43 protein-coding genes (1 of these 43 only partly in view) are annotated in these 44,157 nt (G+C 69.3%); 22 read left to right on the forward strand and 21 right to left on the reverse strand.

What is annotated here, in order from left to right; all coding sequences use genetic code 11:
* Both ACI3KX_RS05980 and ACI3KX_RS05985 read right to left on the reverse strand, forming a co-directional pair.
* Window positions 1-788, reverse strand: partial view of a MerR family transcriptional regulator gene (locus tag ACI3KX_RS05980; RefSeq protein ID WP_363356767.1) — the 5' portion only. Its footprint begins 4 nt before the window's first position; 788 of the gene's 792 nt are visible here — the first part of the coding sequence; the start codon lies at window positions 786-788; the stop codon falls past the left edge of the window.
* Between the two features lie 15 nt (window positions 789-803).
* Window positions 804-1,595 (reverse strand): alpha/beta hydrolase, encoded by a 792-nt coding sequence (locus ACI3KX_RS05985; RefSeq protein ID WP_363356768.1) that lies wholly within the window; start codon window positions 1,593-1,595, stop codon window positions 804-806.
* Window positions 1,596-1,682: 87 nt separating this feature from the next.
* Between ACI3KX_RS05985 and ACI3KX_RS05990 the strand changes: the two genes are divergently transcribed.
* Complete coding sequence (locus ACI3KX_RS05990) at window positions 1,683-2,588, forward strand: alpha/beta fold hydrolase (protein ID WP_404908630.1); 906 nt, start codon at window positions 1,683-1,685, stop codon at window positions 2,586-2,588.
* Window positions 2,589-2,723: 135 nt separating this feature from the next.
* On the opposite strand, the gene ACI3KX_RS05995 is transcribed toward ACI3KX_RS05990, so the two are convergent.
* The 6 genes from ACI3KX_RS05995 to ACI3KX_RS06020 form a co-directional block, all read right to left on the reverse strand.
* Entirely contained in the window at window positions 2,724-2,891 is a 168-nt protein-coding gene (locus ACI3KX_RS05995) for a hypothetical protein (RefSeq protein ID WP_363356770.1), read from the reverse strand.
* A 113-nt stretch (window positions 2,892-3,004) separates the two neighbouring features.
* Complete coding sequence (locus ACI3KX_RS06000; RefSeq protein WP_301115117.1) at window positions 3,005-3,832, reverse strand: hypothetical protein; 828 nt, start codon at window positions 3,830-3,832, stop codon at window positions 3,005-3,007.
* Between the two features lie 248 nt (window positions 3,833-4,080).
* Window positions 4,081-4,917, reverse strand: coding sequence for an alpha/beta fold hydrolase (locus ACI3KX_RS06005; protein WP_404908635.1), 837 nt, complete (start codon window positions 4,915-4,917; stop codon window positions 4,081-4,083).
* 116 nt (window positions 4,918-5,033) lie between these two features.
* Complete coding sequence (locus tag ACI3KX_RS06010; protein WP_363356772.1) at window positions 5,034-5,819, reverse strand: MerR family transcriptional regulator; 786 nt, start codon at window positions 5,817-5,819, stop codon at window positions 5,034-5,036.
* A gap of 73 nt (window positions 5,820-5,892) precedes the next feature.
* Window positions 5,893-7,035 carry a serine hydrolase domain-containing protein gene (locus ACI3KX_RS06015; protein WP_404908638.1) on the reverse strand — a complete coding sequence of 381 codons (1,143 nt, stop codon included), beginning with the start codon at window positions 7,033-7,035 and terminating at the stop codon, window positions 5,893-5,895.
* Window positions 7,036-7,243: 208 nt separating this feature from the next.
* Entirely contained in the window at window positions 7,244-8,224 is a 981-nt protein-coding gene (locus tag ACI3KX_RS06020) for an aldo/keto reductase (protein ID WP_404908641.1), read from the reverse strand.
* A gap of 145 nt (window positions 8,225-8,369) precedes the next feature.
* Here ACI3KX_RS06020 and ACI3KX_RS06025 point away from each other — a divergent pair, with 145 nt between their 5' ends.
* Window positions 8,370-9,242, forward strand: coding sequence for a helix-turn-helix transcriptional regulator (locus tag ACI3KX_RS06025; protein WP_404908644.1), 873 nt, complete (start codon window positions 8,370-8,372; stop codon window positions 9,240-9,242).
* A gap of 353 nt (window positions 9,243-9,595) precedes the next feature.
* On the opposite strand, the gene ACI3KX_RS06030 is transcribed toward ACI3KX_RS06025, so the two are convergent.
* A complete protein-coding gene (locus tag ACI3KX_RS06030) occupies window positions 9,596-9,865 on the reverse strand; it encodes a hypothetical protein (protein ID WP_349426195.1) in 270 nt (89 codons plus the stop codon).
* A 48-nt stretch (window positions 9,866-9,913) separates the two neighbouring features.
* Here ACI3KX_RS06030 and ACI3KX_RS06035 point away from each other — a divergent pair, with 48 nt between their 5' ends.
* Window positions 9,914-10,522 (forward strand): hypothetical protein, encoded by a 609-nt coding sequence (locus ACI3KX_RS06035; RefSeq protein WP_404908646.1) that lies wholly within the window; start codon window positions 9,914-9,916, stop codon window positions 10,520-10,522.
* Between the two features lie 44 nt (window positions 10,523-10,566).
* Here ACI3KX_RS06035 and ACI3KX_RS06040 read toward each other — a convergent pair whose 3' ends face one another.
* The gene (locus ACI3KX_RS06040) at window positions 10,567-11,109 is read right to left on the reverse strand and encodes a helix-turn-helix domain-containing protein (protein ID WP_349426197.1); all 543 of its coding nucleotides are present in this window, start codon (window positions 11,107-11,109) and stop codon (window positions 10,567-10,569) included.
* A 137-nt stretch (window positions 11,110-11,246) separates the two neighbouring features.
* On the opposite strand from ACI3KX_RS06040, the gene ACI3KX_RS06045 reads away from it, so the two are divergent.
* The 3 genes from ACI3KX_RS06045 (at window position 11,247) to ACI3KX_RS06055 (ending at window position 13,491) form a co-directional block, all read left to right on the forward strand.
* Window positions 11,247-12,020, forward strand: a complete 774-nt coding sequence (locus tag ACI3KX_RS06045; RefSeq protein WP_404908649.1) for an ABC transporter ATP-binding protein — start codon at window positions 11,247-11,249, stop codon at window positions 12,018-12,020.
* Window positions 12,017-12,814, forward strand: a complete 798-nt coding sequence (locus ACI3KX_RS06050; protein ID WP_404908652.1) for an ABC transporter permease — start codon at window positions 12,017-12,019, stop codon at window positions 12,812-12,814. The genes ACI3KX_RS06045 and ACI3KX_RS06050 overlap by 4 nt, the downstream gene beginning before the upstream one ends.
* 86 nt (window positions 12,815-12,900) lie before the next feature.
* Window positions 12,901-13,491, forward strand: a complete 591-nt coding sequence (locus ACI3KX_RS06055; protein WP_404908656.1) for a dihydrofolate reductase family protein — start codon at window positions 12,901-12,903, stop codon at window positions 13,489-13,491.
* A gap of 34 nt (window positions 13,492-13,525) precedes the next feature.
* Here the strand turns inward: ACI3KX_RS06055 and ACI3KX_RS06060 are convergent, their stop codons facing one another.
* Window positions 13,526-14,434 (reverse strand): hypothetical protein, encoded by a 909-nt coding sequence (locus tag ACI3KX_RS06060; protein ID WP_404908658.1) that lies wholly within the window; start codon window positions 14,432-14,434, stop codon window positions 13,526-13,528.
* A gap of 165 nt (window positions 14,435-14,599) precedes the next feature.
* Here ACI3KX_RS06060 and ACI3KX_RS06065 point away from each other — a divergent pair, with 165 nt between their 5' ends.
* Window positions 14,600-15,061, forward strand: coding sequence for a hypothetical protein (locus ACI3KX_RS06065; RefSeq protein ID WP_404908661.1), 462 nt, complete (start codon window positions 14,600-14,602; stop codon window positions 15,059-15,061).
* A gap of 19 nt (window positions 15,062-15,080) precedes the next feature.
* Here the strand turns inward: ACI3KX_RS06065 and ACI3KX_RS06070 are convergent, their stop codons facing one another.
* Window positions 15,081-15,524: a cyclase gene (locus ACI3KX_RS06070; protein WP_404908663.1), complete on the reverse strand. Its 444-nt coding sequence runs from the start codon at window positions 15,522-15,524 to the stop codon at window positions 15,081-15,083.
* A gap of 154 nt (window positions 15,525-15,678) precedes the next feature.
* Between ACI3KX_RS06070 and ACI3KX_RS06075 the strand changes: the two genes are divergently transcribed.
* Complete coding sequence (locus tag ACI3KX_RS06075; protein ID WP_404908666.1) at window positions 15,679-16,281, forward strand: hypothetical protein; 603 nt, start codon at window positions 15,679-15,681, stop codon at window positions 16,279-16,281.
* A gap of 41 nt (window positions 16,282-16,322) precedes the next feature.
* Here ACI3KX_RS06075 and ACI3KX_RS06080 read toward each other — a convergent pair whose 3' ends face one another.
* Entirely contained in the window at window positions 16,323-17,012 is a 690-nt protein-coding gene (locus tag ACI3KX_RS06080; RefSeq protein ID WP_404908669.1) for a DedA family protein, read from the reverse strand.
* Between the two features lie 109 nt (window positions 17,013-17,121).
* Here ACI3KX_RS06080 and ACI3KX_RS06085 point away from each other — a divergent pair, with 109 nt between their 5' ends.
* Complete coding sequence (locus ACI3KX_RS06085; RefSeq protein ID WP_404908672.1) at window positions 17,122-18,522, forward strand: sensor histidine kinase; 1,401 nt, start codon at window positions 17,122-17,124, stop codon at window positions 18,520-18,522.
* Window positions 18,519-19,175, forward strand: a complete 657-nt coding sequence (locus tag ACI3KX_RS06090; protein WP_404908675.1) for a response regulator — start codon at window positions 18,519-18,521, stop codon at window positions 19,173-19,175. The genes ACI3KX_RS06085 and ACI3KX_RS06090 overlap by 4 nt, the downstream gene beginning before the upstream one ends.
* Window positions 19,176-19,301: 126 nt before the next feature.
* Here ACI3KX_RS06090 and ACI3KX_RS06095 read toward each other — a convergent pair whose 3' ends face one another.
* From ACI3KX_RS06095 to ACI3KX_RS06110, 4 genes are all read right to left on the reverse strand, one after another.
* Window positions 19,302-21,668 carry a sulfatase-like hydrolase/transferase gene (locus ACI3KX_RS06095; RefSeq protein WP_404908678.1) on the reverse strand — a complete coding sequence of 789 codons (2,367 nt, stop codon included), beginning with the start codon at window positions 21,666-21,668 and terminating at the stop codon, window positions 19,302-19,304.
* Between the two features lie 184 nt (window positions 21,669-21,852).
* Window positions 21,853-23,355 carry a flotillin family protein gene (locus ACI3KX_RS06100; RefSeq protein ID WP_404908681.1) on the reverse strand — a complete coding sequence of 501 codons (1,503 nt, stop codon included), beginning with the start codon at window positions 23,353-23,355 and terminating at the stop codon, window positions 21,853-21,855.
* A 136-nt stretch (window positions 23,356-23,491) separates the two neighbouring features.
* Entirely contained in the window at window positions 23,492-24,706 is a 1,215-nt protein-coding gene (locus tag ACI3KX_RS06105) for an MFS transporter (protein WP_404908716.1), read from the reverse strand.
* Between the two features lie 165 nt (window positions 24,707-24,871).
* Entirely contained in the window at window positions 24,872-25,867 is a 996-nt protein-coding gene (locus ACI3KX_RS06110) for an Lrp/AsnC family transcriptional regulator (RefSeq protein WP_363356790.1), read from the reverse strand.
* Window positions 25,868-26,009: 142 nt separating this feature from the next.
* Here ACI3KX_RS06110 and ACI3KX_RS06115 point away from each other — a divergent pair, with 142 nt between their 5' ends.
* The 3 genes from ACI3KX_RS06115 to ACI3KX_RS06125 are packed head-to-tail and all read left to right on the forward strand — an operon-like array spanning window position 26,010 to window position 30,069.
* The gene (locus tag ACI3KX_RS06115; protein WP_363356791.1) at window positions 26,010-27,239 is read left to right on the forward strand and encodes an amidohydrolase; all 1,230 of its coding nucleotides are present in this window, start codon (window positions 26,010-26,012) and stop codon (window positions 27,237-27,239) included.
* 50 nt (window positions 27,240-27,289) lie between these two features.
* Window positions 27,290-28,690, forward strand: coding sequence for a DUF3100 domain-containing protein (locus ACI3KX_RS06120; protein WP_363356792.1), 1,401 nt, complete (start codon window positions 27,290-27,292; stop codon window positions 28,688-28,690).
* Window positions 28,690-30,069: an L-serine ammonia-lyase gene (locus ACI3KX_RS06125; protein WP_404908685.1), complete on the forward strand. Its 1,380-nt coding sequence runs from the start codon at window positions 28,690-28,692 to the stop codon at window positions 30,067-30,069. Before ACI3KX_RS06120 ends, ACI3KX_RS06125 begins: the two co-directional genes overlap by 1 nt.
* Before the next feature lie 82 nt (window positions 30,070-30,151).
* On the opposite strand, the gene ACI3KX_RS06130 is transcribed toward ACI3KX_RS06125, so the two are convergent.
* The 3 genes from ACI3KX_RS06130 to ACI3KX_RS06140 form a co-directional block, all read right to left on the reverse strand.
* Window positions 30,152-30,616, reverse strand: coding sequence for a hypothetical protein (locus tag ACI3KX_RS06130; RefSeq protein ID WP_363356794.1), 465 nt, complete (start codon window positions 30,614-30,616; stop codon window positions 30,152-30,154).
* 77 nt (window positions 30,617-30,693) lie between these two features.
* Complete coding sequence (gene helR / locus ACI3KX_RS06135) at window positions 30,694-32,832, reverse strand: RNA polymerase recycling motor ATPase HelR (RefSeq protein WP_404908688.1); 2,139 nt, start codon at window positions 32,830-32,832, stop codon at window positions 30,694-30,696.
* Window positions 32,833-32,980: 148 nt separating this feature from the next.
* A complete protein-coding gene (locus tag ACI3KX_RS06140) occupies window positions 32,981-33,613 on the reverse strand; it encodes a TetR/AcrR family transcriptional regulator (RefSeq protein WP_404908691.1) in 633 nt (210 codons plus the stop codon).
* 123 nt (window positions 33,614-33,736) lie between these two features.
* Between ACI3KX_RS06140 and ACI3KX_RS06145 the strand changes: the two genes are divergently transcribed.
* The 4 genes from ACI3KX_RS06145 to panB all read left to right on the forward strand — a co-directional run bounded on the left by ACI3KX_RS06145 (window position 33,737) and on the right by panB (window position 37,765).
* Window positions 33,737-35,194 carry a purine-cytosine permease family protein gene (locus ACI3KX_RS06145; protein WP_404908694.1) on the forward strand — a complete coding sequence of 486 codons (1,458 nt, stop codon included), beginning with the start codon at window positions 33,737-33,739 and terminating at the stop codon, window positions 35,192-35,194.
* A gap of 68 nt (window positions 35,195-35,262) precedes the next feature.
* Window positions 35,263-36,057 (forward strand): DUF2520 domain-containing protein, encoded by a 795-nt coding sequence (locus ACI3KX_RS06150; RefSeq protein WP_363356798.1) that lies wholly within the window; start codon window positions 35,263-35,265, stop codon window positions 36,055-36,057.
* Window positions 36,054-36,905 (forward strand): pantoate--beta-alanine ligase, encoded by an 852-nt coding sequence (gene panC / locus ACI3KX_RS06155; protein ID WP_404908718.1) that lies wholly within the window; start codon window positions 36,054-36,056, stop codon window positions 36,903-36,905. The genes ACI3KX_RS06150 and panC overlap by 4 nt, the downstream gene beginning before the upstream one ends.
* Entirely contained in the window at window positions 36,905-37,765 is an 861-nt protein-coding gene (panB, locus tag ACI3KX_RS06160; protein WP_363356799.1) for a 3-methyl-2-oxobutanoate hydroxymethyltransferase, read from the forward strand. The genes panC and panB overlap by 1 nt, the downstream gene beginning before the upstream one ends.
* Window positions 37,766-37,797: 32 nt before the next feature.
* On the opposite strand, the gene ACI3KX_RS06165 is transcribed toward panB, so the two are convergent.
* Complete coding sequence (locus ACI3KX_RS06165; RefSeq protein ID WP_363356800.1) at window positions 37,798-38,805, reverse strand: LacI family DNA-binding transcriptional regulator; 1,008 nt, start codon at window positions 38,803-38,805, stop codon at window positions 37,798-37,800.
* 134 nt (window positions 38,806-38,939) lie between these two features.
* Between ACI3KX_RS06165 and ACI3KX_RS06170 the strand changes: the two genes are divergently transcribed.
* The 5 genes from ACI3KX_RS06170 to ACI3KX_RS06190 form a co-directional block, all read left to right on the forward strand.
* Window positions 38,940-40,253, forward strand: a complete 1,314-nt coding sequence (locus ACI3KX_RS06170; protein ID WP_404908698.1) for an ABC transporter substrate-binding protein — start codon at window positions 38,940-38,942, stop codon at window positions 40,251-40,253.
* Between the two features lie 22 nt (window positions 40,254-40,275).
* On the forward strand, window positions 40,276-41,385 hold the full coding sequence (locus tag ACI3KX_RS06175) for a Gfo/Idh/MocA family protein (RefSeq protein WP_404908701.1): 1,110 nt from the start codon (window positions 40,276-40,278) through the stop codon (window positions 41,383-41,385).
* The gene (locus ACI3KX_RS06180; protein WP_404908704.1) at window positions 41,382-42,296 is read left to right on the forward strand and encodes a PmoA family protein; all 915 of its coding nucleotides are present in this window, start codon (window positions 41,382-41,384) and stop codon (window positions 42,294-42,296) included. Before ACI3KX_RS06175 ends, ACI3KX_RS06180 begins: the two co-directional genes overlap by 4 nt.
* 21 nt (window positions 42,297-42,317) lie before the next feature.
* Window positions 42,318-43,058 (forward strand): cupin domain-containing protein, encoded by a 741-nt coding sequence (locus ACI3KX_RS06185; RefSeq protein WP_404908707.1) that lies wholly within the window; start codon window positions 42,318-42,320, stop codon window positions 43,056-43,058.
* A 254-nt stretch (window positions 43,059-43,312) separates the two neighbouring features.
* Window positions 43,313-44,157, forward strand: an 845-nt coding sequence (locus ACI3KX_RS06190; protein WP_404908710.1) for a hypothetical protein, incomplete at its 3' end; no start/stop codon positions are given.

Raw genomic sequence — 44,157 nt, forward strand, 5'->3', positions numbered from 1 at the left:
CGATCGCGGGGGATGCGCCCTTCGGGGATCCGTTCGAGTCGATTCCAGCCACGCCACCCGCGTTGCTCGAGGATCGCCAGCAGCTGTCGAGCGACCGGTGCCGACTCGGTCATGGCCGCGTCCAGTAGGGCCAGAAGAGGGTCCGTCTGATCAGCGCCGCCGATCTCCACCTCACCGCTCTGGATTGCGCGGATGCGGAGGTGCTCGACGAGGTCGGCGAGTTCGACGACTCGGGGATCGTCCGGCGGCCATTGCGGCGCGGAGCCGAGGAGGCGATAGAGGCGTGTCATGTCCGGGTCGTCGTCAAGTTGGCGGTTCTTCTCGGCGATCACGGCGTCGATGCCGAGCGGATCCTGCGCGGCGAGCATGATCCAGGCGTCGCGCTCGAGCTCGATGTAGGCCTCGCCGACGCCGAGCCCGCGCAGCCGGTCCAGGTAGTCCAAGACGATCTGGGGAAGGGCCAGGTGATCGCCGGCGGCGAGCTTGGCGATCCGCTTGCGGTTGCTCTGCAGGCGACGGATGTCGGCGCTCAACGCCTTGTCGATCTCTCCGACGGCCTGGGCGAATTCGTCGGGGGCGGCGACGAGCAGTTCCTGCACGCGCGCGAGGGGGACGCCGGCATCGGCAAGCACGCGGATCCGGATCAGCCGCACCACGGCGGCGGTGTCGTAGCTGCGGTAGCCGGAGTGGTCGCGCTCGGGCTCGGCGAGCAGGCCGATCTGGTGATAGTGCCGAACTGTCCGCACTGTCACCCCGGCGTAGGAGGCCAGTTGGCTGATCGTGAGCATGGGCTCCAGACTGCCTCAACCGGCGACGCCGCGGACCGCCTCGGCGATCGCACGGAAGTCCTTGCGGAGGATCGCGGCGTGATTGCTCGCGACCTTGGCGTGAATCTTGATGTGCGAGTTGCGTTCGGCCACCGCGGGCACGCTGGCCCGGATCTTCTCCTGCCCATCCCCCTTACTACCGAACGACGTTCCGGACGCGAGGACATACCGGGTCGGGACGGTGATCCTGTCCATCACCGGACCGAGCTCCCGTTCACGCGCGAGCCTGCCGACCTCGATGTTGCATTCGGCCATCTCCAGAGCGGTCATCCGCGGCGTGAGCCCCGTCACGCGCAGCGGCACCATCAGCCATCGCAGGCGACGGAAGGCCGTTCGGATGCCTCGCTCCATGTCGTCCGTGAGCCAGTCGTGCGGCTGCGCCCCATCGACCAGTACCGCGCCGATCGTCCGGTCAGGATTGCGGCTCGCCCAATGTGCGGCGACGAACGCGCCGTACGACCAGCCGACCACCAGCGCTCGGCCGACACCTCGCGCGTCGAGCACGGCATCGACATCGCGGACGGCGGCCTCGAACGAGTAATCCACCGAACGTCCCGACGTGCGCCCCCGAGCCCGCTCGTCGTAGGTGATGTGCCGCCAGCGCGGCCCGAGCTCGGCGATGACCCGCCGCCAGTAGCCCTGCGTCGCGAACTGCCCATTGAGGTAGATCACCGGCGTCCCCGAGCCACCCAAGTCGGCGACAGCGAGAGCCGTGTCGTCGACGGGCACCATGCCCTTCCAGGTCGGGGTCGAGCTCGTGTCGATCATGGTGTCTCCGGCCCGTGCTGCAACATGTGGTCCAGCGTGCCGCGTTGACGCTGCGTCAGGGTCAAGGCTCCTGACGGAGACTCTCTCGTGGCCTCCTGCGCCCGGAGCGTCGAATTCGCCCGGACTAGAGGCTTGGGTCGGCTGCGTCGCCTGAACGATCATGGGGACATGACGACGACTGTTGGGCTGAGCGATGCGGCTTTGCTGGCTTACGACGCCGTCGGCGCCGGCATCCCGCTCCTCGCTCTGCACGGCGCGTACTCCGCAAGGGGGGAGGTGCGCGACTTTCTCGATCCGATGATCGATGCGCGGCCGGTGCGTCGGCTGTACATCGACTTGCCCGGCCACGGCGACTCGCGCCCCTCATCGGGAATTCGGCAACCCGATGACGTGCTGGACCTCGTCGACCTCCTCCTTGACAAGGAGGCACCGACCGGCAGATTCCTGGTACTCGGGCACTCGTTCGGCGGACACTTCGCGCGCGCGATTGCAGCCCGGCATCCTGACCGGATCGCCGGGATCGCACTGATCTGCCCGGCCCTTGCCGGGGAACAGCGCATCCCTGCGCCGGCAGTGGTTCGCGACGATCACGTGTCCACCGCACTCGATCCCGATCAGCGCGCCGAGTACGAGGGTTACTTCGTCGTTCGAACGGTTGAGACCCTCGAGCGATTCCGTCGCGCGGTGGTCCCGGTCGTCGGGGAGGTCGACGAGCAGACGCTGGAGAGCGCGATCACCGCGGGACCACACACCGCGGATCCCGACACGGTGGCCGTCGACGCTCCGGTGCTGGTGATCTCGGGTCGTCACGATCACTGGGTCGGCTGGGAACGGCAACAGCGCCTCGGTGATCGGTACCCGCGTGCCACCGTTGTCACCGCGGGCGACGCCGGACATGCACTTCCCCACGAGCGCCCCGGTCTCGTGGCGGCACTCCTCTCCGACTGGCTCGATGAGATCGGAATCCCCACAGCACCAGCTCGCCGCCGGTAGCCAGTGCGCGCGATCAGATCCGGGCTGGTCGGGCGGTCACCCAGGGGTGCTACTGGAAGCGGGCGACAGCGGATACCGCCTGCCGCTGCAACGCTCTGAACGGGACCGGCGATCGTCGCTTGGCCGAGAAGTCGGTCATTCCGGGCGGGAGTGGTCTTCGACGTCAGGTTGCGCACGCATGAGGTCTGCGAGTTCCTCCTCTGGCCGCGGGGCGACGGTCTCGTCGACCTCGAGTTCCGGGATGCTCGACTCGCCAGGAGCAGGGACGTGATGCGGAGCGGCGTGCTCGTCGTAGGGGGACACGGGAAATCCTTCCGTCGGCCGCATTGACAGCGTACGCCGGACGTCCGGAATGCCGGCGCCTGCGACCTCCGCGCCGGCTATCCAATCGGTCGAGTCAATTCTGCCCGCGAAGCCTAGGCGAGTACGAGCAGTTCGTACTCGCTACTGCCCTGATGGCACATGACAGCCAGAATGAAGGGCCCCGTCCACCGCGGCGTCACCTGGCATAGAGCATCACTCGCAGGATGATCGTCCAGACCGACGAGGACCCCGTTCTCGTCGTAAACAGCGAGGTCGAAGTCGGCCGATGAGTCGGCGGAATGCACGAAGATGCTGTAGGTGACCGCCGCGACCAATGAGATCGAGTAGGCGTGGTGCGTTCCAGCCTCGAGGACGCCGGATTCAAAATCGATCGTCTCATGGCCGCCGCGGATGGGCGCGGACTCCGAGATCGCCCCGACGGGAACCTCGAGCGAAAGCGCCTTCTCCCGGCCGCTCACCGAGAATTCGAGGAAGCCACCGGCATCCACGTCGTCCCACGTTTCAGGATTCGCGTTCAAGAACACGTAGACGCCGAGCATATAGTGCCCGGGCGGCAGCGTGCCATCGAAGCCCTCGCCGAGTTTGCCGATGGCGACGATCGAATCATTCTGTGATTGCGCGCTCCGATTCTCTAGAACTACGAGCGCCGGGTGGTCTGCGCTGAGGTACGTATGTGCCCATAGATCCCCGGCAACGAGGTTCACCTCGAACGGCACCTGCCCCCGCATTGCCGCGCGACGTCCGTCGCCCGGCACGTATGTCAGCTGACGCCCGTCGTACGGCAGTGCGTACTGCGAACCATCTGCCGAAACCGCGACGCCGCCGCGCCCATTTTCCAGCCAGGCCTTCCAGGCACCGACGCCGACCTCCAGCGCCTTACCACCGAGTCCAAGCAATGCTGCGATGGTTATCGGATCCACGATGATCGCTCCTCCCAACTACGGACATTCGAGGCGACCAGACCGTCTGTATGCAAAGCCGACGCGATGCCCATGGACTGGCTCCCGGCTGCGGATCCGTTCTCCGCTAGTCATGGTTCCACTCCCGTTCGCGTTGAGAAAGCCCTCGGCTCGAGTACACCCCTCACAAGGAAGATGCATCTGGGCGAATCTTGATACCGCCTACGCAGTCCGTCATCTCGCTTGGTTGACTGGGGATGACCTGACTCCTAAGCCGAGGCGTCGTCCAGGAATCCGACGACCACGCCACGAACCAGGTCGGTTCGCGCCAGCCCGAAGAAATGGGTCGTGCCCGGAAAGACCGCGAGCTGGGATGCCGGGACACCGACGAAATCGCCATTCACGTCGCCGCCGCGGAGGCGCAGAAACTCAACCGCATGCTCGAGAGAGACCATGTCGGCGTCGCCCACGGTGATGAGCGTCGGCGCCGCGATCGCGCGGATCTCGGCATCCGTGCGATCAGGGAACCCGCCTTCGTAGGTCGCACCGAGCTTGTCGAGAAGCACTTGGAGATGTTGCAGGTCGGGGTGCGGCGACTTCGCGAGATAAGCGGCTTCCATCGGCGTGCCGGCGATCATGTCGACGTTCATCGCGCCGACCGCCTCCGCGTTCTCGGACCCGCGCATCCCCGATGCGGCGAACGACGTCGACGAGACGATGACCCGCCTGACCCGTTCCGGGTGGTCAATGGCGAGGTCGAGTGCGACGGCGCCGCCGACGCTGAAACCGAAGATGTCAGCGCTCCCTATGCCGAGGTGGTCGAGCACGCCCAGTACATCATCGGCGAACGCCGCAGCAGAGAACGGTCGGTCGATGTCGTTCGTACGACCGTGCCCCTGGAAGTCCACCGCGACAACTCTCCGTCCCGCGGCGAGGTCCGGGACGAGCGCGCCGAACTGCTGCTCGATGTCGAACAAACCGCCGTGCAGCAGCACCAGTGGTGTGCGGTCGGCGGCATCGCCATAGACCTCGTAGTACATGCGAAGCTGACCGAGCTCGACGTAGCCGGTCTCGGTCGGGGGAGCGGAGGATGTGAGATCCGTCATGCAAGCACCGTCGCAGAGACCCGCCGGCACATCAACCTTCTGCTCGCCCCTCACCGACTCCTCGCCGACCCTGACCACGATCCGGGTCGGCGCCGCTCGCGCGATTTCGACCGGTGTCAGCCCGCCTCGGGCCTCGGGATGCGGATGCCGGCTTCGCGGAGCCGGGCCTCGACGCGCGCGACGAGCCGCTCCGCGGCGGTTCCCTCGTCGGAGCCGAAGTCGCGCACCATTCGGTAGCGCGCGGCGGTGTCGGTCCGCGCTTGCATCCCGGTGATGATGCGCAGGTGCTCGGGATGGGCGAGATAGTGGTCCGCCATGGCGGCGGCCAGTTCGGGGATGCGGGGGTCATCCGCACCCCAGTTCGCGGAGTCCGCGCTGAGTCTGCTCAGGGCGATGAACTCAGGGTCCTGCAGGGCGTGCTCGACGGCGGCGAGGTGATCATCGAAGCGGTCGGGCACGAGCGCCTTCGCGAGGATCAGACCTTCACGGGAGGACTCGATCTCCTGCGGGCTGAAGTCGAGGTCCGGCATCCGCTCGAGCAGTGCCACTGCGCGCTCGGGAAGGAGCGCGCGGTCGCCATCGGTCAACTGGCGCAGGGTGTCCCGGCGCGCGATGAGTTCCTCGATCTGGTGCGCGAGCTTTCTCTCAACGTCGCCTATCTTCGCGGCGAACTCCTCGCCATCGGCGGCGAGCAGCGGAGCGATCTCGGCCAAGGGCACGCCGGCTCCCGCCAGCGTGCGCACATGCACCAGGCGCAGCAGGTCGTCCGCGCTGTAGCGCCGGTACCCCGAGACGTCGCGCTCCGGCTCGGCGATGAGGCCGAGCTTGTGGTAGTGCCGCACTGTCTTCACAGTCACGCCGACGAACGCGGCCGCCTGGCCGATCGTGACTCCGCTGCTCATCCGTCCAGCCTCCTGTGTACGACCTTCCGGCGGCGTGATCCACGCCGCCGGAACAGTCGAACGCGTCATCTGTCTATGCGGCCGGCGTCGCGACCGGGCCGGTACGGAAGACGGCATCCACCAGCCGCTGGGAACCCTGCTGGAAGGGGATAGCCAGCGACATCGCCGCGTCGTCGACGTAGTTCAGGGTCGCGGTCATCGTCCGGCGACCGTCGGGAGTCGCGTACATCAGCGCCGCAAACCCGGCCGCACCGCCGTTGTGAGTGATCACCCTTCCGTGCGCGCCGAGGTCCTGGACGAACACACCCAGGCCGTAGCCCATGCCAGGAATCGGCGTCTCGCGTGTCGCACACATCTCGGCGTGGAGTTCAGCGGGAAGCAGCGTCCCGCTCGCGATCGACGAGATGAACGTCTGCAGGTCCTGCGACGTGGAGATCATGTCGCCGCCGCTGGAGATCCAGGACGGGTTGTGCTCGGTGACGTCGGTCGTGTGCGCCTCGCCGTCCTCCTCGTATCGGTAGTACGCGTGGGCGTGGGGCTCGGCGATGTCGGTCTCGGCGCTCGGCTGCGCTGTGCCCGAGAGCCCCAGCGGCTGGAAGATCAGGCGGTCCATCTCTTCGGCCACTGAGCGTCCGGTGACGCGTTCGACGATCAGTCGCACGATCACGTAGTTGGTGTTGGAGTAGCTCCAATCCATGCCCGGCTCGAAGCGAGCGGGCTTCGACAGCGCAAGACGGACGAGGTCCTCCGGGGCATACGTGACGAAACGGTTGTCGACCCATTCCCTGCCGGCGGGGGTCGCTGGGATGCCGGAGACCACGGTGCCGTCGGGGTAGTACTCACCGGTGAAGTTGAAGACGCCGCTGGTGTGCTGCAGCAGCATTCGGACCGTGATGCGGGGGTCCAGGTCGAACTCGGGAAGGTACTCGGACGCCGGCGTGTCGAGTGCGATCCGGCCCTCGGCGACGAGCCGCAGCGTGAGGGCGGCGGTGAACGTCTTGGTGTTGCTGCCGATGCGGACATGCCCGTCGATCGGCGGCTTCGCGTCGCCGTCGATCTCGCTGCGGCCGGCCGCACCGGTCCACTCGCCGTGCTCGTCGCGGACCCGCAGGGTAATGCCGGTGATGCCCGAGTCGACGATGTCGTCGAGGATCGCTTGAAGCTCGGGGCGGTCCTGAGCCGCGGCGGTGGCGTGCTGCTGGGTGGGGAGGGTCATGTCTGTGCTCCTTCGAATCCTTCGTTCCGCGAGCCCGTTCCGGCGTCGCAGTCGCGAGTGTGAACCCTGACCCAAGGTCAAGGTCAAGACGAAAGCTCGAAGAACCTCGCACCGGCGGATCCCAACCCCGCTCATCATCGAGCGTGCCCGTGTCATGGAGGACGATGCGGCGGTGTGGCGCGTCAGGACCACGCTACCGAAGCCGACGTCACCGGTCGATGGAGACCATGTTGGCTTCGTCGTGTCGTTCGCCCGCCGCTGGTTCGAGCGCGGTCAGGCGGTCGGCCTGGTCTGCGGTGAGTTCGACCGCGTCGGCGGCGGTGTTCTCCTCCACTCGCGCCACTCGGCGGGTGCCCGGGATCGGGGCGATGTCGTCGCCGCGGGTGAGGATCCACGCCAGCGCCGTCTGCGCGGGGGTTGCGCCGATCTCGGCACCGATCGCACGGACCTCATCCACGAGGCGGAGGTTGCGGGTGAAGTTCTCGCCCACGAACCGCGGGTTGGTCTTGCGCCAGTCATCTTCGGGGATGTCGGCCGCGGAACGGATCTGCCCGGTGAGGAGGCCGTGACCGAGGGGTGAGTAGGGGACGAAGCCGATGCCGAGCTCGCGGAGCACGGGCAGGATCTCCGCTTCCACGTCGCGTGTCCACAACGAGTACTCGGTCTGCAGGGCCGAAACCGGCTGCACGGCGTGCGCCCGGCGAATGGTCTGTACGGATGCTTCGGAGAGACCGAAGTGGAGCACTTTGCCTTCGGCGATCAGGTCGGCGACCGCGCCCGCGGTCTCCTCGATCGGCGTGTTCGGATCGACGCGGTGCTGGTAGTACAGGTCGATGTGGTCGGTACCGAGACGGCGCAGGCTGCCCTCTACGGCGGCTTTCACGTTCGCAGGTGCGCTGTCGATAACGCCCGGCCCGCCGCCGGAGTGGGAGACGAGTCCGAACTTGGTGGCGATCTTCACCCGATCGCGGCGGCCGCGGATGGCTTGGCCGACGATCTCCTCGCTGAGGTACGGGCCGTAGATCTCGGCGGTGTCGATGTGGGTGACACCGAGGTCGAGGGCACGGTGGATGGTGCGGATGGACTCGTCGTTGTCGAGACCGCCTCCGGTCGTGTACGTACCGGCCATGGTCATTGCACCCAGGCCGATGCGGGAGACCTCGAGGCTCCCGAGGTGTGCGTTCTTCAAAGGTGTTCTCCGTTCCAGTTTCACCGCTCGTTCCGCGGCTGATGGTTCGAGTCAACGCCTCTTCGCCGCGATGAGCGTGGCCCTACCTATAGGTGCCCCGACAGGGACCCCCGACGCGCCTCCACGTCGGCGTAGTTTCGATGGCATGGACACCTCGGACGCGATCAGCGAGTTCCTCACCACGCGGCGCGCGAAGCTCACGCCGTCGCAGGTGGGGCTCCCGGACTTCGGCGGTCGCCGCCGGGTCCCGGGGCTGCGCCGGGAGGAAGTTGCGCTAGTGGCGGGGATGAGCGCGGAGTACTACAAACGCCTCGAACGGGGCAACGCGACAGGCGTCTCCGAGGCAGTCATCGACGGTGTCAGCCGCGCCCTGCAACTGGATGAAGCTGAACACGCCCATCTGTACGACCTGGTCCGCACCGCCAATGCCGGCGCTCACCCGCAGCAACGAGCACGGACCCCACGCAGGACGCAGCTCACTTCGGGCATGAGACAGACCATCGACGCGATGTCGACGGTGCCGGTCTACATACAGAACGGCCGTCTTGACGCGGTCGCCACCAACCGTCTCGGGGCAGTTCTCTTCTCCGAGATGCTCGACGGCGCCCGGCCGCCAGCGAATGCCGCCCGATTCATCTTCCTCGAGCCGCGAGCCCAGACCTTCTACCGGGAATGGGAAGCGCAGACCCGCCAGATCGTGGCCGTCCTTCGCGCCGAAGCCGGCCGCTCGCCGTACGACCGTCAGCTGACCGACCTTGTCGGCGAGCTCTCCACCCGCAGCGATCTGTTCCGAAAGCTCTGGGGAGCCCACGACGTCCGCGAACACCGGGCCGGCCTCAAACTCGTCCACCATCCCGTGGTCGGCGACCTCGACCTCACCTTTCAGGCTATGGATCTCGCGTCCGACCGCGGACTCCAGATGATCGTCTTCTCCGCCGAACCCGGATCTGCCACCCAGGAACGCCTCCAACTACTCGCCAACGTGGCCGAAACGGCCGTACCAAAGGCGCCGGTTTAGGTATCGGTGAATGACGCGGCGGCAGGACTTTCGACCCTGTCCGGCTTCATCGCTCGGTGCACGGTGGAGGGTGTTCCCGCATCTCGTCACCCTCGCCCAAGGATCATCATGAACGCTTCTGCTCCCACGATCCCCGTCCCGGCGGTCATCGGGCCCGCCGACCTCCAACTGCCTCCCACGGAGCCGATCGACATCACGGAGCTCATCCGCACCCAGTCGGCCACCTGACGATCGGGTGCGTCGCGCTACACGATCGCCAGACACGGTGAAGCCTGGATGCCACGCTTAAGCCAGCGCGGCAGTCGGCTGACCCGGACGCCGATTGGCGCCATGCTATCCGGCGGTCGGCCGACCTACCAGACGGTGCCGCCGCCGATCGAGATGCCGCCCCACGTGAGTGCGATGAAGATCGCGGCGAACACGACGGGTGCGATGCCCTTGCCGTTGCGCGCGAGTCCCTTGAGGAGTGCGATCACGGCGAGGACTGCGGCGACGATCGAAAGGCCACCGCCAAGTATCAGGCCGATGAACAGGGGGATGGGCATGAGCACGAGGCCGGCCAGCGCGAACCAGAAAGCGGCCCAGGCGGTCGGGTTGGAACGGCGTTCGACAGGGGAAGACATGCGTCCATTATCCGGGTTCGTGCCCGCAGCCCCGATACGGTGAGGGGCATGGTCGACCGGACGGCTCAGCTTGACGAATCGGGATGGCGCACTGTCGCTCGCGACTTCGTCCCTGCGTCCCACCGCGACCTGCCGATGCCGCGTGTCTATCTCCCGTTCATCGACAGAGACGGGACCGCAGTCCGCTGGTCTCGGTTCGTCGACGTCGAGGAGCACTCGGCATCCCTGAACTGGTTCGAAGCGACCCGTCGGATCGCGGAGGAACGTCCGGCTGTCCGCGACCTCGTCTCATGCATGGGCGAACTGGATGGATCGACCGCGGAAGCGCTGCGCGACGCCATCGGCGATCTGTCGCTTCGATGTCTTCGCTGGGTCGGCTACGGCGAGGTGCCGGTGACCGATTCACCGATCCGCGTGTTCGGGGAGGAGTACTTCGAAGCCGATCTCGTTCCGGCTGACGTGGAATCGGGACGTCGCATTCCCGAGTTCGCGTGGGATGCGGACAAGCGGTTGGCGTGGGGCAGCCGGCTCTACCCGGATTCACTCATCGTGGCGGCGGAACCGTCGATCTTTCGACGACTCCGCGCCGACCCCCGCTTGGACTCCGTGTCGGTCAGGGTGGACCGAGACGTCCTCCCCGGCAGTTCCGGCGACTGACGCGTAGTACACAGCCCTCGCCCGGTCCCGAGCCGTGGCGACCGTCACGCCTGGCGAGGCGGTTCCGGTATCAGAGCTGTGGCGAAGGTCACGGTGCGGCGTTCGGGGCCCGTGGCGGCCAGGTACGGCGCGAGCAGCTCGCCGAGACGTGCCTGGATCTCGCTGAGGTCGGCGGTCGTGACGTGCAGCTGCACCTCTCCGAAGCCGAGGAAGTCGCGGAAGTCGCCATCGGCATCCGAAGCGCTCGCGCGATCGAACGTCTCGCCGAGGTGGGCGATGAACGTCAGGAAGGACTGGCGCAACTCCTGTTCACCCATCTCCCTGAGCTCTGCATGGTCGACGTGAGCCATCCTTCCACCAAGGGTGAACGTCCGCTCGACCGCGCCACGCACCCGCCGCTCCTCCACGATCGAGAGGATGTCGGCCTCGACGAGTGCGGCGACGTGACGGTACAGCGTCGCCTGCGGGATATCCGGCATGGCGGCTCGAAGATCCGCGGTCGTGACCTGGCGGGTGCCGAGTTGCTGGATGATCCGGAGGCGCACGGGATGCATGACGACATCGGCGATGGGCGAGCTCTTCGACACGGCACACCAACCATTCTCACGGTGATAACATTCTCAAGACCTGATCCAGCGTACGTCAGTGAGAGGAACACCCTGATGACCGCCATTCGACCGACACCTCGACTCTTCATGTCGACTTCCCGGGCCGGGAGCGCATCATGACCGGCCGCGGCACGGACGTCCAGGTCTCTGGACTGGCCAAGCGCTTCGCCGGCGTCGACGCGGTGAGGGACGTCACCTTCAGCGCGCGTCCCGGCCGGGTCACCGGATTCCTCGGTCCCAACGGAGCGGGCAAGTCCACGACGCTCCGGATGCTTCTGGGCCTCACGCGTCCCGATGCGGGAACGGCCCTCATCGGCGGTGCCTGGTACCGCGAACTCGACGAGCCGTCCGGCACGGTGGGGGCCGTGCTCGACATCGCCGCCGCCCACCCCGCGATGACGGCGCGCGGACACCTCCGCACGTATTGCGCGCTGGGCGGACATGGGCCGGCGAATGCAGAGCGGGTGGCCGAGCTCACCGGCGTCTCTGCATATCTCGACCGCCGTGTGGGCACTTTCTCGACCGGCATGCGACAGCGGCTGTCCCTCGCCACGGCACTCCTCGGAGATCCGGACGTACTCGTGCTCGACGAGCCGTCGAACGGGCTGGACCCGGCGGGGATCGTCTGGCTGCGCACCTTCCTGCGCGAATTCGCCGCTAGCGGTCGTACGGTCCTGCTCTCGAGCCACGTCCTCACGGAACTCCAGCACGGCGTCGACGACCTCGTGCTGATCGATCGCGGACACGTGGCGTGGGAGGGCTCGCTCGCCGAGTTCACCGCGCACGGCACGAGCCTCGAAGAGGCATTTCTGCGGCTCACATCCGAGACCGCATCCCACGCCGCACCCGGAGCATCCAGAGCAACACTCACCGAAGGAGTCTCCGCATGAATCGACTGATCCGGGGCGAGTTCACGAAACTCTTCGCTACCCGGCTCCCGATGTGGTCGCTCATCATCGCCGCCGGCAGCGGTGGCGCTCTGACCGGCCTGCTGGCTCTCGTCGGCCCCGAGAATGCCACCCCGCCGCTGCCCGGCCTCGACACCGGCGAAGGCGTCGGCATCGTCGTGGGCATGAGCGGCCTGCTGCTCTTCGTGCCCGCGCTCATCGGCACGATCGCCGTCACGAGCGAGTACCGGCATCACACCATCGGAACCACCTTCCTCGCCGCCCCTCGCCGCGGGCGACTGCTCGCCGCGAAGCTCGTCGTGTTCGCCGCGCTCGGCATCGCCTACGGGGTCGTCGCGTCGCTGTTCGCCGGGGCAGCTGTGTTGGGCGGCGCGGCACTGCAGGGCATCGAGCTCGGGGTCCCGATGGGCGGACTCGTCACGCTGCTCGCACGTCTCTCGCTGGCGGCCGCCGTCTACATGATCCTCGGCGTCGCCATCGGCGCGCTCGCACGCCATCAGCTGCTCGCCGTCGGCATCGTGCTCGGGTACTTCTACTTCCTCGAGCACGTGCTCATGATCATCCCCGGCGTGAACGCGATCCACTCCTATCTCCCCGGAGGCGCGACGGCGGCTCTCACCGACTTCACCTTCCTCAGCGATGCCATAGCCGAGCAGCTCCCGACGACGCCGACCGTGCCGACGTCGCCGACGATCGGTGCGCTCGTCCTGCTCGCCTATGCGGCGGCGGCGGCATGCGTCGCGGTGGCCGTTCCGCTGCGCCGCGACCTGCGCTGAAGAGGCCCACCGGCCGTCGCATCTCCTCGATGGCCCGGCCACGGCGGACGCGCTACTTTTGGGGCAGCCAAGCAGAGGAGCGCGTCGTGGGCAAAGTCGTCCTGTACAGCTCGGTGTCGGTGGACGGATTCATCGCAGACGAGAATGATCAGCCCGGACCACTGTTCGACTGGTTGCTCAGCGGGGACGTGCCGTTGGACGAGGGCGGCGTGTTGAAGGTTTCGCAGGCGTCCTACGACTACGTCCGGCCGTATTGGGACCAGATCGGGGTGACGATCGTCGGCCGCCACGTGTTCGACGTGACGGATGGCTGGGACGGGACGCCTCCCAGCGGCGTCGACCACGTGGTCGTCGTGACGCACCGGCCGCCGCCCGAGGGCTGGGATCCCGAGGCGCCGTTTCACTTCGTCGACGGGGTCGAGGCAGCCATGGCCAAGGCGCAGGAGCTCGCGGGTGAGCGCATCATCGAGGTCGCCGCAGGCGACGTCGGTGGGCAGGTGCTCGCTGCGGGTCTGATCGACGAGGTGCGCATGGACGTCGCACCCGTCGTGGTCGGGTCTGGCAAGCGCTACTTCGGGCCGGTTCACGCGCAGCACCTGCTGGAGGATCCCGAGGTGGTGATTCAGGGCAACCGGGTGCTTCACCTGCAATACCGGGTGCGCCGCTCGCCGATCTGAGCGGGGCTCGATAGAGTCCGGTGCCGACGTCGCGCTAGCCTTGCGACCCCCTCGGATCCGCGGTCCTCTCGTAGACGTACACGCTGACGTGGTCTTTCCCCAGGACGAATCGCATGACGCTGTCGGTCCCCTGCTGCGGCAGTTCCGCAATGGTGTCGAAGCCTTCGGGGGAACACCCTTCGGCGCTGTATCCCTCGCGGATTCCCTGAACGGGGACGGCCACGAACAGGCATGCCATGCCGTAACGAGACTCACCGCCCCAGATGTTGAGACCGTCGAAGTTCTGGTAGCGCCGCAGCTCATCGGGGCTGATACCCAGCGACTCGAGAACGCCGTGCCGATCGTTCGGCCGATCGGCGTCTTCGCCGACCGACCTCAGTGCGAGGATCTCGTGCGGTGAGGGCAGGTAGAGGCCCTGAGGAAAGCTGTCCGGTACGGGCGGCATCTGCACCGTGGACGACTCGGCCGGGGGAGTCAACACCGGAGCAAGGAGCCGCGACGTCCCGGCGACGTAGCCTGCGATCAGGGCGAGGGCAGCGATCGCGGCGCCGAGAATCACCAACCAGCGTGGGCGACGCCACCACGGTGCAGCCGGGGTTCCGTTGCTGACCGGCCTCCTCCTGTGGTCCTGCTCAGTGACCGACCCTCGGCTGGGCAGACTCTCGGCGAACGCCCCGTCCAAAGGTTGCAGGATCGATGTCGAATCCGCGCCCGGCCCATCGGCAGGTGCAACGACGGCCATCGGTTTCCCGACCTGAGCAGGAACCTCTGCGGCGGCATCCACGTTCGTCAGCTGTCGGCGTCGGGCGGCCTCCAACTCCGCGAGGCGCCCCTCGGCCTCCGCGTCCCCGGCGATGTCGGCGTCCGGTCCGTAGGCGCGTCGTCGCAGACGCTCCAACTCATCCATCTCCACGAACTCGCCCGACCCCAGCGGGGCATCCATACGCTCATTGTCCGCCCGGGCCCCACACGGGGAAAGGGGCGTCGCGAACGAGACTGACATCCCCGGTGCCGACGTTCAGCTGATGATCGGCGGGTGACGTCGGAGAGTGGCATCGCATTCGGGCCTCGGCTGGTGGCGTAGACAGGCACACTGTCCGGTTCTACGATGACCGCGAAGCGCGAGCCCCCAATGGCTCGCCGAACGGGGTCGACCATGAACGAGGAAGGGCAAGAACCCGAGGTTGCCGGGTCCGCCGGCAGCTCTACGCCGGACTTCTCCAGCGGATTGCACAATCGAGCGGACCTGCAAGGCATCGCATCGGATCTCCAGCGGCTCGCAGGCGCGATCGCAGACGATGAAGGTCGCGCCCAACGGCTCATCGACGCCGTACACAAGGAGGCCGGCGCGAGCGTCGAGGAGATCTTCAAAGAGGCGGGCCTCGACACGCGGGTCTCGATCGCCAAGACCAAGGCGACACCCGCTGAGAAGGGGCCTGCCGAGATCGCTGCTGATTCCACCAGCACCACGACCGAGACGCACCACTACGAGGTGTCGATCGACCTCGGACCGATCCACCTGTCGGCGGGGTTCGACAAAGAGACGACCACATCAACCGTGACGCACTGAGAGAAGCTGAGTCAGGGCGTCAGGGCAGGGTGCCGAGAAGATGCCTGTTTCGCCTGGCGATGAGTCGCCGGAGGTACGGGACGAGGATCAGTCGCTCCGCCAGCCAGCCGAAGACGGGCGAGCCGACGGTGATGCGGTCGGTCATGCGGCACCCGGTCTCATTCGATTCGAACAGGTGCTCGTGGTCGAACGTCGTGAAGGGGCCGCGGACCTGCCGATCGACGAACCGCGCGGGTCGGTCCAGCTCCGTGATCTTCGTGGCAAGGGTGAACCAGATTCCGAAGTGACGGGCTCGCCAGGTCACGCTCTCGCCGAGACCGATCCGTCCGGTCGTCACGCCGGCCACCGCACGCTCCTTCGAGTGCGACATCGAGGCCACGTGCGCGTCGATATCGAGAGATAGGTCGAAGAGCGCCTCGACTGAGTACGACGATTCGGTGACAAGGGTGAATGTCGAAGGCACGGATCCATCCTCACGCCTGGCGAGACGGATGCCGCGCGCGGGGTGCCTGGGGGCGCTTCCGGGTCGAGCCACTTTCCGTCACGATGGTTGAGTCTTCGAGCGGAGGAACATGCGATCCACCAACCCGATCCCCGGAAACCCGTGGCCGCACGACATGGTGATCGCGGTCGAAGACAGGGCGGCACCGTTGCTCGAGTTGCTGTGGATCAGAGAGGCCTATGCACTTCACCCGCACGGTGACGACCTGCCTCCGCTGCTCAGTGACACACCTCGCCGCGACCCACTCGACCAGCCGCCGGCGGCGCCCACGTTGCAGGAGTGGGAGAACGCCTGGCCATTGCTGTGGGTCGCGGCACTGCAGCACGCGGGCAGAGAATCCGACCCGGCGCTGCACGAGCGGCTCAGGCGAACGGCGAGTGGTTCTCGCGAACGACTCGACGCGCTTCAGGAAATCGTCGGTCCCACATGGCGCGATCAGTTCGGACCCGACGCGCTGGACCACCCCGCCCATCGGGACTGGGACCAAGCCAACTTCGAGGCGAAGATCGCCTCCCGACGCGCTTCCCTCGAAGACAGTCCGTTGCGACGTGACGTCGATGCGGTCGTGCGGGCCTGGCGAGCAGGGATGACCAAGATCGTCACGATCCCCTGCCGCGGCGAGCACACGAGGCGAGTCGGCCACAATGCGCTGATGATCACCGAGGCCACGATGGCCTCGAGGGACGCCTTTCGTCACGCACTCGAGACCTTCGGATAGCTTCGCACGCGGCTGACGCCAGGTTCGTGTCGCCGTGGAGGCTATTCCGATGGGAGCCCGGCCACGGTGGCATGCGGGCTTCCGGTGCGTGGTGGCTCGACGTCCGGCTCGACGCTGGCCGCACCCGACGCGCGGTTGAACATGCGCCGGATGACGGCATCCATCACCGTCCCGATGACCGCGGCTACCACGATCGCGAGCACGATGGCCAGCAGCGGCTGGTCGTGCAGCCACTGCCCGGCCACAATGCCGAAGATCGCCGAATACGCGGCCCAGGTGACTCCGGCTGCGATCGACAGCGGCAGGAACCGGCGAAGCGGGTAGCCCGTGGCACCGGCTGTCATGTTCACGGCGATACGGCCCACCGGGATGTAGCGCGCGGTGAAGATGAGGAGCGCTCCGCGGCGGTCCAGCCCGCGCCGCGCCCAATCGACCGCGCTGGTGGCGCGCGTCGTCCGCATCCACCGGAAGCGGTCCGTGCCCAGTACCCGGCCGAGCTGGTACGCGATGTTGTCCCCGATGATGGCGCCTGCGGCGGCGGTGCCGATGAGCAGCAGCAGGTTCGGCTGGCCCGTGACTACCGAGACGGTGGCGGCTCCGACCACGACGGTCTCGCTCGGAACCGGCGGAAAGAACCCGTCGATCACGCACACCGTGAGCACGACCAGATACACCCACGGCGATGCCGCGAGGTCGGTAACGAGGGTCGTCAGTGTCGCGAGGAGGTCCATGCCTGCGACGCTACGAGCGGGTCGGAGACCGGCACATCCGACCGAAGGAGGGACGGCACCTTACTTTCGTCAGTCCTGCGGCACGCGCCTGTCTTCCTACGATGGGGGAATGCTCCGTGCCCGTCTGCGGCGAGGGTCGTGGTCGACGCCGCTCGGCGTCGTCCTCCTGTTCCTCGCGACGTCGATCGCGCTTCCGTTGGCGCGGTGGGGCGACTCCGCGCTGGTGCTCAGCCTCATCCCGGCAGCGGTCGCGGGCTACCTGGCCGGGCGCCACATGGTCGGGCTCGTCCCGGCCGTGGTCACCTTCTCCGTCGTGCTGGCAGTCTCGCTCCCGGTCTCTTACGTGATGCCCGGCACCGCGCCGCTCGGCGATTGGATGGCGAGCGTCCTCATCGCACTGCTCACCGTCGTCGCTCCATGGTGGTTCGGCAGGTACCGGATGCTGCGAGAGGAGCAGCGGGAATCGGATGCCGCGATCCTCGCCGACCGCGCGCAGGCGGAAGAACGCGCGCGCATCGCCGATGACCTCCACGACACGATCGGCCACGAGCTGGCCTTGATCGCGGTGCAGGCGGGTGCCCTCGAGCTCGGGCGGGGTCTCAGTTCCGAGCAGCGCGAGCAGTTCCGTGCGCTGCGCGAGGCCTCGGTGCGGGCGAGCGACCGTCTGCGGGACGTGGTGCGGATGACGAGGCCCGAAGAAGGCCCGAGCCGAATCGATCCCCGCGGCGGCGATGGCATCGATGCGCTCGTGTCGGGGGCACGCGATGCCGGCATGAGGGTGGAAGCGCGCATCGATCATGGGGTCGTCTCGGCCGCGGATCCACTCATCGCCGAGTTGGCCGCGCGGACCGTCCGCGAAGGGCTCACGAATGCCGCGCGACACGCTGCCGGCGCGGGGGTCGTGATCGACGTGGCGCGGGATGAGGCCGGCGGCATGACGGTGTCGATCGTCTCGAAGGGGTCGACCGAGGCCGCGACGCAGGGCAGTGGTCACGGCATCCCGAGCCTCCGCCGTCGCGCCGAGCTGCTCGGCGGCTCCCTCGACGCGGATTCGCGGCAGGACGGCGGCTTCGAGCTGAGGCTGCTCGCGCCGATGCGCCCCGAGACTGTCGCGCAGCGTCCGCTGAATGCTCCCGACCCAGCGCTGCGTTCCAATGCGCGCACGGCGCGCCGGCGTGTCTGGCAGGCGACGATCGTCCCGGCGGTGATCCTCGGGCTCGCCCTCGTCGGCTTCGTGGTCGTTCAGGCGATCACGTTCGGGCAAACCGCGATCACGTCCGAGGTGTACGAGAGCATCGAACTGCGCACGACGCGGGCTGAGCTCGCCCCGCTGCTGCCTGCGGGCATCCCGGGCCCTGTGCCGATCGTTGCCGAGCCCCCGATGCCCGACGGAGCCGAGTGCGAGTACTTCGCCGCGCGGGACGGCTGGCTGCATTTCACCGACGCGACGTACCGCCTGTGCTTCGATCAGGGTGTGCTCGTCGAGAAGACACTGCTGGAGGCGTCATGATCCGCGTGCTCATCGCCGACGACGAGGCCATGATGCGGGCGGGCGTGCGCGCGATACTCGAGTCCGACCCCGAGATCGACGTCGTGTTCGAGGCCGCGAACGGCCGCGAGGCGATCGACGGCAGCCAGCGTCACCGTCCCGATGTGGCCGTGCTCGACATCCGGATGCCGGTCCTCGACGGCCTGAGCGCGGCCACCGAGATCGCGACGACCGTGCCGGGCACCCGCATCGTGATGCTGACGACCTTCGGCGAGGACGACTACATCGAGCGCGCGCTCGGCGGTGGCGCACTGGGGTTCCTGCTGAAGGCAGCGGATCCGCGCGAGCTGATCGCGGGGGTCCGCGCGGTCTCGGAGGGCGGCGCCTACCTCTCTCCCGACATCGCGCGCCGCGTGATCGCGCCGTACCGCGAGGGCGACCGTGTGCGCAGCGCCGAGGCTCGCGAGTCGGCCGCGGCCCTGACCGATCGTGAGCGGGAGGTGCTGGCGTTGCTCGGGGCCGGCGCCTCGAACGCCGAGATCGGAACGCAGCTGCACCTCGTGGAGGGCACGGTGAAGGGCTACGTCAGCTCCATCCTCGTGAAGCTCGGCGTGCGCAATCGGGTCGAGGCCGCGGTCCTGGCATATCGGGCCGGGATCGTCGAGCACGATTGATCGGAATCGTGTACCGCGAGGTCGCTCACGCCTGGCGAGACGGATGCCGCGCGCGCGGAAGACACCTTCGGATAGATCGCGCGGTCGAGGACCGGCATCCGACCTGCGTCCTCCGCGCCGCGGTCGCTATTGGCGGGCCATTGCGATCCGCACCCGCTCGTCCGGGTCGATCAGGTGATCGTGGTCGTCGGCGCCGAGGTCGATCTGCACCCAGTTGATGCGGCCCCTGAACCGGCTGGTCTGTGGCGTGTAGTCGTCGCTCACGGGTGTGCCCGACTCGTAGCCGACGTCGGTCGTCTCGTCGGCCGAGAAGACCATGGGCTGGGTCAGCCCGACTCGGCCGGTGCCGACCGGGGCGCCGTCGTAGTAGATGGTGACGTCACCGCCCTTCGCGAGGCCGCCGCCGTCGTAGGCGAACTCCGCCCGCACCTGGTGGGTACCGGGGGCGACGGCGCTTCCGGCCGAGATGGTGAAGCGGTGGATGCCGAGCGCGTTGTAGACGAAACGGGCGGCACCGTCGAGAAGGTAGAGGCTCCATCCTCCGAACCGGCCGCCCTGAGCGATGATGACACCCCGTCCGCCGTCTTCGGGAACGTCGACCTCCGCGGTGACGGAGAAGGAGCGGTTCTTGATGCTCACGACGCTGTTCTCCGACAGCCGGCCCATCCCGGGGAAGAAGAGCTGCGAGTCGCCGCGTATGAGTGTCGGTCGTCCCGCCATCCCGGGGTCGAGGCGCTCGGCGGTGCGGTCGTCGAGCGGCAGCACGTTGTACTTGACCGCCTCGATCAGCCAGAGTCTCTGCAGTTCGTGCAGTTTCTCGGGGTGCTCCCTCGCCAGATCGCGCGCCTGGCTGTAATCCGTCGCTCCGTCGTAGAGCTCCCACACGTCGTCGTCGAAGGCCGGCAGTGCGCCGCCCACCATGACCCAGGGCGTCCGGTGCTTGGTGACGGCGCTCCAGCCCTGGTGGTAGATGCCGCGGTTGCCGAACATCTCGAAGTACTGCAGGTCGTGCGACTCGGGGACGTCGGCGTCCTCGAACGCGTACAGCATGCTGCGGCCCTCCATGGGCGACTGCTGCACGCCGTTGACCTGTGTCGGCTCGGGAAGCCCGGCCGCCTCGAGGATCGTCGGTGCGATGTCGATGACATGGGTGAACTGAGACCGCAGGCCACCCTTGTCGTGGATCGTCCGCGGCCAGTGCACGATCGTGCCGTTGCGGGTGCCTCCCCAGTGCGAGGCGACCTGCTTGGTCCACTGGAACGGGGTGTCCATCGCCCACGCCCAGCCGACGGCGTAGTGGTTGTACGAGGTCGGCGAGCCGAACTCCGCCATCTTGGACCGCATGAACTCGGGCGTTTCGAGCGCAGCCATGCCGTTGAAGTTCGCCATCTCGTTGAAGGCGCCGTTGACCGTCCCCTCTGCTGAGGCGCCGTTGTCGCCGATGATGTAGTAGACGAGCGTGTCGTCGAGGATCCCGAGATCCTCGACCGCGTCGAGGACTCTTCCGACGTGATGGTCGGTGTGCTCGAGGAACCCCGCGTACACCTCCATCTCGCGCTCGAGCACGGCCTTCAGGTCCTCGGGCATGTCGTCCCACGCGGGGATCTCGTCGTGCCGCGCGGTCAGTTCGGCGTCGGCCGGGATGACGCCGAGCTCCTTCTGGCGGGCGAACGTCTTGTCGCGCTGCGCGTCCCACCCGTCCGCGAACTCACCCTTGTACCGGTCCGCCCATTCGGCCGGCACATGATGTGGTGCGTGGGTGGCTCCCGGCGCGAAGTAGACGAAGAACGGCTTGTCGGGAGCGAGCGCCTTCTGTGTGCGGATCCAGCCGATCGCCCGATCGGCGAGATCCTCGGTGAGGTGGTAGCCCTCCTCCGGCGTCGCGGGCGGTTCGACGGGCGTCGTCCCCTCGTAGAGCGCGGGCTCCCACTGGTTGTTCTCGCCGCCGATGAAGCCGTAGAAGGTCTCGAACCCGCCACCTCCGGACGGCCACGCGTCGAACGGGCCTATCGGCGAGGACTGCCATACGGGCACCTCGTGGCACTTCCCGAATTGGGCGGTCGAGTAGCCGTTGAGCTTCAGCGTCATCGCCAGCGGCGCCTTCGTATTGGGGCGCAGCGAACTGTTCCCCGGGGCCGAGGTCGCGGTCTCGGTGATGCTTCCCATACCCACGGAGTGATGGTTGCGGCCGGTCAGGAGCGCCTGCCGCGTCGGCGCGCACAGGGCCGTGGTGTGAAAGCGGTTGAACGTGAGGCCCCCGGCCGCGAGTCGCTCTGCGACTGGTGTGCGGCACGGGCCGCCGAACACGCTCGAGGCGCCGAAACCCACATCGTCCAGAAGGATGACCAGCACATTCGGCGCGCCCGCGGGTGGCAGGAGCGGCTCGATGGGCGGATACGCGGTTGCGGGGTCCTTCGCGTCGTAGGTGGTCAACCCCGGGCGCGGCCGGTCGGGAATCGGGAGCATCGTGCGGGCATGGCGATCGACAGTCATTGTCTTCCTCCTCGGTTCCCCAAGCGCACGCTACCGCACACCGCCGCGCGCACATCACCTCATCTGAGTGAACGGATGCCGGCGCGAGCGTTGCACAGAGCGACGGTCGACTTCCCGCCGGTCTCCCTCGCACCGAACGACAGCGCCCGCCTGCATCGCAGGCGGGCGCTGACGACGGACGAGATCAGGTGGTGACGGGCTCCGGGTCGACAGGCGTGGTGGTCACCTGGGTCCCCTCTGCGACGCCGCGACCGAAGGACCGGCCCTGCACGACGGCGCCGAGGTCCAGTCCGGTGGCCGCCTTGACGCTCTCGAAGGTCGCCGTGAGGCTCGCCGACTGCTCGCGGGCCAGGTGCGTCGCCGCGCTGTCGCCGCCGATCATCGTGATGGTGCCGATCTTCTCGTAGCCCTTGGCGAACTCCGCCATGAGCTGCGGCAGCTGTCCGATGATCTCCTTCGCGAGGATCGCGTCCTGGTTCTCGCGCAGTGCAGCCGCCTCGGCGGCGACGGCCTCGGCGACCGCATTGCCGCGAAGACGGATCGCCTCCGCTTCGGCCTCCGCCTGCACGCGAACCGCGGCGGCCTCGGCCTCGGCCTTCATCCGGACGGCTGCGGCCTCGGCGGAGGCGGACGCCTCACGCGCCTCGGCCTGCGCCTTCACCGCGTACGCCTCGGCATCTGAGCGCTCCTGGGCGACCTTGCGGTCCGCTTCGGCGTTCTTCTCGCGCTTGTAGGCTTCTGCGTCGGCGGCGATCTGCTGCTGGTAGGCCTCGGCGTCCGCCAGCGTCTGCTGCTTGTACTTGTCGGCGTCGGCGACCTTCTTGACCTCGGCATCCAGTCGTGCCTGGGTGTTGTTGGCCTCCTGCAGGAGCACGCCCTGCTCGGCCTCGGCGCGGGCGAGGTTCTCGGACTGCTCGGCCTGCGCGTTCGCCCGGCCGACCTCCGACTTCGCGGCGGCGGTGTTCTTGTCGAGGGCGGTCTGCTCGATCAGGTTGGCCTCGTCGGCGGCGAGCTGGCGCTTCTTCACCTCGCGCGTGGCGTCGATCTCTGCGACATCCGCTTCGCGCTTGACGCGCTGCACCTCCTTGGCGCCGAGCGCGGAGATGTAGTTGTTCTTGTCGGTGATGCCCTGGATCGCGAACGAGTCGAGCACCAGCCCCTGCGCGAGCAGATCGCCGGAGATCCCCTGCGCGATCTCGTCGCTGAGCTTCTGCCGATCCTGCATGACCTGCTCGACGGTCAGCTTCGCCACGACGCCGCGCAGCGCGCCTTCGAGCTGCTCGGTCGTGAAGACGACGATCGCATCGTCCTGCGACGCGAATCGCTCCGCGGCGCGGCGGACCTGGTCGGGCGTCGAGCCGATCTTCACGAGGGCGACGCCGGTCAGGTCGATGGTGACACCGTTGATGGTCTGAGCGGTCGGCTCGAACTTGATCTGCCGCGACCGCAGCGAGACCTTGTCGGAGCGCTGCGTCAGCTTGTTGACGAACGCACCCCGACCGCTGATGACGGTCATCTTGTTCGCTTCGCCCTCGGTGCTGTCGCGGGCCTTCTTGCCGACGATGACGATGGCCTCGTCGGCCTTGGGCACCTGGTACCAGGCGCGGAACAGGATGAAGCCGATGAGGACGACGACGAGGATGACTCCGGCAGCCACTGCGATGCCGATGAGGCCGAACAGATCCATGTGGGGGTTCTCCAGGTTGAGCCCGCCGATTGCGGGCCATGCACCGAATCTATGCGCAACCAGGCATGTCCCTCGACCGCAGGGGCCGGAAGCGGGTCGCCAGCGCGCCGTTCAGCGTCCGTGCCGCCTCGAACCGCTACGCATCCGCCGGCGCGGTGACTTCGCGAGCCGTGTCGGCCGGCGGGCGCTGCGCCCTGCTCAGCAGCACGAACGGCACGGCGACCGCCGAGATCACACCGCTCCAGAGCAGCGACGCGCCGTATCCTCCGACATCCGCAGCTCGTCCCAGCACCGGCTGGAACACGACCCCGCCCGCAGAACCCATCAGCGAGTCGAAGGAGAGCACGGTGGCGCGCTGCTTCGAGGGGATCATGTCGTTGAGGTAGGCGCGGTGCACGGGGTCGTCGATCGCCGACGCGATGCCCCAGAGCGCCACCAGCACGAGAGCGACCCAGAAGTTGCGGATCAGCCCGAGCCCGATCAGCACCACGGCGCTCGAGATCGTGGCGAGGAGGATCGCCGAGGTGCGGCGGCGGAAGAGCCGGCGCGCCCAGGGTGCCAGCGCGCCGCCGACGATGGAGGCCCCTGACAGCAGAGCCGCCGCGAGCCCGGCGATCGAGTAGGCCTCCTCGTCGCCCCACAGCTCCAGCAGATACGGCTGCAGTGCATAGAACACGTAGATGCCCACACCCGCGGTGAAGGGGCTCGCGAGCATGAGCCAGCGCACCGGCGGATCGCCGAGGCCGTAACGGAAGGACGCCCGCAGCACCGTGCGCGTCGCCCGCAGCGGGCTCTGGCTGCGGTCAGGTGTGAAGCCCAGATCCCGCATCAGGAGGGCGGCGACGACGAACATCACCAGCAGGATCGCTCCTCTGACGAGGAAGGGCACGCCGAGGTTCGTGACTTGTGCGAGGACACCCCCCAGCACCGAGCCCGACAGCATCGCGATGCCGCCGACGATCTGCGCCCGGCCGAACACCGTCTCGAGGCTGCCCGGATAGCCGGTGGCCTTCAACGCGTCGACGAGCCACGCATCCACGGCGCCGGAGAAGAACGTGAAGCCGAGTCCGAGCAGCACGGACACGATCGCCCAGGCCCAGAACGGCGAATGCCAGACCCACAGCAGCCAGTACATGACGGTCGTCACCGCCAGCGTGATGGTGCCGAGCAGATACGACGCCCGGCGCCCGACGGTGTCGGCCACGACGCCCGTCGGGATCTCGAAGATCAGCATCCCGGCGGTGAAGAAGGCATTCGCCGAGAAGGCCTCGAGGTTCGTGAGCCCGGCGTCGAGGAGGAAGAGGGTGTTGATGCCCCAGATGAAGGACGCTGCGAGCGTGTTGCCGAGCATCAGCGTGTAGTACGTGCCCTGCACTCGGCGGGGAGTGGGCAGCGATGGCGCGGAACTGGTCCTGGAGATGGCGGCACCGCCTCACGGGGTCTTCGGCCGACACCGCGACAGTATCCCTCCCGGCCGAAGCCGTCCACGGGGTCGCCGCGGCGGGCGCTCGCGCCGCTATACGGAGGCGGGGCCGGCGAAGCCGGTCGCGCGGGTGTCGGCGCCCACGGTCTGGTTCATGTGCTTCGCGATCCGCAGCACGACGGCACGGTCGCCGATGCGGGCGCCGTGCAGGGCGTTCTCGAGGGCGAGCTCGAACCGGTTGACGTCGGCCAGCCGCCGCAGCCAGACGGCCAGGATGAGGTTGTAACGACTGGCCGCGGTGATCGCGAGCCGCACCTCGGGCACGGACGTGATGGCGGTGCGGGCGACCTCGAGCACCTGTGCCGGTGCCTCGACGAAGTACCAGGCATAGATGGGCCAGCCGGATGCCGCGCGCGCCATGTCGGTGCGAAAGCGCAGGCTTCCCCTCGCGCGAAGCGTCGCGAGCGCATCGGCCACACGCTGCGGCGCGAACCCGCTGCGCTCGGCGATCGTGGCGATCGGGACGCGGCCGTCCGCCCACACCTCGCGCTCGATCGCCTGCCGCAGGTCGTCGGGCACGCGCTGCGCCGCACGGGGCCGCGGCGGCCTCGGTGGGCGGACGCCCTGGGCCTCGGCCGGTTCCAGCGCGCGCAGCCGCCAGCTCGCGCCGTCGATGAGCGTCTCGTTGACGAGGTGCGTGCGCACCGATCGGACGCCGTCGAGCCTGCCCAGGCGGTGCAGTGAATAGTCGGACAGCCCGGCGATGTCGGGGGCGAAGACGATCGCCATGAGATCGCGTGACCCGGAGGTGACGTCGAGAACGTAGACCGCGGGGTCGCGCTGCAGCTCCTGGATGACGGCATCCATCTTCGCCCGCTCGCAGTCGATCTCCATGATCGACACCTGCCCGATCGTGGGATGCCCCGTGACCCACGCGATGCCCTCCTCGCGCAGCCGTGCCCACCGGCGCGCGAGCGTGCTGGCGTCGACGCCGATGACGGGGGACAGCTCGTTCCAGCTCGCACGCGGCTCGATCTGGAGGGCATGGACGAGTCTTCGATCGATCGGATCGAGGGTGATCTCCTGCACTGGCGGCCTTCCGAGAGGGCATCGGTAGCGCAATTCTGACGCATCGAACATCGATCTAGCGCAGATAGCCCGCGGATTCACGTGTTCGAAACATGCACAAGCGCACCATTGCCGCATCGATCGCACCGACGAAAGGACCATCGTGAGCCTCATCACGACCGACGCCGTCACCCTCACCGAGTTGAAGCGCCATGCCGCCGACAACGTCGAATCACGCCGTGACGAGCTCATCGGCCTGAGCCACGCGATCCACGAGAACCCCGAGCTGTCGTGGCAGGAGCACCACGCCGCAGCCCTCGTCGCCCGGGCGCTCCAGGACGCCGGCTTCGACGTCGAGGTCGGGGCGTACGGCGTCGCCACCGCCGTCGAGGCGGTGTACGGCACCGGCGACCTCACCGTCGCGATCTGCGCCGAGTACGACGCGCTTCCCGGCATCGGCCACGGCTGCGGGCACAACGTCATCGCCGCCTCGGGAGTGGGCGCGGCCCTCGCGCTGGCACCCCTCGCCGACGCGGCCGGCGTGCGGGTCAAGCTGCTCGGCACGCCTGCGGAGGAGCACGGCGGCGGCAAGGTGGCTATGCTTCTCGCCGGCGCCTGGGAAGACGTCGACTTCTCGCTCATGGTGCACGGCATGACCGGAGAGGACATCTCGGCGACGGCCTTCAGCGCGACGGCCGTCGACCGGTTCGAGGTCGTCTTCCACGGCAGGACCGCACACGCCGCCGGCATGCCGGAGCAGGGGCTCAACGCCGCGTCCGCCGCCGCGATCGCCCAGACCGCCGTCGCCTTCCTCCGCCAGCAGCTGCCCAAGGACACGAATCTCAACGCGTACGTCTCGCACGGCGGAGAGGCGACGAACATCATCCCCGACCGCGCCGTGGTGCAGGTCGAGCTGCGCGCGTACGACATCGACGTGTGGCGTGACATGAAGAAGCGCGTGCTCTCGTGCTTCGAAGGCGCGGCCATTGCGACGGGATGCCGCTGGGAGTGGTCTCCGACCGAGCATCCCTACGCGCCCGTGAAGCACGACGCATCGCTCGGCGCCCTCTGGGACCGCAACCTCGTGGCGCGCGGCCGCACGATCGGCGAGGCGAAGATGGGCGGCGGCTCCACCGACATGGGGAACGTGTCGCAGGTCGTGCCCTCGATCCACCCCACCATCGCCTTCCTCGGACAGACGGGCCCCGCCCACAACCCCGAGTTCACCGCTGCTGCGGCCACCCCCGCAGCCGACGAGGCCGTCATCGACGCCGCCACGATCCTCGCGTGGACGGTGCTCGACGTCGCCTTGGACGACGCCCTGCGCGCCGACCTGCTCCACCGCACCGCCGAGCGCCCCGTCGGGGCGACCCGGACCACGCTCGAGGCATGACCGGCCCCGCTGACGCGGACCGTACCGCCTCCCCACCTGGAGAACCCGACATGACCGCTCCCACCCACGAAGGCAACGTCGCCTCGACAGGACCGCAGTCTCCCAGCCGCCTTCAGCAGACGGCATCCGTCATAGCCCTCGGATTCCGCAGCCCGCGGCTGTGGATCCTCATCGCACTCGTCGTCGCCATCTCGGCGGCTGCGCAGGCGATCGGGCCGATCGTCATCCCTATCGGCATCGCGTCGGTGACGCTGCTGCCGATGATCTGGGGCATCACCGCGGGCGCCGTCGTCTCGGGGCAGCGTCTCAAGCCGCTGCCGATCGACCTGCAGCAGGCGGCCACCGTGATCATGGGCGTCGCCGTGCTCTTCCTCTGCGCGCGCCTGTCGTTCACGATCGGCCCGAACATCCCGCTGCTCCTGCAGGCCGGCCCCGCGCTGCTGCTGCAGGAGGTCGGTCACCTGTTCGGCACCATCGCACTGGCGCTCCCGCTCGCGGTGCTGCTGCGCATGGGGCCGGCGACCGTCGGCGCCACGTTCTCGATCGACCGTGAGGGCTCGTTCGCGATGGTGAGCGAGCGCTACGGCTCCGACTCGCCGCAGTACCGCGGAGTCCTGTCGATGTACGTCTTCGGCACCATCTTCGGCGCCGTCATCGTGAGTCTCATCGCCTCGATCGCCGCTTCGCTCGGCATCTTCGACCCGCTCGCCCTCGCGATGGGTGCGGGCGTCGGCTCGGGATCGATGATGGCGGCCGCGGCATCCGTCATCGTGTCGGCCCACCCCGACATGCAGGACCAGGTGCTCGCGCTCGCCGCCACCTCGAACCTGATCACGGGGGTGCTCGGCATCTACATCGGGGTCTGGGTGTCGCTGCCCCTCGCCGACCGCTTCTACAAGCTCCTCACCCGCAACAAGGACGCGGCGCTGCCGGGCCGACGGTCGAAGGCCAAGGGCGCCATGCCGACGGCGGCGGTCAAGACCGTGGCCGAGACGGTGCTCGAGAAGCCGAACGTGCGCGTGCCGCTCTGGGTGTCGCTGCTCATCATCGGCTTCGCGGGCCTGGTCGTCGCCGCGATCGCGGCGAAGGGCTTCTCGTGGGACATGGTGATCGCGTACCTCGTCATGGGCGCACTGGTCGCGGGCGGAATCGGCCTCGCCAAGGTGACCCGCGGCAAGGTGCCGGCGATCATCGTCGTGATGACGGTGGGCGCGTTCCTCACGTCGCCGATCTCACCCGTCGCCGGGTGGTTCACGACGGTCTCGGACACCATCGACTTCCTCTCGCTCATCACCGTGATGCTGACGATCGCAGGCTTGAGCCTCGGCAAGGACCTGCCGATGCTCAAGAGCATCGGCTGGAAGATCATCCCCGTCGGGACGGTCGCCATCACGGCGTCGTTCATCCTCTCGGCGATCGTCGCCGAGTTCGCGCTGGGACTGTGGGGCTGATGACCGGCACCGCCGTCCAGGTCGAGCGCGGGGTGTACACCTCCGCGCTCGACCTCTTCTCGATCGGCATCGGCCCCTCGAGCTCGCACACCGTCGGCCCGATGCGTGCGGCCGCCGATTTCCGCGACCGTCTCGCCGACGGCGGGGTCCTGGCAGCCGTGGTCCGGTTCGGCTGCCGCCTCGACGGCTCGCTCGCCGCGACGGGAGTGGGACACGGAACACCGGATGCCGTCATCGCCGGCCTCCGCGGACACCGCCCCGAGACCGTCGACCCGGCGGTCGTCCACGGCGCCTGGGCGCTTCTCGAGACGGGTGGTGTGCTCGACATCGGCGGCGTGCGGTTCGCACGCGGCGACATGACGTTCGCGCCGCGCGAGCGTCCGCACGGGCATCCGAACTCCCTCACGCTGCGCGCGGAGCTCACCTCGGGTGACGTCGTCGAGGAGACATATCTGTCGGTCGGCGGCGGCTTCATCCGGCGTCTCGGAGAGCCCTCCGTGGCGGAGGCGGCCGACCCCCGCCCGGTGATGTCGGCGGCCTCCGCCTTTCACAGCATGCGGGAGCTGCTCGACCTCTCGCGCGGACGCAGCATCGCGGATGTCGCCTGGGAGGCCGAGGTCGCCGTTCACGGCGCGGTCGCGGCCCGACGCGGGCTCGACGCGATCTGGATGGCGATGCGGGCGTGCATCGAGCGCGGCCTCCACTCCGACGGCGTGCTGCCGGGCGGCCTGCGCGTGCCGCGCCGGGCGGCCGCGGCGTGGCGCCGACTCGCCGAACGGGGTGAGTCGACGGATGCCGCGGAGGCGGTCTCGGTCTACGCACTCGCGGTCAACGAGGAGAACGCGGCGGGCGGACGAGTGGTGACCGCGCCGACGAACGGCGCCGCGGGCGTTCTCCCCGCCGTGCTCTACCAGTCGGTCGCCGCCACCGGCTTCGCCCCCGAGCTCATCCGCCGGTTCCTGCTGACGGCGACCGCGATCGGCTCGATCATCAAGGCCAACGCCTCGATCTCGGGCGCCGAGGCGGGCTGCCAGGCGGAGGTCGGCAGCGCCTGCGCAATGGCGGCCGCCGGGTTGACGGCCGTGCGCGGCGGCACGCCCGCGCAGATCGAGAACGCGGCGGAGATCGCGATCGAGCACCATCTCGGCCTCACGTGCGACCCGGTGTCAGGGCTCGTGCAGATCCCCTGCATCGAACGAAACGCGGTCGCCGCGTCGACGGCGATGACCGCGAGCCGCCTGGCGCTGCTCGGCGACGGCAGCCACATCGTCGACCTCGACACCGCGATCGAGACGATGCGGCAGACCGGCGCCGACATGTCGTCCCGCTACAAGGAGACCAGCGCGGCAGGGCTCGCCGTCAACGTCGTCGAGTGCTGACCCCGTCCCCGAGATTCGACCCGTTCCCGTTCACGGGCCGGCGGTGCAGGGGGCATCGGGGACCGCGCTGCGGGTCGCGGCTTCAGCCGTACCACTCGCCATAGCTCTGCGCCCGGCGGTGGTGAACCGTTCCCCCGTCGATCGGGGCCGTCTCATGGCCTGCCAGTTCGTGCACCCAGGGCGGGTGCTGGTCGATCGTCACCGAACCCGCGCCGGCCGTGAAGTACGCGGCGATGGGAGGACTCCCCACGAATGCGGCCGCGAAAGCACCGGCACCCTCGAGGCGCACGAAGGCGTCGCGCGAACGCAGGTCACGCATGAGCACGGCAAATGCTTCGGGATCGACGGATGCTGCTTCCTGCGGCGCGCCGGGCACCTGCGAGCCCAGCTGGCCGACGAGTTCTTGACGCTGCGAAGGTGAGAGCCGCGAGTATGCGGCTGCGTACGCCTTGTCGGCGACGCTCGCCGGAACGTTCCCCAGAACGTAGGCGTAGCGGGCGATCTGCTCGTCTTCACTGATCGCGTGGTGTGCGTGCCGCCTCTTCACGACCCCTCCTGCCCGATAGGCGTCAGACTACGCCCGCCCACGCACACCGTCGATGGGCTCACTGATCAGGTCCGCACCTACCTCTCCAGCACCGCGAGCTGCTGCGTCGCGCGCGTCATCGCGACGTAGCGGTCCACCGCGCCCTCGATCCCCTCGCCGAACCTCGACGGCTCGACGAGCACGACGAAGTCGAACTCCAGGCCCTTCGCGAGCTCCGGCGTCAGCGAGCGCACGCGGTCCTGGGCGACGAACGACGGGTCTCCGATGACACAGGCGGTGCCCTCGGGATGCGCCGTGAGCCAGGCGCTGAGGATGCCGTCGCGCTCCGCCGCACCGGCGCGGAGCACGGGGGCTCCGCTGGAGCGGATCGACGTGGGCACGTTCGCGCCGGGGATCGCGACGCGGATCACCGGCTCGGCCTCCGCCATGACCTCGCTCGGCGTGCGGTAGTTGATGGTGAGCGAGGCGATGCTCACGTCGGTGAGCCCTGCGTGCTCGAGTCGCTCCTGCCATGACTCGCGGAACCCGTGCCGCGCCTGGGCCCGATCGCCGACCACAGTGAAGCTGCGCGACGGGCAGCGCGCCAGCAGCATCCGCCACTGCGCATCGGTGAGCTCCTGGGCCTCGTCGACGATGATGTGCGCGAACGGCCCCGCCAGCAGGTCGGGGTCGTGCGCGTCGACCACCGAGTCGTCGACGAGGCTGTTGCGCAGGTCGTCGCCGTCGAGCCATTGCATCATCTCGTCGCCGGCCTCCTTGAGGCGGTCGACCACCTGCGCCATGTACTCGCGCTCCTGCGCGAGCTTCGCCTCGCGCTCCCGCCGCCGGCGCGAGGCGCCGGGGTCGCCGAGCCGGCGCCGTGCCGCGTCGAGCAGCGGCAGATCCGACGTTGTCCACGCGGTGGCGTCGCCTCGCTGCAGCACAGCCACTTCTTCGGGCGTGAGCCACGGTGCGCAGCGGCGCAGGTAGGCGGGCACCGACCAGAGGTCCGACACGAGGACGGATGCCTCCACCAGCGGCCACGCACGCCCGAACGCTCGGGTCAACTCCTCGTGACGCGCGAGCGCTCGCCGCAGCTGATGCGGCGGCACCTCCTCGCCGTCCGCCTGGTCGGTGAGGATGTCGAGAACCGTCTCCCAGACCTGGTCCCGAGCCTCGTTGTGCGGCGTACCGGGCTCGGCCGACGCGAACGCCTCCGCCCAGTCCTCGGGACTGAGCCACAGCTCGGCCCACGGCGTCTCGACGACGAGGCCATCGGCGGGCGGCTCTTCGTACAGGCGCACCGCCGGCTCGATCGCGTCCACCATGCGCCCATCGGCCTTGAGTCGCTCGACGACCGGGTCGCGCTCGCGCTCGGCGATCGTGCCCTCGGCGACGAGGTCGCGCAGCGTGCACGTCTGCACGCTCTCCTCACCGAGGCTCGGCAGCACGTCCTCGACGTACGACAGGTAGGCGGGGCTCGGACCGACGAACAGCACGCCGCCGCGGCCCTCGCCCAGATGCGGGTCGGAGTACACGAGATACGCGGCGCGGTGAAGCGCCACCACCGTCTTGCCGGTGCCCGGACCGCCGTCGACGACCAGCGAGCCACGCGAGCCGGCGCGGATGATCGCATCCTGATCCGCCTGGATCGTCCCCAGCACGTCGCGCATGCGCGGCGAGCGGCTCGCACCCAGACTCGCGATGAACGCGGACTGGTCGTCGAGCGCGGCGCTCTGCTCCAACCCGTCGGCCGTGAACACCTCGTCCCAGTAGTCGGTCACGCGGCCGCCCGTCCACCGGTAGCGGCGACGACTCACCAGGCCCGAGGGGTGCGCATGGGTCGCCGCGAAGAACGGCTCGGCAGCCGGCGTGCGCCAGTCGACGAGGAGGCGCCGGCCACCGGCATCCGTGAGTCCGAAGCGGCCGATGTAGACGGTCTCGGAGCGGTCCGCGGGCACCATGCGGCCGAGGCACGCGTCCATCGTGAAGCGGCGCAGCACGCGCAGGCGTGCGGAGAGGCGATGGATCTCGAGGTCGCGCTCGAGACCGGCCTGCCCGTGCCCGCCGGGGCGTCGACGGAGCTCCGCAAGGCGCTCCTCGAGGCCGTCGATGGAGCGGGCGAGGCTCTCGGCGATGGCGGCGAACTGCCGTTCGTCAGCGCTGATCAGCGCGGGGTCGGACTTGGCGGAGAGGCGTTCGGGCAGCTGGAAAGGGCTGGTCTGGATGGGATTCACGGCATCTGCTCCTGGCGGACATCGCGACGCGGCGTTCGGTGAAGGAAGGGGCGGAGAGGCGTCGCGATCGACCAGTATGCGCCCCCAGGGGGCCCTTGCCGCAAGGCCCCCTCCGCCCGGTATCCTGGAAGTGCGGGCGGGGAGGAACTCAGTTCGAACGGGCGGTCGCCCGCAGGGTTCCCGGCTCCAGACCCAGCGTCCACTCGGCGACGTCCGACACGAACTGCTCGTGCGCGCCGTCACCGGCATCGTGGCTGTTGTTCACCGAGGCGCTCTGCCCGTCCACGGCCATCAGGATGCGGATGCCCGCCGCGTGCGCATCGACGGTGGCGAACTCGCCGGCGCTGATGCCGTGCGCGATGATGTCGACGATGCCGGCCCGGTTGAGCGTCTCCTGTTCGACCAGCGCCTCGTTCAGCGGCCGGCTGAAACGCGAGAGGTGGCGGGCATTCAGCCACAGCCGCGCGAGATCCCACGAGTCTCGGCTCTCGAACCCGGTGACCAGGCGTGCCAGCCGCTGCATCGCGGTGCCCTCCCTCGGGAAGAGCTCGGCGCGCTCGGCGGCAGCGGCGCGCGCGAACGCGGCGACGACGAGATCCTCGGCGGCGGGGAAGTAGTGCGTGATCAGCCCCGGACGCACGCCGAGCCGGTCGGCGACCGCGCGCAGGGTGATGCGCTCGAGGCCCTCGGTGAGCGCGATGTCGGCCGCGGTCGCCAGGATCTCTTCGCGCCGCTCTTCCGGCCGTTTGCGAACCCGTCGCGCATCGCCGCTTGACACCATGCCGTCCATGTTATTGGATGTGTGACCAATAGCCTATTGTCCGCACGGCCAATAGTCACCGTGTCCCGAGAGCAACGAAGCCGCGGTCCGAGGACGTCGTCCGGTCCGCCCGAGAGGATCACCGTGTCACAGCACCCGCAGACCGCGCAGGCGCCGGCGCCACCGGCCGAGTTCGTGGACGCCCCGAACCAGCCCGAGACGCGCGGCATCGAGCTGATCGGAGCCGGCGAGCGTCATGGCCGGGCTCGCGACCTCTTCTTCGTCTGGGCGGCGCCGAGCGTCAGCATCCTGAACTTCACCGTCGGGGCCACGCTCGTGCTGCTCGGGCTGGAACTGTGGCAGGCGGTGCTCGTCGTGATCGCCGGATCGGTGCTGTGGGTCTTCCCCGGCCTCATCGCGATCAGCGGGCCTGCGGCAGGCACCTCGGGTTCGGTCATCACGCGGGCCATCTACGGCATCATCGGCAACAAGCCCGTCGTGGCGTTCACCGGGTGGCTGATCGGAGCGGTGTTCCTGGCGCTCAACTGGCTCGCGTCGTCGTTCCTGGGCGCGGGCCTGCTCGCGGGAATGGGGCTGAGCGACCCCGTCGTCGTGCCGATCGCCGTGACGCTCGTGATCTCTGCGCTCACCGTGCTCGTGGCGGTCTACGGCCACGCGCTGATCCTGCGCGTCTACTCGTGGCTGGCGATCGTGCTGGCCGTCATCTTCGTGACCGTCGCGGCGTTCATCCTGCCGCAGGTCGACTGGAGCTTCCAGCAGCCTGAGCCGCTGTCGGGCGTGCCGCTGTGGTCGGCGATCACGATCGGCTTCACGATCATCGCCTCGTCGCCGATCTCGTTCATCAACAGCCCCGACATCGCGCGATACCTGCCGCGGTCGACGAAGCCCTCGCACATCATCGCCGCCACCGCCCTCGGCGGAGCGCTGCCCGGCATGGTGTTCACGATCGTCGGAGCGCTGCTGGCGACCGTCGCCGCCGGCGCGGTGATGGAGGCCGGCATCGAATCCGCTCTCCTCGGGATGCTGCCCGCGTGGCTCGGGCCGGTCCTGGTCATCGGCGTGATCACGAACACCATCGCGCTCAACGGCATGACCACCTACACCTCGAGCATGGCGCTGCAGGCCATCGGCATCCCCATCCGCCGCATCCCGGCCGCGGTGGTGGTGGGCGTCATCGGCACCGCGCTCACCATCTACCTCGTGCTGTCGACGAACCTTCTGGATGCCGTCAACCTCATGCTGCAGTTCCTCGTCATCGTCTCGGCGCCCACGATGGCGGTATTCGTCGCCGACGTCGTGATGCGCCGCAACCGCTACGACGGCGTCGAGCTCTTCGACGAGGAGCGCGGCGGCCGCTTCTGGTACAGCGGCGGATGGAGCATCCCGGGCATGGCCGCTGTCGTGATCGGCGGCATCGCGACCGCGCTGTGCCTGTCGACCGAGGTCTGGACCGGGCCCATCGCCGAGAGTCTCGGCTACGTCGATCTCTCGGTGCCGGTCGGGATGCTGGTGTCGGTCGGCGTCTACACCGTGCTGCTGCGCACGCCGCTCGGAAAGGCGGGGCGGCCCGCCCGCGTCTGACGTCCTCCGCGCAACGGGGTATTTTGAACGAGGTTCACTTACACCGCGCGCGACGGGAGACGACGACGATGCCGGACCTCGACCCCGATCACGCGCGCGCCCGCGGTGCCTTCGGCGTGATCGCGATCGTCGGCGATGGGCGTGTCGGCCGGTCGATGGCTGCCGCACTGCGGGCCGCGGGCGCTGAGGTGCGCGGACCGCTCGGCCGCGGTGACACCGCAGACGGTGCCGATCTCGTGCTGCTGGCCGTTCCGGATGCCGAGATCGCGGCAGCCGCGGCTGTGATCGTGCCGGGACCCCTCGTGGGGCACTTCTCGGGTGCGTCGACGCTCGAGCCGCTCGCACCGCACGAGGCGTTCAGCATCCATCCCCTCACGACGGTGGCGGGTGCGGCCGTGTCGTTCGACGGGGTTCCGGCCGCCGTCGCCGGCTCGACCCCTCGCGCCGACGCTGCCGCACGTGCCCTCGCGGACGCCCTGGGGATGGCGCCGTTCGAGGTCGCCGACGCCGATCGCGCCGCGTACCACGCGGCGGCATCGATCGCCTCGAACTTCCTCGTGACACTCGAGTGGTTCGCCGAGGACCTCGCCGCGACGGCCGGGGTCCCCCGCCACGCGTTCGCACCGCTCGTGCGCGCGACGGTCGAGAACTGGCATGCCGGCGGTGCCTCGGCCCTCACCGGCCCCATCGCGCGCGGTGACGACGAGACCGTGGCACGCCAGCGCGCGGCGGTGCGGGAGCGAATGCCCGAGCAGGCCGAACTCTTCGACGCCCTCGTCACGGCGACGCGGCAACTGGCCGCCGCGCACGCCACGACGGTCGTCCGTGGTTCGGGACCCGCAGCGGGGGAGACCTCGTGGTGATCGTCGTCCGAACCGTCGCCGACCTGCGCGCCGCCCTGCGCGAGCGCCGCGGCGGATCCATCGGCCTGGTGCCGACGATGGGCGCGCTGCACGAGGGACACCTCACGCTCGTGCGGGCGGCTCGCGCCGACAACGACACCGTCGTGATGTCGATCTTCGTGAACCCCGCGCAGTTCACCGAGCAGGCCGACCTTGCCGCCTACCCGCGCACCGAAGAGCGCGACGTCGCGCTCGCCGAGGAAGCCGGTGTCGACGTGGTGTTCGCCCCGGACGCCGGCGAGATGTATCCCGACGGCTTCTCCACGACGGTGAGCGTGACCGGATCCGTCGCCGAGACCCTCGAGGGCGCCCAGCGCGGGCGCGCGCACTTCGACGGAGTCGCGACCGTCGTGACGAAGCTGCTGCTCGCAGCGCTCCCCGATGCCGCCTACTTCGGCGCGAAGGACGCGCAGCAGGTCGCGGTGCTGCGCCGGCTGACCGCCGACCTCAACGTGCCGGTCGAACTCGTCGTGTGCCCGACGTCCCGCGATGACGACGGCCTCGCCCGCTCGAGCCGCAACGCGCGGCTGTCGCCCGATGAGCGCGCACGCGCGCTGGCCATTCCGCGCGCACTTCAGGCGGTGACGGATGCCGCGGCCTCCGGCATCCGTGATTCCCGCGCGCTGCGCGACCGGGCGCTGGACGTGCTGGCCCAGGGGATGATCGCGCTCGAATACGTCGCGTTCGTCGACCCGGAGACGTTCGAGCCGGTTCCCCAGGTCGATCGCCCGACACTGGTCGCCATCGCCGCGCGCGTCGGCGCGACGCGGCTCATCGACAACACCGTGATCGACGCAGGAGGTTCGTGATGCGCCCGCAGGTGACGCTTCGGCGGCTGGAAGACATGAAGGCCGGCCACGAGCCCATCGTCATGGTGACGGCCTACGACTATCCGACGGCGCGGGTCGCCGAGCGGGCCGAGGTCGACATGGTGCTCGTCGGCGATTCGGGCGCGCAGGTGGTGCTCGGCTACGACTCGACCGTGGCGGTCTCGATCGACGAGATGCTCGTGCTCGCCCGCGCGGTCCGTCGCGGCGTGCGGTCGGCGTTCGTCGTGTGCGATCTGCCGTTCGGCTCGACCGAGGTGTCGGACGAGCAGGCGGTCGCGACAGCGGTGCGGTTCGTCCGGGAGGCGGGGGCCGACGCCGTGAAGCTCGAGGGCGGCGGCGAGGCGCGGCTGAGCCGCATCCGCGCGATCGCTGCGGCCGGCATCGCGGTCGTCGCGCACGTCGGGCTGACGCCGCAGACCGCGGTGGCGCTCGGCGGAATGCGCGCGCAGGGCCGCACCGCCGAGTCCGCGGCGCGGTTCGCCCGTGAAGCGGTCGCGGTGCAGGAGGCCGGCGCCAGCGTGCTCGTGGTCGAGGCGGTGCCGGCCGAGGTCGTCGACGTGGTGCTTCCTGCCCTCGACATCCCCGTGATCGGGATCGGCGCGGGTCGCGCCGACGGCCAGGTGCTGGTGATGCACGACCTCCTCGGCATCACCGAGGGCAAGACGGCGGCCTTCGTCAAGCGCTTCGCGGCCGTCGGCGACGAGATGGTCGGCGGCGTCGCGGCGTACGCGGCGGAGGTGCGCGGCGGCGTGTTCCCCGGCGCCGAGCACGGGTACAGCGCGAACGAGGCTGCGGTCTCCGCTGCCCGCGACGCGCTCGCCACGCCCGCGACGGACTGAGCGGATGCCGCGGCCCGCGGTGTCCGAACCCGTCAGCGCGGTGCGGCGCCGGTCGACTCGCGCCAGATGACGCGGTGGATCGGTCGGACCTCGGTCGGGAGGGGCTCGTCACGCAGCGCCCTGATGAGCCGTGCCATCGCGCGTGAGCCCAGGCCCTCGAGGTCGACCTCCACGGTCGTCAGCGCCGGACGCAGCAGGCGCCCGAGCGGCTGGTCGTCCCACCCGGTGACGCTGAGGTCGTCGGGCACCGCCCAGCCGCGGTCGATGGCGCCGCGGATCGCGCCGGCGGCCACGAGGTCGTTCGGCGCCACCACCGCGGTGGGACGCCCGCGGTCGGGCAGGCTCCGGATCGCTGCCATGCCCGATTCCGAGGACCAGTCGCCCTCCACGACGTCGAAGGATTCCAGCCCGAGCGTCTCGATCGCCGCCAGGTAGGTGTCGCGTCGTGCGCGGGCGGAGGCGAACTGCAGATCACCGGTGATGTGGAGGAACCGGCGGTGCCCGAGGTCCGCGAGCCCGCGTATCAGTTCTCCCACGGCCGAGGCATCCGCCAGTTCGCCGATGCCGCGCATCTCGTCGTCGAAGTCGGCCGAGGCGACGATCGGAGTCCCACTCGACGCTTCCAGCTCCGCCGCGGCGTTCACCGGGGCGAAGGCGACGATGCCGTCGACCTGGCCGGAGTCCGCCAGCTCGGCGACGCGCTGCGTGCGCTCGTCCGCGCCGCCCTCCAGGCTCAGCACCTCCACGGCATAGCCGGCTGCGTGCGCGGCGGCACTGGCGCCCGCGAGCATGCGGGCCGGGCTGTACGCGAGGGTCGGCACCACCACCGCGAGCCTGCCGGTCCGGCGCGTGCGCATGGAACGGGCGACGAGGTTCGGGCGGTAGTTCAGCTGCTCGACCGCGGCCTGCACCCGCGCTTTGGTGGCGGGTTTCAGTCCGTCGGGGGCTCGGAAGTAGCGCGACACCGTCTGATGCGAGACGTCGGCGAGACGGGCGACCTCCATGATCGTCGGCCGGCGATGCGCTGCGGTGTCTGTCATGGGCGCCTTCCCTCGACATCCATGTTGACACAGATTGTGAACCTTCACTATTCTCACTTCTCGAACTTAGTGATCGATCACTAAGTGAAGGTTCACCCCACGCTCACCGCGCAGGGATCCCGGAAAGGACGACGATGTTCACTGGCAGGAAGAAGACGGCGATCGCCGCCGCTGCGGTCGTCACGGCCCTCGGCCTGGCGCTCTCAGGCTGCGCCGGATCGGCACCCGGCGAAGCCGCAGCCACCTATGACCCGGACGAGGAGGTGACCCTGGACTTCGCGTTCTGGGGAAACGACGTCCGGGCCGAGATGTACAACGAGGCGATCGCCGCGTTCAACGAGGAGTATCCGAACATCACCGTGAACTCGACCTTCCTGGCGTGGGACGAGTACTGGGAGAAGCGCCAGACCGAGGCCGCCGGCAAGAACCTCCCGGACGTGTTCCAGATGGACATGACCTACGTCCGCCAGTACTCCGAGAACGGGCTGCTCCTGGACCTCACGCCCTACGTCGGCGACATCATCGCCACCGACGGCTACGACGAGAGCGTGCTCGACATCGCATCGATCAACGACACGATCGCCGGCATGCCCGTCTCGACGAACGCGATCGGAATGTTCGAGAACGTGGTCCTCACCGACCAGGTCGGCGTCGAGCCCTTCGCCGGTGGCGACTGGGAGGCGTACGACGAGTGGCTGTACCAGGCGCGGGATGCCGCCGAGGCCGCGGGACTCGAGGTGTGGGGCGGTGCGGACCCCACGAGTTTCATTCAGCCGTTCGAGCTCGTGCTCCGCTCCGAGGGCAAGTCGGTCTTCACCGAGGAGGGGGAGGTCGGCTTCACCAAGGAGGACCTCGCCGACTTCTGGAATCGTGGCGGCGGGTTGCGGGAAGACGGCGTCGTCACCCCGCAGCAGCGGATCCAGGAGGTCTCTCCCAAGGGCGCCTTCGACTCCGCCCAGGCGCTCACCGAGATCGTGTGGGACAACTTCGGCGCTCCGTACCTCGCGAACCTCGGCGACGCGTATCCCGACCTGAACCTCCTCGCGCCTCCGGTGACGGAAGAAGGAGCCAAGGACCTGTACAAGAAGGCCGGCATGCTGATCTCCGCTGCGGCGAGCACGGAGCACCCCGAGGCCGCCGCCCTGTTCACCGACTTCCTGGTGAACAGCCCCGAGGTGGGCGCCATCTTCGGCACGAACCGAGGGATGCCCGCATCCCAGACCCAGCTCGAAGGCGTGGAGCTCGACGAGACCGCCCAGCAGATCATCGACTACGAGGAGTCGATCGCCGACCGCATCGGCGACGCCCCGCCGGTGCCGATCGTCGGCTACGGCTCGGTCGAGGCCAAGTTCAAGGCGCTCGGTCAGGAGCTCGGCTTCGGGACCATCACGGTCGACGACGCGGTGGATCAGCTGTTCGCCGAGATCGACGTCATCGTCAACCAGTAGTCACGACCGAAACGGACCCCTCATGTCTTCCTCCCCCCTCCGCGTCGGGATCATCGGCACGGGCGGCATCGCACACGCCCATGCCGACGCCCTGACAAGCCTGCGGCCGCGCGTCGAGATCGCCGGCGTGGTCGACCTCGACCGCGCTCGCGCCGAGGCGTTCGCCGAGCGCTTCGGCGTCGACCGGGTCTACCCCGGCGCCGCCGAGCTGTTCGCGAACGAGCGGCTCGACCTCGTGCACATTTGCACCCCGCCGCAGACGCACACGCCGCTCGCGATCCAGGCGATGCGCGCCGGTGTCACCTCGCTCGTCGAGAAGCCCACGGCGCTCAGCCTCGGCGAGATGGACGAGCTCGCCGCTGTGCAGGCCGAGACCGGCGTGCCGGTCCTCACGGTCTTCCAGCACCGCTTCGGCGCGGCCGCCCGCCACCTGGCGGCGCTGGCCGGAGCGGGCGAGCTGGGCCGCCCGCTCGTCGCCACCTGCGAGACGCTGTGGCACCGCCCCGACGAGTACTTCGACGTGCCGTGGCGGGGGCGATGGGATGTCGAGGGCGGCGGTCCGACCATGGGCCACGGCATCCATCAATTCGATCTGCTGTTCGCGATCTTCGGCCGCTGGTCGCAGGTGAGCGCCTTCGCGGCACGGCAGCTGCGGCCGACTGACACCGAAGACGTCTCGATGGCGCTGGTGCGCTTCGAGAACGACGCCCTCGCGACGGTGGTGAACTCGCTCGTCTCGCCGGACGAGACGTCCCGGCTGCGGTTCGACTTCGAGTACGCGTCGGTCGAGGTGCAGCATCTGTACGGCTACACCAGCGAGGACTGGACGTTCACGCCGGCCCCAGGACACGAGCACCTCACGGCCCGCTGGGCGGATGGCCTCGACTCCGGTGCGATCAGCGGCCACCGCGATCAGATCTCCGCCATCTTCGATGCGCTCGAGGCGGGAGAGGCTCCCGGGGTCGACCTGACCGAGGCGCGGCGCACCATCGAATTCGCGGCGGCCACATACGCGTCGGCATTCCGCGGCGTGACGGTCGAGGCCGGCGAACTCGCCGGCGCCGACCCGTTCGTCCGGTCCATGAGCGGCGGGATCGTCCCGTGGGCGCCCGTCAAGGAGGTCCTCGTATGAGCGCGCTGCGCGTCACCCACGAGTCCGGCTCGGCGGTCAGCGTCCGCGACGGGGACATCGACCTGTTCACGTACGTCTACGCGCCCATGACGGTGGCGCTGGAGTCGCCGAAGCCGTACCTTCACCCGATCCGCACGCGGGCGGGTCACGCGGTGAGCCTGTTCCGGCCGCATGACCACGTGTGGCACAAGGGGATCGCCTGGGCGCTGCCGGTCGTGAACGACGAGAACTTCTGGGGCGGACCCACGTACGTGCACGGGCAGTTCTACGTGCAGTTGCCCAACAACGGCGTGCAGCAGCACGAGGGCGAGATCGAGCTGGAGTCCGGCGCCCGCGCCGCGGTCTCGCACGCGCTGCGGTGGATCACGGAGTCGGGCGACGACATCTTCGCCGAGCAGCGGGAGCTGAGCGCCGAGATCGTGTCGGAAGACGCGTGGGCGCTCACGTTCGACACCCGCCTGACGAACGTCGCCGCTGCGCCGATCGCGATCGGCTCCCCGACCACCCGGGGCCGTGACAACGCCGGCTACGGCGGGCTGTTCTGGCGCGGCCCGCGCTCGTTCACCAACGGCACCCTCGTCGCCCCCGGCGTCTCGGGCGCCGGCGACGAGGTGCGCGGCGCGCGCTTCGAGTGGATGGGCTACGTCGGCCACCACGACGACAGCGACGCCACGTCGCTCGTGCTCATGCTCGACGACGCCACCAACCCGCGCCACCCACCGCAGTGGTTCGCCCGGTCCGCGGAGTTCGCCGCGCTGAACCCCGCGCCCTTCTTCAGCGAGGAGGTCGTCGTCGCCCCGGGCGAGACGGTGCGGTTCCGGTACGCGGTGGGGATCGCCGACGGGGGAGCGGATGCCGCGGAGCCGCTCGCGGACGCGCTGCGCGGCATCCTTCAGCCGGTCGTAGTCTGAGGCATGAGGAGAGGAGCGAACGTGGTCGACACCGCCCCGAGCTTTCCCGGAGCGACCTCCGTCACCCTGCTCGACGTCTACGAGGACCTCGGCCCCGACGGACTCCGCGGCGGCAGCCCCCACATGCACCTGGCCTCGAACGAGTGCTACGTCGTGATCGGAGGACGCGGGGCGCTGCACACGGTCGACCCGACCGGCGTCCGCGAGACCGAGCTGCGCGAAGGCTCCGTCGTCTGGTTCACGCCCGGGACGATCCACCGCGCAGTCAACCACGGGGGTCTGAAGGTCCTCGTTGTCATGGGCAACGCGGGACTTCCCGAGGCCGGGGATGCCGTCATGACGTTCCCCGCCGACATCGTCGCCGACCCCGAGCGATACGCTGCGGCGGCGACGCTGCCTGATGCGCCGCTGGAGGCGAGAGCGGCCGCCGCGTCGCGCCGCCGCGACCTCGCGGTCGAGGGGTTCCATGTGATCCGCGACGCCGCGGCCGCCGGGGACTTCGGCCCGCTGCGAGCGTTCCACGCGGCAGCGGCCGCACTGGTCCGGGAGCGCGCGGCGGCGTGGTCCGACATCGTGGAGCGCGGCCCCGTCGCGCAGGCGGCGCAGAGCCTCGACATCACGCGCGCGATCGCCGGCGGCGAGGCGACGCATCTCGCCTCGGCGACGGTGTCCCTCGCCGCCGAGCCGGCAGGCGAGCGCGGCTTCGGCATGTGCGGGCGACTGCGGGCGTACGACGTGAGCGAGGCGCTCGTCCCGCGTTGACACGGTGGGGAGCGGATGCCGCGGCCGACGCAGCCGGATCCGATCAATTCGCTGAGAGAGCCCGATGAGCTCGCCGAAGCGGCCGGTGCGATGCGCCGCCGACCGTAGGGTGGAGAGCACAAGGGGAGTACTCCCGCCTGCGGCACACTCGTCACTACGGATCCAGCGCCGGATCCCGGGTTGCCGGCCCTTCGGGGCGGAGGAGACCTTGGCGGTCTTTCACACGCCACGTCTCCGATAGGGAAGGAACCTCCATGGGCTCTCTCAACCGCCTCTTCGACCTCGCCGCCAAGGCACTGGACTCCTCGGGCTCGCAGTCCTCCTCGGGCTCGCAGGCCTCCTCCAGTCCGCAGACATCCGGCAACGGACGCGACTGGCGCGCGATGGTGCGCGACGTCGCCGGCGCCGGTGCCGGCGTCGGCCTCACGCCTCCTGCGGCGACCGGGGTCGGTGTCACGCCTCCTGCGGCGCACGTCCTCGGCGTCACTCCTCCGGCGCCGTCGGCTCCCGCCGTGCCGGGAAGCGCTGTCACACCGACCGCCGCGGACCGCGCCGCGATCGCACGCTACGAGTACCTGCTGCAGACGTCGGACCCGCACCAGGTCGAGGCCATCCACCGCGAGGCCTTCGCCCGGCTGACGCCGCAGCAGCGTGCTCAGGTGCAGGCCGGCATGCGTTCGGAGCTGCGCCCGTCGGAGCAGCCGCGCACCGCCGAGGCGCCCGAGCTGGCGCGCGCCGCCGCCCGCACCGAGGCTCTCCGACCGGGCGCGATGGCCGGGCTGCTCGCGCGGGTCGGTCGCGGCAGCCGGGCACCGCAGGGCGGTGGGATGGCGAAGAGCGCCGCGCTCGTCGGTGCCGGCGGGCTGCTGGGTGCGGTCGCGGGTTCCGCCGTGGTGAGCGCCGTCGCGGCCCCGCTGCTGGCGCAGGCGGTGGCGACGGGGATCGACTTCGACGCCGTCGCGAGTGCGGTGGACCTCGACGCGATCGCAGGTGGCGTCGACCTGGGCGGTGCGGGCGATCTCGTCTCGGGTGCGGGGGAGGCCGTCTCGGGGATCGGCGAGCAGCTGTCGAGCTTCGAGATCCCGGGGCTGGGCGGGCT

Origin of the sequence: Microbacterium sp. ZW CA_36 (genome assembly GCF_044987475.1) — a bacterium.
Taxonomy (GTDB): domain Bacteria; phylum Actinomycetota; class Actinomycetes; order Actinomycetales; family Microbacteriaceae; genus Microbacterium.

What these genes read in the sequence shown, in the direction of transcription:
- ACI3KX_RS06030 (WP_349426195.1), bottom strand. Translation starts at nt 9,865, where the DNA reads ATGTCTTCCCCTGTCGAACGCCGTTCCAACCCGACCGCCTGGGCCGCT.
- ACI3KX_RS06025 (WP_404908644.1), top strand. Translation starts at nt 8,370, where the DNA reads ATGGACACCTCGGACGCGATCAGCGAGTTCCTCACCACGCGGCGCGCG.
- ACI3KX_RS06005 (WP_404908635.1), bottom strand. Translation starts at nt 4,917, where the DNA reads ATGACGGATCTCACATCCTCCGCTCCCCCGACCGAGACCGGCTACGTC.
- ACI3KX_RS06140 (WP_404908691.1), bottom strand. Translation starts at nt 33,613, where the DNA reads ATGGTGTCAAGCGGCGATGCGCGACGGGTTCGCAAACGGCCGGAAGAG.
- ACI3KX_RS06170 (WP_404908698.1), top strand. Translation starts at nt 38,940, where the DNA reads ATGTTCACTGGCAGGAAGAAGACGGCGATCGCCGCCGCTGCGGTCGTC.
- ACI3KX_RS06050 (WP_404908652.1), top strand. Translation starts at nt 12,017, where the DNA reads ATGAATCGACTGATCCGGGGCGAGTTCACGAAACTCTTCGCTACCCGG.
- ACI3KX_RS06085 (WP_404908672.1), top strand. Translation starts at nt 17,122, where the DNA reads ATGCTCCGTGCCCGTCTGCGGCGAGGGTCGTGGTCGACGCCGCTCGGC.
- ACI3KX_RS06090 (WP_404908675.1), top strand. Translation starts at nt 18,519, where the DNA reads ATGATCCGCGTGCTCATCGCCGACGACGAGGCCATGATGCGGGCGGGC.
- ACI3KX_RS06065 (WP_404908661.1), top strand. Translation starts at nt 14,600, where the DNA reads ATGACCGCGAAGCGCGAGCCCCCAATGGCTCGCCGAACGGGGTCGACC.
- ACI3KX_RS06080 (WP_404908669.1), bottom strand. Translation starts at nt 17,012, where the DNA reads ATGGACCTCCTCGCGACACTGACGACCCTCGTTACCGACCTCGCGGCA.
- ACI3KX_RS06120 (WP_363356792.1), top strand. Translation starts at nt 27,290, where the DNA reads ATGACCGCTCCCACCCACGAAGGCAACGTCGCCTCGACAGGACCGCAG.
- ACI3KX_RS06060 (WP_404908658.1), bottom strand. Translation starts at nt 14,434, where the DNA reads ATGGATGCCCCGCTGGGGTCGGGCGAGTTCGTGGAGATGGATGAGTTG.
- ACI3KX_RS06100 (WP_404908681.1), bottom strand. Translation starts at nt 23,355, where the DNA reads ATGGATCTGTTCGGCCTCATCGGCATCGCAGTGGCTGCCGGAGTCATC.
- ACI3KX_RS06105 (WP_404908716.1), bottom strand. Translation starts at nt 24,706, where the DNA reads ATGCTCGGCAACACGCTCGCAGCGTCCTTCATCTGGGGCATCAACACC.
- ACI3KX_RS06095 (WP_404908678.1), bottom strand. Translation starts at nt 21,668, where the DNA reads ATGACTGTCGATCGCCATGCCCGCACGATGCTCCCGATTCCCGACCGG.
- panB (WP_363356799.1), top strand. Translation starts at nt 36,905, where the DNA reads ATGCGCCCGCAGGTGACGCTTCGGCGGCTGGAAGACATGAAGGCCGGC.
- ACI3KX_RS06015 (WP_404908638.1), bottom strand. Translation starts at nt 7,035, where the DNA reads ATGACCCTCCCCACCCAGCAGCACGCCACCGCCGCGGCTCAGGACCGC.
- ACI3KX_RS06180 (WP_404908704.1), top strand. Translation starts at nt 41,382, where the DNA reads ATGAGCGCGCTGCGCGTCACCCACGAGTCCGGCTCGGCGGTCAGCGTC.
- ACI3KX_RS06150 (WP_363356798.1), top strand. Translation starts at nt 35,263, where the DNA reads ATGCCGGACCTCGACCCCGATCACGCGCGCGCCCGCGGTGCCTTCGGC.
- ACI3KX_RS06175 (WP_404908701.1), top strand. Translation starts at nt 40,276, where the DNA reads ATGTCTTCCTCCCCCCTCCGCGTCGGGATCATCGGCACGGGCGGCATC.
- ACI3KX_RS06165 (WP_363356800.1), bottom strand. Translation starts at nt 38,805, where the DNA reads ATGACAGACACCGCAGCGCATCGCCGGCCGACGATCATGGAGGTCGCC.
- ACI3KX_RS06010 (WP_363356772.1), bottom strand. Translation starts at nt 5,819, where the DNA reads ATGAGCAGCGGAGTCACGATCGGCCAGGCGGCCGCGTTCGTCGGCGTG.
- ACI3KX_RS06035 (WP_404908646.1), top strand. Translation starts at nt 9,914, where the DNA reads ATGGTCGACCGGACGGCTCAGCTTGACGAATCGGGATGGCGCACTGTC.
- ACI3KX_RS06075 (WP_404908666.1), top strand. Translation starts at nt 15,679, where the DNA reads ATGGTGATCGCGGTCGAAGACAGGGCGGCACCGTTGCTCGAGTTGCTG.
- ACI3KX_RS06045 (WP_404908649.1), top strand. Translation starts at nt 11,247, where the DNA reads ATGACCGGCCGCGGCACGGACGTCCAGGTCTCTGGACTGGCCAAGCGC.
- ACI3KX_RS06125 (WP_404908685.1), top strand. Translation starts at nt 28,690, where the DNA reads ATGACCGGCACCGCCGTCCAGGTCGAGCGCGGGGTGTACACCTCCGCG.
- ACI3KX_RS05985 (WP_363356768.1), bottom strand. Translation starts at nt 1,595, where the DNA reads ATGATCGACACGAGCTCGACCCCGACCTGGAAGGGCATGGTGCCCGTC.